The organism is Roseovarius sp. (assembly GCF_048262375.1).
In the GTDB taxonomy this organism is placed as follows: Bacteria; Pseudomonadota; Alphaproteobacteria; order Rhodobacterales; family Rhodobacteraceae; genus Roseovarius.
Map to the genome: position 1 here is coordinate 55248 of NZ_JBLXFE010000004.1, position 56636 is coordinate 111883.

General features: G+C 61.5%; 54 protein-coding genes (2 of these 54 cut by a window edge). 17 read left to right on the forward strand and 37 right to left on the reverse strand.

Annotated elements, in window-relative coordinates; genetic code table 11:
• The 7 genes in view from ACN0SW_RS05845 to ACN0SW_RS05875 are tightly spaced (at most 48 nt apart) and all read right to left on the reverse strand, a layout consistent with a single transcriptional unit that may run on beyond the window.
• Positions 1 to 112: the start of a lysophospholipid acyltransferase family protein gene (locus ACN0SW_RS05845; RefSeq protein WP_417726976.1), read on the reverse strand. The gene continues 767 nt to the left of window position 1, outside the view; only the first 112 of its 879 coding nucleotides appear in the window; it begins with the start codon at positions 110 to 112; its stop codon lies off the left edge, out of view.
• Positions 113 to 160: 48 nt separating this feature from the next.
• Positions 161 to 436: an HPr family phosphocarrier protein gene (locus ACN0SW_RS05850; RefSeq protein ID WP_417727197.1), complete on the reverse strand. Its 276-nt coding sequence runs from the start codon at positions 434 to 436 to the stop codon at positions 161 to 163.
• Between the two features lie 16 nt (positions 437 to 452).
• The gene (locus ACN0SW_RS05855; RefSeq protein WP_417726977.1) at positions 453 to 845 is read right to left on the reverse strand and encodes a PTS sugar transporter subunit IIA; all 393 of its coding nucleotides are present in this window, start codon (positions 843 to 845) and stop codon (positions 453 to 455) included.
• A 14-nt stretch (positions 846 to 859) separates the two neighbouring features.
• Complete coding sequence (rapZ, locus tag ACN0SW_RS05860; protein ID WP_417726978.1) at positions 860 to 1789, reverse strand: RNase adapter RapZ; 930 nt, start codon at positions 1787 to 1789, stop codon at positions 860 to 862.
• A gap of 11 nt (positions 1790 to 1800) precedes the next feature.
• Positions 1801 to 2205 carry an HPr kinase/phosphorylase gene (locus ACN0SW_RS05865; RefSeq protein WP_417726979.1) on the reverse strand — a complete coding sequence of 135 codons (405 nt, stop codon included), beginning with the start codon at positions 2203 to 2205 and terminating at the stop codon, positions 1801 to 1803.
• A gap of 37 nt (positions 2206 to 2242) precedes the next feature.
• Positions 2243 to 3955, reverse strand: a complete 1713-nt coding sequence (locus ACN0SW_RS05870; protein ID WP_417726980.1) for a sensor histidine kinase — start codon at positions 3953 to 3955, stop codon at positions 2243 to 2245.
• Complete coding sequence (locus tag ACN0SW_RS05875) at positions 3955 to 4656, reverse strand: response regulator transcription factor (RefSeq protein ID WP_417726981.1); 702 nt, start codon at positions 4654 to 4656, stop codon at positions 3955 to 3957. Before ACN0SW_RS05875 ends, ACN0SW_RS05870 begins: the two co-directional genes overlap by 1 nt.
• A gap of 368 nt (positions 4657 to 5024) precedes the next feature.
• On the opposite strand from ACN0SW_RS05875, the gene ACN0SW_RS05880 reads away from it, so the two are divergent.
• The gene (locus ACN0SW_RS05880) at positions 5025 to 6623 is read left to right on the forward strand and encodes a phosphoenolpyruvate carboxykinase (RefSeq protein ID WP_417726982.1); all 1599 of its coding nucleotides are present in this window, start codon (positions 5025 to 5027) and stop codon (positions 6621 to 6623) included.
• Positions 6624 to 6686: 63 nt separating this feature from the next.
• Here the strand turns inward: ACN0SW_RS05880 and ACN0SW_RS05885 are convergent, their stop codons facing one another.
• From ACN0SW_RS05885 to ACN0SW_RS05900, 4 genes are all read right to left on the reverse strand, one after another.
• Positions 6687 to 7856, reverse strand: a complete 1170-nt coding sequence (locus ACN0SW_RS05885) for a DNA recombination protein RmuC (protein WP_417726983.1) — start codon at positions 7854 to 7856, stop codon at positions 6687 to 6689.
• Positions 7853 to 9691, reverse strand: a complete 1839-nt coding sequence (mutL, locus tag ACN0SW_RS05890; RefSeq protein ID WP_417727198.1) for a DNA mismatch repair endonuclease MutL — start codon at positions 9689 to 9691, stop codon at positions 7853 to 7855. Before mutL ends, ACN0SW_RS05885 begins: the two co-directional genes overlap by 4 nt.
• Positions 9692 to 9828: 137 nt before the next feature.
• Complete coding sequence (locus ACN0SW_RS05895; protein ID WP_417726984.1) at positions 9829 to 11190, reverse strand: ammonium transporter; 1362 nt, start codon at positions 11188 to 11190, stop codon at positions 9829 to 9831.
• Between the two features lie 24 nt (positions 11191 to 11214).
• The gene (locus ACN0SW_RS05900) at positions 11215 to 11553 is read right to left on the reverse strand and encodes a P-II family nitrogen regulator (protein WP_009815676.1); all 339 of its coding nucleotides are present in this window, start codon (positions 11551 to 11553) and stop codon (positions 11215 to 11217) included.
• Positions 11554 to 11808: 255 nt separating this feature from the next.
• On the opposite strand from ACN0SW_RS05900, the gene ACN0SW_RS05905 reads away from it, so the two are divergent.
• Positions 11809 to 13941, forward strand: a complete 2133-nt coding sequence (locus ACN0SW_RS05905; RefSeq protein ID WP_417726985.1) for a transglycosylase domain-containing protein — start codon at positions 11809 to 11811, stop codon at positions 13939 to 13941.
• 53 nt (positions 13942 to 13994) lie between these two features.
• Here the strand turns inward: ACN0SW_RS05905 and ACN0SW_RS05910 are convergent, their stop codons facing one another.
• Both ACN0SW_RS05910 and ACN0SW_RS05915 read right to left on the reverse strand, forming a co-directional pair.
• Entirely contained in the window at positions 13995 to 14600 is a 606-nt protein-coding gene (locus ACN0SW_RS05910) for an MlaC/ttg2D family ABC transporter substrate-binding protein (protein WP_417726986.1), read from the reverse strand.
• Entirely contained in the window at positions 14590 to 15390 is an 801-nt protein-coding gene (locus ACN0SW_RS05915; RefSeq protein ID WP_417726987.1) for a VacJ family lipoprotein, read from the reverse strand. Before ACN0SW_RS05915 ends, ACN0SW_RS05910 begins: the two co-directional genes overlap by 11 nt.
• Before the next feature lie 169 nt (positions 15391 to 15559).
• Between ACN0SW_RS05915 and ACN0SW_RS05920 the strand changes: the two genes are divergently transcribed.
• From ACN0SW_RS05920 to ACN0SW_RS05945, 6 genes are all read left to right on the forward strand, one after another.
• Positions 15560 to 17299 carry a type I secretion system permease/ATPase gene (locus ACN0SW_RS05920; RefSeq protein ID WP_417726988.1) on the forward strand — a complete coding sequence of 580 codons (1740 nt, stop codon included), beginning with the start codon at positions 15560 to 15562 and terminating at the stop codon, positions 17297 to 17299.
• A complete protein-coding gene (locus ACN0SW_RS05925) occupies positions 17296 to 18603 on the forward strand; it encodes an HlyD family type I secretion periplasmic adaptor subunit (RefSeq protein WP_417726989.1) in 1308 nt (435 codons plus the stop codon). The genes ACN0SW_RS05920 and ACN0SW_RS05925 overlap by 4 nt, the downstream gene beginning before the upstream one ends.
• 91 nt (positions 18604 to 18694) lie before the next feature.
• Positions 18695 to 19156, forward strand: coding sequence for a RidA family protein (locus ACN0SW_RS05930; protein WP_417726990.1), 462 nt, complete (start codon positions 18695 to 18697; stop codon positions 19154 to 19156).
• Positions 19153 to 19920 carry a glycerophosphodiester phosphodiesterase family protein gene (locus tag ACN0SW_RS05935; RefSeq protein ID WP_417726991.1) on the forward strand — a complete coding sequence of 256 codons (768 nt, stop codon included), beginning with the start codon at positions 19153 to 19155 and terminating at the stop codon, positions 19918 to 19920. The genes ACN0SW_RS05930 and ACN0SW_RS05935 overlap by 4 nt, the downstream gene beginning before the upstream one ends.
• A gap of 67 nt (positions 19921 to 19987) precedes the next feature.
• Positions 19988 to 21172: a GNAT family N-acetyltransferase gene (locus tag ACN0SW_RS05940; RefSeq protein WP_417726992.1), complete on the forward strand. Its 1185-nt coding sequence runs from the start codon at positions 19988 to 19990 to the stop codon at positions 21170 to 21172.
• Positions 21169 to 21471, forward strand: a complete 303-nt coding sequence (locus tag ACN0SW_RS05945) for a 4a-hydroxytetrahydrobiopterin dehydratase (protein ID WP_417726993.1) — start codon at positions 21169 to 21171, stop codon at positions 21469 to 21471. The genes ACN0SW_RS05940 and ACN0SW_RS05945 overlap by 4 nt, the downstream gene beginning before the upstream one ends.
• A 91-nt stretch (positions 21472 to 21562) precedes the next feature.
• Here the strand turns inward: ACN0SW_RS05945 and ACN0SW_RS05950 are convergent, their stop codons facing one another.
• The 5 genes from ACN0SW_RS05950 to ACN0SW_RS05970 are packed head-to-tail and all read right to left on the reverse strand — an operon-like array spanning position 21563 to position 24627.
• Entirely contained in the window at positions 21563 to 21943 is a 381-nt protein-coding gene (locus ACN0SW_RS05950; RefSeq protein WP_417726994.1) for a hypothetical protein, read from the reverse strand.
• Positions 21944 to 21958: 15 nt separating this feature from the next.
• Positions 21959 to 22261, reverse strand: a complete 303-nt coding sequence (gene flgM, locus ACN0SW_RS05955; protein ID WP_417726995.1) for a flagellar biosynthesis anti-sigma factor FlgM — start codon at positions 22259 to 22261, stop codon at positions 21959 to 21961.
• Positions 22262 to 22321: 60 nt separating this feature from the next.
• Entirely contained in the window at positions 22322 to 22996 is a 675-nt protein-coding gene (gene flgA, locus ACN0SW_RS05960) for a flagellar basal body P-ring formation chaperone FlgA (protein ID WP_417726996.1), read from the reverse strand.
• Between the two features lie 20 nt (positions 22997 to 23016).
• Complete coding sequence (locus tag ACN0SW_RS05965; RefSeq protein WP_417726997.1) at positions 23017 to 24105, reverse strand: flagellar assembly protein T N-terminal domain-containing protein; 1089 nt, start codon at positions 24103 to 24105, stop codon at positions 23017 to 23019.
• A 3-nt stretch (positions 24106 to 24108) separates the two neighbouring features.
• Positions 24109 to 24627, reverse strand: a complete 519-nt coding sequence (locus tag ACN0SW_RS05970) for an LPP20 family lipoprotein (RefSeq protein WP_417726998.1) — start codon at positions 24625 to 24627, stop codon at positions 24109 to 24111.
• Positions 24628 to 24790: 163 nt separating this feature from the next.
• On the opposite strand from ACN0SW_RS05970, the gene flhA reads away from it, so the two are divergent.
• The 3 genes from flhA to ACN0SW_RS05985 are packed head-to-tail and all read left to right on the forward strand — an operon-like array spanning position 24791 to position 28766.
• The gene (gene flhA, locus ACN0SW_RS05975; protein ID WP_417726999.1) at positions 24791 to 26941 is read left to right on the forward strand and encodes a flagellar biosynthesis protein FlhA; all 2151 of its coding nucleotides are present in this window, start codon (positions 24791 to 24793) and stop codon (positions 26939 to 26941) included.
• 11 nt (positions 26942 to 26952) lie between these two features.
• Complete coding sequence (locus tag ACN0SW_RS05980; protein WP_417727000.1) at positions 26953 to 28041, forward strand: hypothetical protein; 1089 nt, start codon at positions 26953 to 26955, stop codon at positions 28039 to 28041.
• Positions 28038 to 28766, forward strand: coding sequence for a sigma-70 family RNA polymerase sigma factor (locus ACN0SW_RS05985; RefSeq protein ID WP_417727001.1), 729 nt, complete (start codon positions 28038 to 28040; stop codon positions 28764 to 28766). The genes ACN0SW_RS05980 and ACN0SW_RS05985 overlap by 4 nt, the downstream gene beginning before the upstream one ends.
• Before the next feature lie 36 nt (positions 28767 to 28802).
• Here ACN0SW_RS05985 and ACN0SW_RS05990 read toward each other — a convergent pair whose 3' ends face one another.
• From ACN0SW_RS05990 to ACN0SW_RS06005, 4 genes are all read right to left on the reverse strand, one after another.
• The gene (locus tag ACN0SW_RS05990; protein ID WP_417727002.1) at positions 28803 to 29807 is read right to left on the reverse strand and encodes a Hint domain-containing protein; all 1005 of its coding nucleotides are present in this window, start codon (positions 29805 to 29807) and stop codon (positions 28803 to 28805) included.
• Between the two features lie 113 nt (positions 29808 to 29920).
• Positions 29921 to 31546, reverse strand: coding sequence for a flagellar filament capping protein FliD (fliD, locus tag ACN0SW_RS05995; RefSeq protein ID WP_417727003.1), 1626 nt, complete (start codon positions 31544 to 31546; stop codon positions 29921 to 29923).
• Between the two features lie 59 nt (positions 31547 to 31605).
• Entirely contained in the window at positions 31606 to 32757 is a 1152-nt protein-coding gene (locus tag ACN0SW_RS06000) for a flagellar motor protein MotB (protein WP_417727004.1), read from the reverse strand.
• Positions 32758 to 32770: 13 nt separating this feature from the next.
• Positions 32771 to 33532 carry a motility protein A gene (locus ACN0SW_RS06005; RefSeq protein WP_417727005.1) on the reverse strand — a complete coding sequence of 254 codons (762 nt, stop codon included), beginning with the start codon at positions 33530 to 33532 and terminating at the stop codon, positions 32771 to 32773.
• A 250-nt stretch (positions 33533 to 33782) separates the two neighbouring features.
• Between ACN0SW_RS06005 and ACN0SW_RS06010 the strand changes: the two genes are divergently transcribed.
• Together ACN0SW_RS06010 and rpoN are read left to right on the forward strand one after the other, a co-directional pair.
• On the forward strand, positions 33783 to 35261 hold the full coding sequence (locus ACN0SW_RS06010; protein WP_417727006.1) for a flagellin: 1479 nt from the start codon (positions 33783 to 33785) through the stop codon (positions 35259 to 35261).
• Positions 35262 to 35445: 184 nt separating this feature from the next.
• Positions 35446 to 36768 carry an RNA polymerase factor sigma-54 gene (gene rpoN, locus ACN0SW_RS06015; RefSeq protein ID WP_417727007.1) on the forward strand — a complete coding sequence of 441 codons (1323 nt, stop codon included), beginning with the start codon at positions 35446 to 35448 and terminating at the stop codon, positions 36766 to 36768.
• Positions 36769 to 36783: 15 nt separating this feature from the next.
• Here the strand turns inward: rpoN and ACN0SW_RS06020 are convergent, their stop codons facing one another.
• The gene (locus tag ACN0SW_RS06020) at positions 36784 to 37491 is read right to left on the reverse strand and encodes a hypothetical protein (RefSeq protein WP_417727008.1); all 708 of its coding nucleotides are present in this window, start codon (positions 37489 to 37491) and stop codon (positions 36784 to 36786) included.
• 12 nt (positions 37492 to 37503) lie between these two features.
• Complete coding sequence (locus ACN0SW_RS06025) at positions 37504 to 38202, reverse strand: hypothetical protein (protein WP_417727009.1); 699 nt, start codon at positions 38200 to 38202, stop codon at positions 37504 to 37506.
• A 144-nt stretch (positions 38203 to 38346) separates the two neighbouring features.
• Between ACN0SW_RS06025 and ACN0SW_RS06030 the strand changes: the two genes are divergently transcribed.
• From ACN0SW_RS06030 to ACN0SW_RS06040, 3 genes are all read left to right on the forward strand, one after another.
• On the forward strand, positions 38347 to 38931 hold the full coding sequence (locus ACN0SW_RS06030; protein ID WP_417727010.1) for a hypothetical protein: 585 nt from the start codon (positions 38347 to 38349) through the stop codon (positions 38929 to 38931).
• Positions 38932 to 39149: 218 nt separating this feature from the next.
• Positions 39150 to 39644: an oxidoreductase gene (locus tag ACN0SW_RS06035; protein ID WP_417727011.1), complete on the forward strand. Its 495-nt coding sequence runs from the start codon at positions 39150 to 39152 to the stop codon at positions 39642 to 39644.
• A 90-nt stretch (positions 39645 to 39734) separates the two neighbouring features.
• The gene (locus ACN0SW_RS06040; RefSeq protein ID WP_417727012.1) at positions 39735 to 42284 is read left to right on the forward strand and encodes an ATP-binding protein; all 2550 of its coding nucleotides are present in this window, start codon (positions 39735 to 39737) and stop codon (positions 42282 to 42284) included.
• Here the strand turns inward: ACN0SW_RS06040 and ACN0SW_RS06045 are convergent.
• From ACN0SW_RS06045 to flgB, 13 genes are all read right to left on the reverse strand, one after another.
• On the reverse strand, positions 42270 to 43340 hold the full coding sequence (locus ACN0SW_RS06045) for a sigma-54 interaction domain-containing protein (RefSeq protein WP_417727013.1): 1071 nt from the start codon (positions 43338 to 43340) through the stop codon (positions 42270 to 42272). The genes ACN0SW_RS06040 and ACN0SW_RS06045 overlap by 15 nt on opposite strands.
• Positions 43341 to 43470: 130 nt before the next feature.
• Positions 43471 to 44247, reverse strand: coding sequence for a transglycosylase SLT domain-containing protein (locus tag ACN0SW_RS06050; RefSeq protein ID WP_417727014.1), 777 nt, complete (start codon positions 44245 to 44247; stop codon positions 43471 to 43473).
• 86 nt (positions 44248 to 44333) lie between these two features.
• Positions 44334 to 45572 (reverse strand): flagellar hook-associated protein FlgL, encoded by a 1239-nt coding sequence (gene flgL / locus ACN0SW_RS06055; protein WP_417727015.1) that lies wholly within the window; start codon positions 45570 to 45572, stop codon positions 44334 to 44336.
• 8 nt (positions 45573 to 45580) lie between these two features.
• Complete coding sequence (locus tag ACN0SW_RS06060) at positions 45581 to 49588, reverse strand: FlgK family flagellar hook-associated protein (protein WP_417727016.1); 4008 nt, start codon at positions 49586 to 49588, stop codon at positions 45581 to 45583.
• Positions 49589 to 49591: 3 nt separating this feature from the next.
• A complete protein-coding gene (locus ACN0SW_RS06065) occupies positions 49592 to 49918 on the reverse strand; it encodes a rod-binding protein (RefSeq protein WP_417727017.1) in 327 nt (108 codons plus the stop codon).
• 13 nt (positions 49919 to 49931) lie between these two features.
• Positions 49932 to 51044, reverse strand: a complete 1113-nt coding sequence (locus ACN0SW_RS06070; RefSeq protein WP_417727018.1) for a flagellar basal body P-ring protein FlgI — start codon at positions 51042 to 51044, stop codon at positions 49932 to 49934.
• Between the two features lie 11 nt (positions 51045 to 51055).
• Positions 51056 to 51718: a flagellar basal body L-ring protein FlgH gene (locus tag ACN0SW_RS06075; RefSeq protein ID WP_417727019.1), complete on the reverse strand. Its 663-nt coding sequence runs from the start codon at positions 51716 to 51718 to the stop codon at positions 51056 to 51058.
• Between the two features lie 11 nt (positions 51719 to 51729).
• The gene (gene flgG / locus ACN0SW_RS06080) at positions 51730 to 52518 is read right to left on the reverse strand and encodes a flagellar basal-body rod protein FlgG (RefSeq protein ID WP_417727020.1); all 789 of its coding nucleotides are present in this window, start codon (positions 52516 to 52518) and stop codon (positions 51730 to 51732) included.
• 342 nt (positions 52519 to 52860) lie between these two features.
• Positions 52861 to 53622 carry a flagellar basal body rod protein FlgF gene (locus tag ACN0SW_RS06085; protein WP_417727021.1) on the reverse strand — a complete coding sequence of 254 codons (762 nt, stop codon included), beginning with the start codon at positions 53620 to 53622 and terminating at the stop codon, positions 52861 to 52863.
• Positions 53623 to 53636: 14 nt separating this feature from the next.
• A complete protein-coding gene (locus ACN0SW_RS06090; protein ID WP_417727022.1) occupies positions 53637 to 54896 on the reverse strand; it encodes a flagellar hook protein FlgE in 1260 nt (419 codons plus the stop codon).
• A gap of 73 nt (positions 54897 to 54969) precedes the next feature.
• Positions 54970 to 55647, reverse strand: coding sequence for a flagellar hook assembly protein FlgD (locus ACN0SW_RS06095; protein WP_417727023.1), 678 nt, complete (start codon positions 55645 to 55647; stop codon positions 54970 to 54972).
• Positions 55648 to 55658: 11 nt separating this feature from the next.
• The gene (gene flgC, locus ACN0SW_RS06100) at positions 55659 to 56075 is read right to left on the reverse strand and encodes a flagellar basal body rod protein FlgC (RefSeq protein WP_417727024.1); all 417 of its coding nucleotides are present in this window, start codon (positions 56073 to 56075) and stop codon (positions 55659 to 55661) included.
• A gap of 3 nt (positions 56076 to 56078) precedes the next feature.
• Positions 56079 to 56465 (reverse strand): flagellar basal body rod protein FlgB, encoded by a 387-nt coding sequence (gene flgB / locus ACN0SW_RS06105; protein WP_417727025.1) that lies wholly within the window; start codon positions 56463 to 56465, stop codon positions 56079 to 56081.
• A 131-nt stretch (positions 56466 to 56596) separates the two neighbouring features.
• Here flgB and ACN0SW_RS06110 point away from each other — a divergent pair, with 131 nt between their 5' ends.
• Positions 56597 to 56636: the 5' portion of a hypothetical protein gene (locus ACN0SW_RS06110; protein ID WP_417727026.1), read on the forward strand. The gene runs 386 nt beyond the window's last position; 40 of the gene's 426 nt are visible here — the first part of the coding sequence; it begins with the start codon at positions 56597 to 56599; the stop codon falls past the right edge of the window.

Consider the following 56636-nt stretch of genomic DNA (forward strand, 5'->3'; position numbering starts at 1 on the left):
TCATTCCACTATCGAAACTGTTCGCATAGGTCAGGCTGCGGCGGTCATATTTGGTATAGAGAACCGTTTCACCGGCATCGGCGTCGGGCTCTGGCTGTGCCTTGGTGTTCACTACTTTGTTCCTGTCCCGCTCATGTCACCAGCGCCTGATCCCGCGCGCTCACATGCTCTCGCCGAATCTGTCCGCAACCAGTGCCGCAACCGCCTCGGCCAACGGCGCTGCGTCCGGGCCGACGATTTCGACGTCAATAGTGGTTCCTTTGGCTGCTGCCAACATCAAAAGGCCCATGATACTGTCTCCAGAGGCCGATTGCCCATTACACGTAACCTCGGCGCGCGCGTCAAAGCCCTCGACCACTTCAACCAGTTTGGCAGCGGCACGCGCATGCAGCCCCTTTTCGTTGACGATCTCCATCCGGCGCGTCACCTTGTCCATGCTCACCCTGCCCTCCTCACTCTTCTGATACATTATGACTGTCGATGTATTTCCGACCAGCCTCGAGTGCTGCGCGCACCGCATCAGGCAGCGCCATGTGTCGGCTCTTGGCAAGCTTGATCAGCATCGGCAGGTTGGCCCCGTAGAGAATGCGGCGATCATTTGGCCGACAGGCGCGCAGCGACAGGTTCGAGGGCGATCCGCCAAATATATCCGTGACCAGCACCACACCGCCACCTGTGTCGACCGCATCAGCAGCGGCGCAAATCTCGGTCTGCTTGGCCGCGCGATCATGATCACTCTCGATCGAGATGGCAAGGATACCGGTTTGCGCGCCGACCACGTGCTCGACGGCCTTGAGATACTCACTGGCCAGCCCGCCGTGCGCAACGATCACAATCCCGATCAAGACTGCCTCACTCCTCAGACATCAGGCGTGTCGTCCGGGGCCTCCGCCCTGCCACGCCGTTCCAGTTCCCGGTGTCTTATTGACACCTGCCAGCCATCTTTCGCAAGGGTCGCCGCCAAAGTTTCTGCCATGGTCACGCTGCGATGCTGCCCGCCCGTGCATCCGAACCCGATCGACAGATAGGCCTTACCCTCGGTCTCGTAGGCTGGCAGCAATAACGCGATCATCTCCGTCACTTGCCGACGAAACTCCGTAAAAAGCGGATCATCCCCAACATAGGCCGCCACCTCTGACGCCCGCCCATCCAGTGCCCGCAATGCAGGCTGCCAATACGGGTTGCGCAAGAACCGACAGTCAAAAATCATATCAAGACCACGCGGCAACCCGCGCTTGTAGGAAAAGGAATGCACCGACACCGCAAGACTATGCCCGTCTCCCGGCCCGTACCACCGTTCCAGCTCCGCGCGCAGATCATGGGGTGACATATCCGAGGTGTCGATCAGCATATCGGCCCGCGCACGCACCGGGGCCAGCAGATCAAACTCGCGAATGATCCCGGTTTCCGCGCTTTCGTCCGGGGCCAGCGGGTGGCGTCGTCGTGTTTCCGAGAACCGACGCTGCAAGATTTCAGCGCGGCAATCGAGATACAGAACCTGCAAGGGTACACCGGGATGCCACTCGCTCCGGTCGATCACCTCTATCAGCGCATTGGTCGAGAAATCCCGATTGCGCACGTCGATCCCCAGAGCCAGAGGTTTGTCTGGATGCGGCCGCTCCAACAATAACGGCAAGAGCGACAGGGGCATGTTGTCTATTGCCTCATAGCCGATATCCTCCAGCGTGCGGATTGCCGTGCTGCGTCCGGACCCGGACGGGCCGGTGACCAGCACAATACGATTGTGCGGCTCCTGCGGGTCGGGGCGTGACTCAGACTCGGCAGACATGATCGGCTCCTTCAGACCAACGTCCCATGCATCAGATATAGCAGGATCGCCGCCGGAAAATGAGAATGCGCGGTGTTTTTGACCACTGACACTGTCTGACCCAAAATCTCGGCCCGTACCAGCGGCGGCATACGTTCGGTGCACTCAGTATCCATATCGACAATCAGGGCAACCGGCTGTGGTCCAACGCACGGCAGGCGCAAGATGCCCATGCCACGCGCCTCGATCTGCCCTCGGATGGTTTCGGGTGCGTCTGCCATGATCTGCCCATCCGCGGCCCAAATCCGGGTGCGATCATCCGCAACCAAGCCCGCCCCAAGCGCCAAAAGCTGCAGCGCCAGTCCGGATTTCCCACGTCCCGACGCCCCGCGGATTAGAACCGCGCGGCCCGAATGGGCCACGCAGGTGGCATGCAATATCTCATCTTGAGGGGAAACCGGGTGCGTCACCGGCTCAGACCGGCAGGCCTACGACAAACCGTGCGCCCAGCGGGTCAGAGGTGGCATCGGCGTGGGTGGGGCGGATATTCTCCGCCCAGATCACCCCATCATGCGCCTCGACAATCTGTTTGGAGATTGCCAGACCAAGGCCGGAGTTATTCCCGAAATCCCCTTCTGGACGCTCAGAATAGAACCGCTGAAACACCTTTTCCAGCGCCTGTTCAGGAATGCCCGGCCCAGTATCCTCGACAACAATCAGCACCCGGTTGGCACGCCTGCGCGCCCAGACCCGAATAGCATCGCCTTCTTCACAAAAACTGATGGCATTAGTGATAAGGTTGACGAAAACCTGCGCCAATCGCCCTTCAAGCCCAGTGATGACAATGGCCTGCGACGGGAAGTCCATGATGAACTCAATCCCGCTCTTTTGCGCCTCTTCTCCGAGGTAATTGCCCAGATTTTCCAGCATCTTGAGCAAATCGAACGCTTCTTGCTCTTCTTTGACCAATTCGCTGTCCAGCCGCGAGGCGTTGGAAATGTCGCTCACCAGCCGGTCCAGTCGTCGCACGTCATGTTCGATCACTTCCAGCAACCGCTCGCGCTGATCTTCGCGCTTGGCGATGCGCATGGTTCCCACAGCTGAGCGCAGGCTGGCCAGCGGGTTCTTGATCTCATGCGCCACGTCGGCGGCGAATTGTTCATTGCTGTCGATCCGGTGATAGAGCGCAGACACCATGCCGCGCAGCGCCCCGCTCAGGCGGCCAATCTCATCCGGCCGCGCAGTCAGATCGGGAATGCGAATGCGGCCCTTGGCCCCTTTGCCACGGTTGCGATCGCGGCCGATTTCGGCGGCGGCGGCCAAATCGGCCAATGGATTTGAAATCGTTGACGCAAGGATCAGGCTGAGACCGACCGACACAAGCGTGGCGATCAGGAACATCTGCAAAACGCGCTCGCGTTCCACCCGGGCCAGCTTGTCGATCTCGCCGCTTGCACTGGAAAGCGCCACCACCGCGACCGGCGTGTCCCCCTGCATTACCGGGGCTGCCACAGTCAGCACGATACCTGTCAAAGTCTCAGCGGTGCGCATTTGCACACCATCCCCGACCGTCAGATCAACCATGTCACGCGCCACATCGTCGACACTGCGGGTCCGTTCGGCGCGATCTCCACCCGCAAACGGGTCTGAAATCCGGTCCCAAACGCGACTCAGAAAATCGGTCATCGGCGTCGCGGGCAGGTCTGCCGAACCGTCCGCCCGAACGCTCTCGCCCTGTTTGCGTCCGACCAGCACCCCGGTGCGATCAAACAGCAACAATTCCGTTCCCGATTGAATATCGAGATGCTGCAGCGTGGCGGCCAAATCCACACCGTCACCAGTGACAAAACTGACCGGCGCACCATCGGGAATACGCGCCTCGACCACATCAGCAATCAAGGCGGTTTGCACCTGCAGACTATTGGCGCGCTGCATCGCCAAATTGTCGCGTGAGGAATTGAGATAGAGGATGCCCATAACCAGCACGTTGAGGGCAATCAGATTAAAGGTGATGATCTTGCGCGTGAGCGAGGATTCACGAAAACTGAACCAGCCGCGCTTTGCGCGACGGGCATTCAGTTCGCCCTCGTCCAGACGATCAGGCGCCACGAAATCATCGCCAAGGACAAGGTCATTATCCTTACGCGGCTGCATATTCCGCACCCCTATACTCTCCGCAAGAGCCATTATTCTTCGTTGTACCGATACCCGATACCATAGAGTGTCTCAATTGCCGAGAACTCTGGATCGACCATCCGCAGTTTCTTGCGCAAGCGCTTGATATGGCTGTCGATGGTGCGATCGTCCACATAGACCTGATCGTCATAGGCGACATCCATCAACTGATCGCGGCTCTTGACAAAACCGGGTCGCTTGGCCAGCGCCTGTAGCAGCAGGAACTCGGTCACTGTCAGTGACACATCCTGCCCTTTCCAGGTGACTGAATGGCGCAACGGATCCATCAACAGATTTCCGCGCTCGATCACTTTGGTTTCTTCGGTCTCGACCACAACATGCCCGTTGACGGCATCCTGACGACGCAAAAGCGCCCGGATCCGCTCGACCAGCAGGCGCTGCGAGAACGGTTTTTTCACGTAATCGTCCGCGCCCATGCGCAGACCCAAAACCTCATCAATCTCATCATCCTTGGAGGTGAGAAAGATCACCGGCATTTGGGATTTCTGCCGCAACCGCTGCAACAGGTCCATGCCATCCATGCGCGGCATCTTGATATCAAGCACCGCCATGTCAGGCAGCTTCTTGCTAAAAGCGTCAAACGCCTGTTGGCCGTCATTATAGGTCTCGACCTCAAAGCCTTCGGCCTCAAGTGTCATGGAAACGGATGTCAGAATATTCCTGTCATCGTCCACAAGGGCGATCTTGGACATAGCTCTATTCCTTTTACTGCTCAGTTTGCCTGCATTTTTTATGCCACTATGCTCTGTTTCCCGCGACCTTATCAATTCAAATCTGCGAATCATCCGCTTGAGGATGTGCTATTAATGCAAAAAAATCTTGATAATGGCTAAATTGACTCACTTTATACGCCAGAGCCGAGCCGCGACCACCCCAACCCCCACTTGGTTGCGCTAACTTGCGCTTGGTTGCGCTAACTGCATGAAACCGCCCTGTTATTTTACTTAAGCGCTATGTTAAGAGCCGCGCAGCCGGGCAAATCGCCCGACCGACGCCGCGCGGCGGCGCCTGAAATGACACCGTATATTTTACGGGTCTGGCAAAACAGGAGCATGGCATCATGACATTTGGACGGGTCAACCCGCAATTCCGGCTCGAAGATCAGGGGATCTCTGAACTGGGAAATGTCTACTATAATCTGATCGAACCGGCGCTGGTCGAGGCCGCCCTAAAGCATGGCGAGGGCACCTTGGGTCAAGGTGGCACGCTGCTCGTGACCACCGGCAAATTCACCGGTCGGTCGCCCAAGGACAAGCATATCGTCAAAACCGATAGCGTTGCCGATACGATCTGGTGGGAAAACAACGCGGCCATGTCGCCTGAGGGCTTTGACACTCTTTACGAAGACATGCTGACCTATCTCAAGGGCCGCGACGTCTTTGTGCAGGATCTGATCGGCGGGGCCGACCCCACCTATTCGATCAACATGCGCATGATCTCGGAACTGGCGTGGCACAGTCTCTTCAACCGCACCATGCTGCGCCGCCCAGAGCGCGCCGCGCTCGACAGCTTTGTCGCTGATTTCACCGTGATCAACTGCCCCGGCTTCAAGGCCGACCCCGAGCGCCACAACTGCCGCTCGGAAACCGTGATCGCCATGAATTTCGACCGCAAGCTGATCCTTGTAGGCAATACCGAATACGCAGGCGAGAACAAGAAATCGGTCTTTTCCCTGCTCAACTACCTCTTGCCGGAAAAGGGCGTCATGCCGATGCATTGCTCGGCCAACCACGCCAAGGACAATCCGGTCGATACGGCGATTTTCTTTGGCCTGTCGGGCACCGGCAAGACCACGCTGTCCGCCGATCCCAACCGCACCCTTCTGGGCGATGACGAGCATGGCTGGTCCGATCGCGGCACGTTCAATTTTGAGGGCGGCTGCTATGCCAAGACCGTCAATCTCAGCGCCGAGGCCGAGCCGGAAATCTATGCCACCTGCTCGATGTTCGGCACCTTGATTGAAAACATGGTGTTCGACCCCGAAACGCTTGAACTGGATTTCGAGGATGACAGCCTGACGCCCAATATGCGCTGCGCCTATCCGCTGCACTATATTTCCAACGCCTCGGACACGGCGCTTGGCGGGCATCCCAAGAATGTCATCATGCTGACCTGCGATGCCTTTGGTGTGCTGCCGCCGATCTCGCGGCTGACGCCTGCACAGGCGATGTATCACTTCCTGTCGGGCTTCACCTCAAAAATGGCGGGCACAGAGCGCGGGATCGACGAACCGCAGCCGGTGTTTTCCACCTGCTTTGGCGCGCCCTTCATGCCGCGCCGCCCCGAGGTCTATGGCAACCTGCTGCGCGAAAAGATCGCCAAGCACGGGGCAACCTGCTGGCTGGTTAACACCGGCTGGACCGGCGGCGCCTTTGGCACCGGCTCGCGTATGCCGATCAAGGCCACGCGCGCGCTCTTGACCGCAGCGCTCGACGGCTCGCTCAATGATGTCGAATTCCGCAAGGACCCGAATTTCGGCTTTGAGGTGCCCGTGGCGGTTCCCGGCGTGGCCGAAGTCCTGCTTGATCCGCGCCGCACTTGGGCGGACCCGGCAGCCTATGACGCGCAGGCGGCCAAGCTGGTTGCGATGTTCGCCGACAATTTCGCGCAATATGTGCCGTTCATCGACGAAGATGTAAAAGCGGCTTCGCTCGGCTGATCCGCTCGACACAGGGCCCTCGCTGTCAATGGCGGGGGCTCAAACATCTGCTGCTTGCCGTCCCTAGCTGCCCTTTACCAATGGCACAATCGCAGGCTCGGTCTCGGGGGCCAATTCCTCGAAATCGAAATTGTCCAGCCGCCGCGCCCGCCGCCCGGCCTTGTCGGCTGAAATCTTGATCTCCGCCACATCCTTGGATGCCTGACTGAAATGCCGGTCGAGGTTCTCGACCCGCGCCCCCAAGCGATCCACATCGGCAAACAAAAGACCCAACTCCCGCCGGATCGCCCCCGCCTGCTCGCGCATCCGCGCATCCTTGAGGATCGCGCGCATAGTGTTGAGCGTGGCCATACAGGTGGTGGGCGACACGATCCAGACCCGCGCGGCAAACCCATCGCGCACAACCTCGGGGAAAGTGGCGTGAAGTTCCGCATAGACCGCCTCGGAGGGCAGGAACATCAACGCGCCATCGGCGGTCTCGCCCTCGATGATGTATTTCTCAGAGATATCCTTGATATGCTTGCGCACCGCCGTGCGCATGCCCCGCGCCGCCTCGGCCAGTTCGCCATCGGTCTTGGCCCGACGCAGGGCCTCATAGGCCTCCAGCGGGAATTTGCTGTCGATACAGATCGGCCCCGGCGGATTGGGCAGGTGGATCAGACAATCCGCCCGCCGCCCGTTCGACAAGGTCGCCTGCAAAGTATAACTGTCGGACGGGAGCGCCTTGGTGACGATATCGGTAAGCTGGATTTCGCCAAACGCGCCGCGCGTCTGCTTGTTCGATAGAATATCCTGCAAGGACAGAACATCACCCGAGAGTTTGGTAATATTGTCCTGCGCCTTATCAATGACCTGCAACCGCTGCTGCAATTCCCCAAGGCTTTGTGCCGTGCGCCGCGAAGTGCCTTGCAGGTTCTCGGTCATGGCGTTGCTCACCTGCGCCAGCCGTTTTTCCATCAGTTGCAACAGATGCGATTGCGCCGCCGCCTGCGCTTCGGACACATGATTGAGCCCGCCCGCCAGTTGATGCTGGCCGTCGCTCAATCCCTGCACCCGCTGACCCAACTGCCCCACCTGATAGGCCAACGGCTCTGCCATCCGCGCCGACCGCGCTGCCGCCCGCACCGCCATGATCAACAGCACGAGGATCAATACCAACACCGCCGCCCCGAACAGCACCGCCAGAACCAGAGGATCATCAAAGGCGTAACTCTGATCACCGATCTGAATCATGTTCGGCCAAACAAACGTTCAATGTCCGTGAGCTTCAGCTCGACATAGGTAGGGCGTCCGTGGTTGCACTGCCCTGACATCGGCGTGCGCTCCATCTCACGCAAAAGCGCATTCATCTCATCGGCACTCATCCGGCGACCAGACCGCACCGACCCATGACAGGCGACGCGGCTCAGGATTGCGTCAATCCTCGATTTCAGGGTGTCGCTCGCCCCTTGATCCTGCAATTCGTCCAAAATATCACGCAAGAGCGCCCCGGCATTGACCTGCCCCAGAATGGCCGGGGTCTCACGCACGGCCAGACTGCCCGGCCCGAACGGTTCGACCGCCAGACCAAGCCGTGCGAGGTCCTCGGCATGTTCCATCAGACACGCGCAATCGGCCTCTGACAAATCGACGATCTCAGGGATGAGCAGCGCCTGCGACACGATCCCACGCTCAGCCATCTGGCGTTTCAGCCGCTCATACACCAGCCGCTCATGTGCCGCATGCTGATCAACGATCACCATGCCGGTCTCGGTCTGCGCGATAATATAGTTTTCATGCACCTGCGCCCGCGCGGCGCCCAAGGGCAGCGCCGTGGCGGGCGGCTCTTCTTGTTGCGCCTCCGGCGGGGCCTCGACCCGCGCGCTCCACTCCGCGCCCATATCGGCAAATCCGGGGGCCTGCGCGCTATAGGCCAGCGTGCGCGCCTGCGCCGAAGGCCGATCCATCTGATACACCCGAGCGCCCACAGGCTCGGCTCGAAACGCGCCCAAGGTAGCCCCCGCCACCGTGGTTGATGCCCGATGCCCCGCCTCGGCCAGCGCATGCCGCAGGCCGGACACGATCAGCCCCCGCGCCAGCCCCGGATCGCGAAACCGCACTTCGGATTTCGCCGGATGGACATTCACATCGACCAACGTGGGATCACAGTCCAAGAACAGCGCCGCCGCCGGATGCCGGTCCCGGCTCAGCACGTCCTGATAGGCGGCCCGCAGCGCCCCGTAGAGCATCTTGTCCCGCACGGGGCGGCCATTGACAAAGAGATACTGCGCCACGGCTGATCCGCGCGAATAGGTCGGCAGCGCGGCATAGCCGGTCATGCGCAGCCCGTCGCGGGTGGCCTCGATCCTCAGCGCGTTTTCGGCAAACTCCGCGCCCAAAACCCGCGCCAGTCGCCCATGCAGCGCGTCGAACAGATCCCCGCTCTCGGCATCGGCGCGAAACACGATCCGCCCCTCGCCCCCGCCCGACACATCGCGCAGGGTAAAGCCCACGAACGGCTCTGCCATCGCCAAGCGCTTGACCGTATCGGCAATCGCCTGCGCCTCAGCCCGGTCCGTGCGCATGAACTTGAGCCGCGCGGGCGTGGCGTAGAAGAGATCGCGCAGCGTCACCACCGTGCCCGCATTGAGCGCGGCAGGTTTCACCGCCCCCATCTGGCCACCGGCGACCGTGATCTCCGCCGCCTCATCCCCCGCGCGTGAGGCAATCGTCAGCCGCCCGACCGCGCCCAAAGATGGCAGCGCCTCGCCCCGAAAGCCAAAGGAGTGAATATTGAGCAGGTCCGAGCCGTCGATCTTGGACGTGGCATGCCGCGCCAGCGCCAGCGGCAGTTGATCCGGGGCCATGCCACAGCCATCATCGCTGACCCGGATCAGCGTCTTGCCACCATCTGCAAAACTCACCTCGATCCGGGTCGCCCCGGCATCGAGCGCATTCTCAACCAATTCCTTGACCGCTGAGGCAGGCCGCTCCACCACTTCACCGGCGGCAATCCTATTGATCGCCGCCTCGTCCAGCTGACGGATCTGCGGTTGAAATGCGCGCATATTGGGGCTCGGGCTGTTCATACCCCAAGACTTAGCATGGATCGCGGCGATTCTGCCAGAGACGCAGATCACCAGCGCCATAGAATTCCCACCATAGAAAAAACCCGGGCGCGAACGCCCGGGCAAGTTCTCACAAGATCTGTCAGGAAGGAGAAGGATCAGCCCTTGGAGAATTCGGGATAGGCTTCCATGCCCATTTCCGCCATGTCGAGCCCGTTGATCTCGGTCTCTTCATCGACCCGCAGACCCATCGTCGCCTTGATGATCAGCCAGACCACGGTCGAGACGACAAGCACGAAGGCACCGACGATCACGATCGAGATGATCTGCGTGCCAAAGCTGGCGTCCGAATTGGTCAGCGGCACCGCAAGCGTGCCCCAGATACCGGCCAAGAGGTGCACCGGGATCGCGCCGACCACGTCGTCAATCTTGAGCTTGTCAAGCATCGGCACCGCAAAGACCACGATCACGCCCCCCACGGCCCCGATCAGGGTCGCCATGCCAAGGCTCGGCGTCAGCGGCTCTGCCGTGATCGACACCAGACCCGCCAGCGCGCCGTTGAGAACCATGGTCAGGTCAGGCTTCTTGTAGAGGATCTGCGTCAGGATCAGCGCCACGATAGAGCCGCCAGCCGCCGCCGCATTGGTGTTCGAGAAGATCCGGCTTACGTCCGCCACATCGCCCACGCTGCCCATCGCCAGCTGCGATCCACCGTTGAACCCGAACCAGCCCAGCCACAGGATGAACATGCCAAGGGTTGCCAACGCAAGGTTGGAGCCGGGGATCGGGTTGACGCGGCCATCCTTGCCATACTTGCCGATACGCGGCCCAAGGATCAGCGCGCCTGCCAGTGCGGCCCAGCCCCCCACAGAATGCACCACGGTCGAGCCTGCGAAGTCGAGGAAACCCATCTCGTCAAGGAACCCGCCGCCCCATTTCCAGCTGGCTTGCAGCGGATAAATCACGCCGGTCAGGATCACGGTAAAGACAAGGAACGGCCAAAGCTTGATCCGCTCAGCCAGCGCCCCAGACACGATGGATGCGGTCGCGGCACAGAACATCAGCTGAAAGATGAAATCCGAACCCGTTGCCGCATAGGAAATATCATCAGCCTCTTCAGCGGTGATGCCCACGGCCTCAAGCACGCCCGGCCCCCAGACACCCGACAGAATGCCCTCAACCGACCATGTGCCCAACGGGTACATGAGGTTATAGCCGATCAGCCAATAGAAAATCGCCGCCAACGAAAACAGCGCCACGTTCTTGGTCAGCTGCATGGTGACATTCTTGGACCGAACCAGCCCTGCCTCCAGCATGGCGAAACCGGCGGCCATGAAGAACACCAACACCCCGCCAAAGAGAAACAGCAGCGAGTTGAGAATAAACACCACATCGGTCGGCACCGCGGCTGGCACCGCAGCCTCGGTCGCTTCGGCGGTCGCCGCGGCCTCCTGGGCCAGGCCAAGCTGCGGCAGCGCGATCAGCGTTGCGGCAAGGCCGAGTTTGAGCATCAAAGTCATGGATATGTCCTTTCCCCTGCGCGCTCAGAGCGCGTCATCATTGGTTTCGCCGGTGCGCACGCGCACGGCTTGCTGGATGTCGAGCACGAAGATCTTGCCGTCACCGATCTTGCCAGTGCGCGCGGTCTTGGTGATGGTCTCGACCACCTGATCGGCCATCCCGGCAGAGACCGCGATTTCCAGTTTGATCTTGGGTACGAAATTCACGGCGTATTCCGCACCGCGATAGATTTCCGTGTGCCCGGATTGCGAGCCGAAGCCCTTGATTTCGGTCACCATCATGCCGCGGACGCCGATATCGGTCAGCGCTTCGCGGACCTCTTCCAGCTTGAACGGCTTTATCGTTGCAATGATGAGTTTCACGTCTGCCCCTTTCGGTTTGCGGTGTCTCAGCGCGTTGTTTGCACCTGCAGAAAAGGCGCTGACGGCAGAGTCTGGAAGGGTGAAGGCGGGAAATAGCGGGCAAAATCGCCCCCAAACGCACAAACTTTATGCGGTAAAATATTTATGCCTAAAATTTAGACACATCAGAAATCACGGCACATGCGCGCGAGGTCTCTACTTTTGCGATCACGCACTATAAACTGCGCCAAAGACACAAGGCCGAGCAGGGCAAGCATGAGCACGACAGGACCAAGAAAACCGCCTTTGGTGGCCCCCAAGCGCACGCGAAAGGCGCCAACCAAACCTGCACGCAAGACCAAGAGCGCGCCGCGCCGCGGTCGCGCGCGCAGCAGCAATCCGATTGTGCGGTTCTTCGGTGGCATTATCCGCTGGGCGCTGCGCCTGATCTGGGGCATCGGCTGGCGATTGACGGCGCTTGTGTTGCTCGTGGTTGGCAGCTTCGTGGCCTATACCTACACCACGCTGCCCGAATATCAGACCTTGATGGACGGACGGGCCAAGGGCTCTGTCACCCTGCTCGATGACAAGGGCGAGGTCTTTGCGTGGCGGGGCGATCAATTCGGCGGCGTCGTCACCGCCGATACCGTCAGCCGGCACCTCAAGAACGCGGTCATCGCCACCGAAGACCGGCGTTTCTATCTGCATCCCGGCGTTGATCCTATCGGCATCGCCAGCGCCATTCGTATCAACCTCAGCGAAGGGCGCGGCCCGCTCTCGGGGAACGGCGGCTCGACCATCACCCAGCAAACCGCAAAACTTCTGTGCTTTGGCAACGCCTATTCCGAGAGCGACTGGAAGAGCGAGGCTGACTATATCGCCGATTGCCGCCGCACCTCATTGGTCCGCAAGGCGCGCGAGGCGATCTACGCGATGGCGATGGAGGCGAAATACACCAAGGATCAAATCCTCTCGGTCTATCTCAACCGCGCCTATCTGGGTGGTGGCGCCTATGGTGCCGAGGCCGCGGCGCAACGCTATTTCGGCAAATCCGCAGCCAACCTAAATCCCGCCGAGGGGGCGATGATTGCGGGCCTGCTGACCGCCCCTTCCACGCTTGCGCCCACAGCGAATCTCGAACGCTCGCGCAACCGCGCTTCGGTCGTGATCGGCCTCATGCGCCGTCAGGGATATCTGAGCGATCAAGAGACGGCGCTGGCGCTCGCCAATCCGGCAGAGCTGTCAGAGGCGGCAGAGCGGCAGGCGGGCGGCTATTTTGCCGATTGGGTGATGTCCTCCGGCCCCGAGTTCTTTACCCGTGACACCACCGAAGACGTGATCATCCGCACCACGCTTGATCAGCGGGTGCAACGCGCCGCAGAGGACGCGCTAACCTATATTTTCGATGAGAAAGTCCGCGAAGGCTCCAAGGCACAGGCCGCCATCGTCGTGATGTCCGCCGACGGCGCAGTGCGCGCCATGGTCGGCGGGCGCAAGACCAAGGTGGTCGGTGCCTTCAACCGCGCCACGCAGGCCAAACGGCAGACCGGCTCAGCCTTCAAACCCTTCGTCTATGCCACCGCCCTCGAACTTGGCAATTCCTACGACTCGATCGTGGTGGACGAACCGTATTGCCTCAACATCCCCGGTTCTGGCCGCTGGTGCCCGGAAAACTACACGCGCAACTACAAGGGCCGCGTCACCCTGACCGAATCCCTCGCGCAATCGCTCAATATTCCGGCGGTCAAGATTTCCGAGAGCGTCGGGCGCGACCTCGTGCGCAAGGTTGCCAGCGATTTCGGCATTGAAAGCGATCTTGCGGCGGGACCGGCCTTGGCCCTTGGTGCCTCCGAAAGCACGCTTTTGGAAATGACCGGGGCCTATGCGGGCATTCTCAATGGTGGCTCTTCGGTCACGCCCTATGGTCTGGTTGAGTTGAAACTCTTGGGCGAAGACGAACCGCTGATGGGCACCGGCGGCGGCATCGGAGAGCGCGTGATCCAAGAAAGCGCGGCACAGGAACTCATCTACATGATGACCAAGGTGATCGAGGGCGGCACCGGCGGCCGCGCCCGCCTGCCGGACCGCGAGGCCGCAGGCAAGACCGGCACCACACAGGCCGCCCGCGATGCATGGTTTCTCGGATTTACCGCCGATTATGTCGCCGGTGTCTGGATGGGCTATGATGATAACACACCGCTCAGCGGCGTGACCGGTGGTGGCCTACCGGCGGAAATCTGGCAGGAAACCATGATTCGTGTGCACGAAGGGCTTGCCCCAAAACCCCTGCCGATGTTGCGCCCCAAACCGCGGCCGGCCCCGCCCCGTCAAGAGCCACAGCGCCGCTCGCCTTTGGCCGGGAACAATCCGATCGAGAATATCCTGCGCAGCATCTTCGGCAGAAACTGAAAACGGCGCCCGCATCGGGCGCCGTTCAGGCAAGAATCGAACAGGAAATACCCTCACCCGGCCTTCTTGAGATCCGCGATGAGCGCATTCACGTCACCATTGCGCAGGTCCAGCATTGCGCCAATCTCGGTGCGCTCGCTCAGTCGCAGGCTGATCCCTTCGATGATCATGTCGAAAAACAGATCCTTGCCTGACCGGTCCGACACCAGAAAGCTGACCTCGAACGGCGATTGCCCGCGCAGATAGGCGGTGGATTTCACCTCATGCCAGGATTTCACCTGCTTGACCGAGTTGACCTCGATCCGCCCCCCCACGAATTCATTGAACCGCTTGCCATACTTGCGGGCAATATAGCCGCGGAATGCCTGGACAAACGCCCCCATCTGCGCCGACGAAATACGGTTGGCATCTGCCCCAAGGGTCGAGCGCGCGATAATGTTCACATCGGCATAGGTGTTAAAGATATGCTCAAAGTCCGCAATCATTCCCGACAGGGGCTTGCCCGACGCAATGACGCGGTTGATGTTCACCACGACCTCATCCACCAGTGTCCGCGCGCGCGCATCGTCCAGCGCCCAACCGGCACCGGGCAGCGCGGCAAGCCCGGTGATGGCCAGCCCTGCAGAAACAAAATGACGACGGTTCATGTTATTCAACATTAGACTCCTCCAATGTGCCGGACGGTTCGAGAGCACCATATGGATCATCATACACTCGATCCGACGTTCCACCCAGTTCGAAGCGGCGATTTTGCAGGTAGATTGAGCGTGACTGCGCGTAACTGTCTGCACTCTCATAGAGGATTGCATCAATCGTATCGCTGAACTTGCTACGCTTGGACAGACCCGCAGCCACCCCCGCCCCGGTCCCGATCAGGCTCTCCGGCGATTCGACGATATAGCTGAGCGGATTGGTAAACAGATCAACGGCAATACCCCATGTGTCGCGCTCGGTTGAGGGGCCCAAGAGCGGCAGTTCCACATAGGCCCCCTCGCGCGCGCCCCAGACATGCAGCGTCTCGCCGAAATCGGTATTTGTGCCCTTTGGCATGCCCATCTCGCTCGCAGGGTCAAACAATCCGCCCAACCCGACCGTGGTATTGACCAAAAGCCGCGCAGTGTCGTGGAACGCACCCCGCATGTTGAGCTGCAGAACACTGTTCACAATGTCGCTCGGCAAGGACAGGTTGGTGGAAAATCGCCCGATGACGGTCTCGATGTCATCGGGAATCACTGTGCTATAGCCCTTGGCGACGGGCCGCACCAAGGCCCGGTCCAGTCCGCGGTTGAATTCGTGCATCCCTCGGTTCTGCGGCTCATAAGGGTCAAACACGTCCCGTGTCGCCTCTGACGGATCAGGACGGGCACAGGCAGCCAACAGGGACACCCCTATCAACGCGATCAGGCGCAATGCCGGTTTGGGCGGGAATTTGAAACTGGGCAATAACAATGGGGTATCCGTTATTTAACGAGTCGCAGATTTACATAAACCATCGCTTGGACAAACCCATCATCCTACGCCCGGAGTTCACAATGCTGTGGCAGAATGGTGACATAGGCTATAAGGCAGAGCAAGACCGCTTTGGCTCGTGCCCACACTTAAACTATGACGACAGGACATGCGATTGGATAAGTTGAAATTGGAAACGGGTCGCGAAGAATTGCGCGCCGCACGCCGTGAAAGCCGCGGCCTCTACTGGTTCGTCGGCATCTTCAGCTTTTTCGTCAACCTTCTGATGCTGACCGGCCCGATCTACATGTTGCAGGTTTACGACCGCGTTCTCGGCAGCCGGTCACTCGAAACACTGATCGCACTCTCGGCGCTTGTGCTGTTTCTCTACACGATGATGGGACTGCTTGATTACGCACGCGGACGCGTCATGGGCCGGGTCGGCGCACGGTTTCAGGCGCGGCTCGACCGGCGCGTGTTCGATGCCGTGATTCGCAAATCCGCAGTTCAGCCGGATGCCAACACCGCCACCGGCCTGCGCGATCTCGAAGCAATCCAGCGGTTGATGATCTCACCTGTGCTGCTGTCGATATTCGATATGCCATGGGCTCCGTTCTTTCTGGCGGCGATCTGGGTGTTTCACCCGTGGCTCGGCATTCTCGCGCTGGTCGGCGGCGCGCTGCTGGTCGCGGTCACGATGATCAATCAGGTGGTCACCCGCCTTCCGACAGGTCAGGCCAACAGTGCGAGCGTTCAGGCCGAGGCAATTTCAGAGCAACTCCGCAACGAATCCGAAATGGTTCAGGCGATGGGTATGCGCGACGCGGCGTTTGACCGCTGGCAGACGATGCGTGGCCGCGCCCTGTCGACGGCCATAGAATCCGCCGATCTTGGCGGCAGCTTCACCACCACGACCAAGGCCATGCGCCTTTTGCTGCAATCGGCGATGCTGGGCCTTGGCGCGTGGCTCGTGCTGCGCGGCGAACTGACACCGGGCGCGATGATCGCAGGCTCGATCCTGATGGGGCGCGCGCTGGCCCCCATTGAACAGGCGATTGGCCAATGGGCGCTGGTGCAGCGCGCAATGAAAGGCTGGCAAAGCCTGGCTGAACTATTGGGCACTGTCCCCCCCGAACAGACCCGCACCCCCTTGCCCCGCCCCAAAGCACGGCTTGAGGTGCAGCAATTGACCATGGTCCCCCCGGGCGAGAGCCACGCCGCGCTCAAGACCCTGAATTTCAAACTCGAACCCGGTCAGGCGATGGGGGTCATCGGCCCATCAGGGGCTGGAAAATCCACCCTCGCGCGCGCGATTACGGGCGTGTGGCGGCCTGCCGGTGGCAAAGTCCGGCTCGATGGCGCGACGCTCGATCAATACGCGCCCAGTGTTCTGGGCCAACTCATTGGCTACCTGCCCCAGCGTGTGCAGCTCTTTGACGGCACCATCGCGGATAACATCGCCCGCCTCGCCGCCCAGCCCGACGCGGCCAAGATCGTCGAGGCCGCGCGCAAGGCCGATGCCCACGACATGATCCTCAAACTGCCCAATGGCTATGACACCCGTGTCACCGGTAACGGCGGGCGGCTCTCAGGCGGACAAATGCAGCGCATTGGTCTGGCGCGTGCAATGTATGGCGATCCCATGATCCTCGTGCTGGACGAACCGAATTCCAATCTCGACAACGAAGGCAGCGAGGCGGTCAATGCCGCAATCCGGGGCTTCAAGGCCGAAGGCAAGGCAGTGATCGTGGTCGCACACCGTCCGGCCGCGATCAAGGAATGTGACATGCTCCTGATGCTAGAGGCCGGCGTGATGCGCGCCTTTGGCCCCCGTGAAAAGGTGCTCAAAGAGGTGCTGCAAAATCATGAACAACTGGCCAATGCGACCGGCGCAGGAGGTGTCCAATGAGCGCCCCCAACGACGGCGCATGGTCCGCCCGCAGACCGCTGATAATCGGGTTGATCGGGCTTGTTCTGCTGGTGGGCGGCTTTGGCACATGGGCGACCTTCACCCAGATTTCCGGCGCGATCATTGCACCGGGCCGCATTGAGGTCGATCAGAACCGGCAGGTCGTGCAGCATCCCGACGGCGGCGTCGTCGCCGCCATCGAGGTCAAGGAAGGCGATAAGGTCAGCGCCGGTCAGGTGCTGGTGCGGCTTGACCCCACCGACTTGCAATCTGAACTCTCGATCATCGAAAACCAACTTGCCGAACTCATGGCACGCCGGGGCCGCCTTGAGGCCGAGCGCGACGGGCGCGCCACCCTGATCTTCGATCCGCTGCTGATAGAAATTTCGGCCCGCAACGCCGATGCCGATGGTCTCATGACCGGGCAAAAGACGCTGTTTGAGGCCCGCACCCAGACGGTCGCGGCAGAGATCGACCAATTGCACAAGCGGCGCGGTCAAATCACCAATCAGATTGAAGGGATCGAGGCCCAGCAAGGGGCGCTCGCCCGCCAACTCGAACTGATCGAACTGGAATTGACCGACCAGCAATCGCTGTTGGATCGCGGCCTTGCACAGGCCACCCGCGTCCTCAGCCTGCAACGCGAACAGGCGCGCCTCAGCGGCACCATGGGTGATCTCGCCGCCCAAAAAGCCGAGGCCGAAGGGCGCATCACCGAAATCGAAATCACCATTCTAAAGCTCGGGACCGACCGGCGCGAACAGGCGATCACCACTCTGCGTGACCTGCAATTCCGAGAGTTGGAGTTGCGCGAACAGCGCCGCGCCCTGATGGAACAGATGGGACGCCTCGACATCACCGCACCGGTGTCTGGCTTGGTCTACAACCTTCAGGTCTTTGCCCTGCGCTCGGTGATCCGCCCGGCTGATCCCGTGCTTTTCATCGTCCCGCAGGACCGTCCACTGGTGATCAACGCCCGCATCGACACAATCCATGTGGACAAGCTCTTTCTGGGCCAAGAGGTAACCTTGCGGTTTTCCGCCTTCGATCAGCGCACTACCCCGGAACTGTCCGGGCACGTCAGCCAGATTTCTGCCGATGCATTCGAGGATCAGGAAACGCGCGCCAGCTACTACCGCGCCGAAATCGTGCTGAGCGAAGGCGAACAGACCCGCCTGCCCGAAGGCACCACCCTCATTCCCGGCATGCCGGTCGAGGCCTTCATCCGCACGGCTGACCGCACGCCACTGGCCTATCTGGTCAAACCCTTCACGGATTATCTGGCCAAGGCATTCCGCGAATAAGCCAAATCGCGCCAGGGTAAGATTTTCGATTTTCTTCCCCGCGTTCTGCGGCTAGCGTCGCCGCGACACAACCTGCAAAGGAGACCTAGATATGAGCCAGTTCGAAAAGAAGCTTGCCGAAATGGGCGTGACCCTGCCCGACGCCCCGGCCCCCGCCGCCAATTATGTGCCTTATGTGCTGGCGGGCGACATGCTCTTTGTCTCGGGCCAGATCGCCAAGGAGGGCGACACGCTGTTGACCGGCAAACTTGGCGATGATCTCGATGTGGCTGCCGGGGCCAAGGCCGCCCGCGCCTGTGCGATTGCCCTTCTGGCGCAGGTCAAAGCGGCCTGTGGCGGCGATCTCGACCGGCTGGTGCGCGTCGTCAAGCTTACAGGTTTCGTCAATTCCACTGCCGATTTCACCCAGCAACCCGCCGTCATCAACGGTGCCTCCGATTTCATCGGCGAGGCCTTGGGCGAGGCTGGCAAACACGCCCGCGCCGCAGTCTCCGCCCCCTCCTTGCCGTTCGGCGTCGCGGTCGAAATCGACGGGGTGTTCCAGATCAAATGAGCGCCCTGCCCACCGCGTTCCGCCGCATCCCCTTGGCTCATCGCGGGCTGCATGACGTGGCCCGAGCCCGCCCTGAGAATTCGCGCGCGGGCCTCAGCGCGGCGATCGCCGCAGGCTATGGCATCGAAATTGACCTGCAACTCAGCCGCGACGGTCAAGCGATGGTGTTTCACGACTACGACCTTGCGCGCCTGACCCCGGAGAAAGGCCCCATCCGGCAGCGCGATGCGGCGGATCTGGCGCAGATCCCGCTTTTGGGCGGTGATGAGGGCATTCCAAGCCTGTCCGAAATCCTCGCCCTCGTTGCTGGCCGGGTGCCATTGCTCATAGAGCTCAAGGATCAGCACGGCCAGATGGGCGAGACCTGCGGCACGCTGGAGACGGCCGCCGCCGCAGCCCTTGCACAGTATAAGGGCCCCGTCGCGGTCATGTCCTTTAACCCGCACATGGTCGCACGCATGGCCGAAATCGCCCCCGATACACCGCGCGGCATCGTCACATGCGCCTATACCTCCGAGGATTGGCCGCTCCTGAACGCACAGACCCGTGCCCGCCTGCGCGACATTCCAGATTACTGCGCCACCGCCTCCAGCTTTGTCAGCCATGACATCGACGATCTCGACGCACCCCGCCTTGACGCCCTGCGCACCTTGGGGGCCGCGATCCTCTGTTGGACCGTGCGCAGCCCAGAGGCCGAGGCATCGGCACGCCTGCGTGCCGACAACATCACGTTTGAGGGCTACTTGCCCAGCCGGCCCGCTTGATCCGCGCCGCGCGCAACCCAGATAGATCATCTGATAAAAGCAGTCGGGACAAGGGCACTCCGGACAAATGACGCAGGAGACGATCACCATCAGCCTGCACGAGCGCCTGTCCGACATCGGACAGGCCGCATGGGACGCCTGCGCCTGCCCCGAGGCCGCAACAGGCCGCCCCGACGACCCGTTCACCACCTATCGTTTTCTCAAGGCCCTTGAGGCCAGTGCTTCGGTCGGCACCGGCAGCGGCTGGCAGCCGCATTACATGACCGCCGAACAGGGCGGCCAAGTCATCGCCTGCGCCCCGCTCTATCTGAAATCCCATTCTCAGGGCGAATACATATTCGATCACAACTGGGCGCATGCCTATGAGCGCGCGGGCGGGCGCTATTACCCGAAATTCCAGATAGCCGTGCCCTTTACCCCGGCCACCGGCCCCCGCCTGCTCACCCGTCCGGGTTTCGAAGAGATTGGCCGCGCCGCGCTGATTGAGGCAGCCTTGGACGTGGCCAACCGCAACCGGCTGTCGTCGCTACATCTCACCTTTTGCACCGAATCCGAGGCCAGCGCAGGGGCAGCCCTTGGCCTGCTGCCCCGCCGGACCCAGCAATATCACTGGTTCAATCGCGATTACCCGGATTTTGACAGCTTTCTCGCGGATCTGTCCTCGCGCAAGCGCAAGGCAATCCGCAAGGAACGCGCCCGCGCCGCAGAATTCGGCGGCCAGATCGTGACCCTCACCGGCGATCAGATCCAGCCCGAGCACTGGGATGCGGTCTGGCAGTTTTATCAGGACACAGGCGCGCGCAAATGGGGAACGCCTTATCTCACCCGCGCTTTCTTTGACCGCGCCCATGAAACCCTGCGCGATGACATCCTGCTCGTCCTTGCCTTGCGCGACGGTCAGCCGGTGGCGGGGGCCATGAACCTGATCGGCGCATCGGCGCTTTATGGCCGCTATTGGGGCTGCATCGAGGATCACCCCTGTCTCCATTTTGAACTCTGCTATTACAGGGCCATTGATTTCGCCATTGAACAGGGGCTGCAAAGAGTGGAGGCTGGCGCACAAGGTGAACACAAACTGGCCCGCGGCTATCTTCCGGTGCCCACCCATTCGTTGCACTGGCTGCGCGATCCGGGCTTTGCCGAGGCCGTGGCGCAATACCTCAAGGCCGAACGCGCCGCCGTCGACGAGGATATCGATATCCTCACCACCTACGGCCCCTTCCGCAAGATCGAACAGGAGGATCACGAATGACCGAAAAACTCAGCGAAACCGCCCGCAAGACCACGCTTGCCCCGCTGTTGGAAAATGGCTGGGCCATGGTCGAAGACCGCGACGCGATCCATAAAACCTTCAAGTTCACTGATTTTACCGAGGCCATGGGCTTTATGACCCGTGCGGCCCTGTGGTCCGAGAAATGGAACCACCACCCCGAATGGTTCAACGTCTACAACCGCGTCGAGGTGACGCTGACCACCCATGACGTCAAGGGCCTCAGCAGCCTCGACGTGAAACTGGCGCGTAAATTCGACGGGCTTGCCGCGCAGTCCTGAAATGAAAGCGCCCCGGCACTGGGCCGGGGCGGGGATCAGATCGGCTCGGGACAGGCTCGGCGTAGAGAGGGGGCCAAGCCTGCGCCTTGTCTCAATGTTTGCGTATTTTCCGGATCGCGTCCAACTCCGAAGCGCTGATTCCGGTGTTGCGGGTGATACTGTCCTGTTTTTGCCCGAACCGCGCCATGTCGATGGCCTGCTCGATCATCCGGTCGCTGACCAGCCAATCAAAATCGCGGCGCATCTCGTCCATCCGGTCGGCGATGCTGACCAAGGACGCTTCACTGCTCAGCCCCAGCTTGTGGCCCAGCCGCTGCGCGACCTGCTCGATCTCCGCTTCGCTCAGTCGCAGCACCTGACTGCGCAGACAAGAAAGCATCCGCGCCATCCGGATCGACAACGCAAGCATCAACGGCAATGCGACCATCAGCAGCGCGGCGAGCGAATAGAGGGTAATTTCGGAATAGGTCATGCCTCAGTCCTCGTCTCAGCGCGTCATAGCGCTGTAATCTTGAAAAATGCTATCGGCGATACGCTTGGCGTCCACCGGGTAATTGCCGTTGGCAACAGCGTCCTTGATCCGCGTGACGCGCTCGGCGTCAAACGGCGGCCCCTGTTCGACCATACGCTCGATCACGCCGATCGAGGCAGAGGTACTAAGCTTGACGGAATCCACCGAACTGACAGGCTGATGCGCCCGTGTGCCGCTGGCGCCACCCGGCGCGCTCTCGGTCGAAACCGGCATGAGCCGCGGTCGTGCGGCATGGGAAGAATTGACTGAATCGACCATCTGATCTCTCCGGTGGGACGCCATCGGGGCGCGTTTCTTATAGGGAAGAACGGCACAGGCTCAGCGTATGTTAGGCCGCACCGTGACTTTGTTGCGCCCCGTCACCGTCACATGTACCACCTGCCCGCTTGTGGCATTGGTGACGCGGATATCCTGCCCCAACTGTCCGGGCTCAAGCGCGATCCCCGACGCCTCGATCCGAATTCCGCCCACCGCCGTGACAATTGTTACAGGCCCGTCCGGATCGACCAGCCACTCATACTCCAGATGCCGCGCCAAGAGCGGCTGACCGGCGCCGAGATTGCTCTTGAGACGGCGACCCAGCGCAGTTTGCATCGACTCCACCAGATCACCCTGAGCGTTTGCGGCAATCCCGGCCACGCGCAGATGCTCTGCCTGCAACACCGTGCCACGCGGCAGGCTCTCGGTCAGCATCAGCGCGGTGCGCTGCGCCACCTCAGAGGAGCCGCCGGGCAGACGGGCGGCGGCTTGTCCACCCTCAATCCGGATCACGCGTGTCCATCCTCCCGGCCCTTCACAGCGCAGGCTGACTGCCTGCCATCCGCCGCGATGCGGGGAAACCTCGGGCGGCATCGGACAGGAGGGAAACCCCCGGTTGGCCGAGAGCATCGCTTGTCCCCCCTGCCCGGCATCCGCCAAGGCCTGCTCAACAAGCGCCTGAACCTCACGCCCCTCCAGCGCCACCGCTTCGAGCGGCACCAGAAACGCCATCATCAAACCGAATCCAACCCGGATCACAGCCCCGCCTCGACAAAATAGACTCGCAATCCGTTGAAACTCGCCGGTGCGCGGCTCGGATCGAGCGGGCGCAGCGTGGTCTCTCGATTGCCCAGCACCACCACCTCCAAGAGGCCAAAGCCGTCATTGGGATCATCCACAAACGCAAGACTCGCCCGCGTCAGCCCATGGCGCCGCCCCAGCGGCACAGTCAAACCATCACCGCTCAGCACCAACCGCGCCTCGGCCGGTTGACAGGCCAGACCGTCCAGCATGGCGCGCACCTCCTGCAACACCCCGGCAGTCAGTTCCGCTTCCGCGCGGCTGCGGTTCTGCCCCGCGACAAATCCCACGACCCCACCGCGCGGTGCCTTGGCCTGACGCTCGATGCGGCGTTGCAGGGCCGTGCCATCAGGCCCGATCAACGCCAGATCAAGGGTCAACCGCAGCACAGCGCCTTGGCGATCCACTGTAATGCTCTGGGTCATCCGATGATCACCCGCCGCGGGCACCGATTGCCCACGGGTGAGCGCGGTGTAATCCAGCGCCGCCGTGACCGCCGTGACCGCAACCGGGGCAATCCGCTCCAGATCCGTATCAGGATGGGCGCGCAGCACCTCCATCAGATCCCGCGCAAGCCCCTGCGCCAAGGGCTCTGCCCAGGCCGAAGCCTCGGGCGTTACCCGGATCTGCGGCAGCGTGGCGCTGACCGTCAACCGCCGACGCGATGCGCAGGCCCCGACCGGCATCGGTCCGACCTCGGCCGCAACCCGCACCAGCCATTGCCCGTCCTGCAACGCAGCAGACAGAATGCGATGACTGAGAATGCGCCCCGTCGGGCGCAATATCGTCAGATCAGCGGTGATCCGCCCCTTGGTCATCGCGGTATGACCGCGCAGGCTTGCCCCGCCCGAGAGCGCCGCCGACACCAAGGCCTCGCCAACCGCCCGGCGGCGGGCGGCGTCCTGATCATCAGGGGCGGTCACATAGGCCCGCCCCTCGGCCTCGACCCAGAGCCTCGCGTCCTTCGCCCCGGCAGCGGCGCAGACCAAACTGCCCAACAGGACCAACAGCCAGAATTGCGGCCGTAACGCATGCCCCCACATGGCCTAACCCCGCTGACGCACAGCGCGCAGGATATAGCTGACAGTGTCGGGATCAATAGCCATCAGCACCTCAAAGGAATCGTCCCCCTTGGGGGTGATCCGCAGCGTCCGCGCGCCCCGGATTTCCCCGGCGACCACCGCGCGCACCGTATCGCTTTTCAAGACCTGATCATGCAGCGTGCTCTCAGAATTGATCCGAATACCGTGGATTTGCTCGGTCAGATCGCGGATCGCTTCCATCCGTGCGGCGCGGATTGCCATCAAACGACGCTCGTTGATCGACGATCCCGGCTGGGTTGAAACCTGCGACAGGCCAAGCCCGGTAAATTGCACCGCTTGTGGCGCGGTGGCCGCGGCCCTGACCGGCACACCCGACAGATCATCCTTGAGCTGCGCCACAGCTTGGGTGCGCGCACTCGCATTCTCGGGCAGGGCATCCACCGCACGTGACGGGGCCATACATGCCCCAAGCGGCAGCAAGACCAGCGGCAGAAAAACAGAGCGGAGCATCTTGGATGACATGGGGAACCTCTTTCGACAGGGCCGGACAGGCCGGATTTTCAACGCTCGACCTGCAAGGCCCGTGCCACCCCTGACCTGCCCCTGCCCGCCGCGGTCCAACTTCCCGAATTGGCACGCGATTTGCACCGTTCACCGCAATGCCACCCAACACAAAGGACGCCCAATGGCCGCGCTGAGCCCTGCCTCATACCGCCCAAATCTCGGGGCCAGTCTGTTGCCTGTGGGTATTCTCGCCATCGTAGCGATGATGGTGCTGCCGCTGCCTTTGGCTTTGCTGGATATCTTCTTTGTTTTCAATATCCTGCTGTCGCTTCTGGTGCTGATGGTCTCACTCTATAGCTATCGCCCGCTGGATTTCTCGTCCTTTCCGTCGGTTCTGCTGATCGCCACCGTGCTGCGGCTCGCCCTCAACGTGGCCTCGACTCGGATCGTGCTCACCGACGGGCACGAGGGCAGCGGTGCCGCGGGCAAGGTGATTGAGGCTTTTGGCAATTTCGTGATCGCGGGCAATTTCGCCGTCGGCATGGTCGTGTTCATTATTCTTGTGATCATCAATCTCATGGTCATCACCAAGGGTGCAGGACGCGTCTCTGAGGTCTCGGCCCGCTTCACCCTCGACGCCATGCCCGGCAAGCAGATGGCTATCGACGCCGATCTCAACGCCGGAATTCTGACCCCCGAACAGGCCCGCGCGCGGCGTACAGAAGTGGGCGAAGAGGCCGATTTTTATGGCGCGATGGACGGCGCTTCGAAATTCGTCAAGGGCGACGCGGTTGCGGGCATCTTGATACTGGCTGCCAATATTCTGGGCGGCATCGTCATCGGCACCTCGCAACACGGGCTCTCGATCGGACAGGCGGCTGAAACCTATGTGCTTTTGTCCATCGGGGACGGCCTCGTAGCCCAGATCCCATCGCTCTTGTTGTCGATCGCCACGGCGGTGATCGTGACGCGCGTGGCCTCGACACAGGACATGGCGGGCCATATCGGCACCCAGATCGGCATGCACCGCGCCTGGCTGCCGGTGGCGGCGGTGATGGCCATCATGGGCCTCATTCCGGGCATGCCCAACCTGCTGTTTATTCTCGCGGCACTGGCCGCCGGTGGCGTGGCTTGGGCCACCCGCAAGCAATCACCTTCCGATGAAACCGCCGCAACGCCTGCCCTTGGGCAGCCCCCGCGCCGCGCGGCCCTGCCCGCCCCCGGCAACGGCGGCGCCAACCAACCGGGCGCACGCCCCGACAGCGGCGGCGCCATTACAGCCGAAGACGTGACCGATTACGCGCCCATCACCATCCAGATCGGCTTTGGCCTCATTCCGCTGATCGAAGAAGGCTCGGGCGGCGCGCTGGTGTCGCGGATCACCGGCATCCGGCGCGAGGTCTCGACCGCAATGGGCTTTGTCATCCCCGGCGTGCGCATCCGCGACGACATGGGGCTGCCAGCCAATTCTTACCGCATCCGCATCCGTCAGGCCATCGTGGCCGAGGACGTGGCCTATCCTGACCGCAAGCTGGCGCTGCCCGGCGGCGGCACCACCCGCAAACTGCGCGGGATCGAGGTCAAGGACCCCTCCTTCGGCATGGATGCCGTCTGGATTCAACCGCATCAACAAACCGAGGCCGAGGCGGATGACTATGTGGTTGTCGAACCCGCCTCTGTGGTCGCCACCCACCTCAGCCAGATGCTCTATGCTCATGCCGCCGACCTGCTCGGCGCGGATGATGTACAGGGGCTTTTGGACAATCTCGAACGCTCTGCCCCGACGCTGGTGGAATCCGTGGTGCCAAAACTGGTGCCGCTGCATGTGCTGACCGCCGTGCTGCGCGCGCTCTTGCGCGAACGCATGCCCATCGCCGACCTGCCCCGTATTCTAGAGGACCTCGCCGGCATGTCGGCCCGCCTCAGCGAACCGCAGGACATGGCCGAAGCGCTGCGTCCGGCGCTGGCCCCGCAACTCCTGCAACAGATCGCACCGCTCAGGGAGAGCCTGCACCTGATCACGCTCGCCCCCGATCTGGAGGACCTGCTGACCCGTTCGCAGCACGACACCGCCGGGCTGATCGTCGAACAGGGGCTGACCCGTCAGATCCTGAGCCAATTGAACGAGGCGCAGGAAACCCTCGCCGGTCAGGGCCGTCAGGCTGTGGTCGTGGTCTCCGCCGCATTGCGCCGCGCCTTTGCCGCCTTCCTTCGGGCCCATGCGGTCGAAGCCATCGTCATGGCTGTCTCCGAACTGCCCGACAACCGCCGTGTAGAAATTGCCGCCAGCATTGGCAGCGCCAGAGCCACCCCCCCGCGGGCGGCAAGCTGAGGATGTAATCAATGAGCACGATGACCTTTCGCGCCCGAGACAGTGTGACTGCCCTTGAACAGGTGCAACGCCGGTTGGGACCGGATGCGCTGATCCTGTCCAATGACCTGATTGACGGGCAGGTGGTGATCATCGCCAGCGATGATGCGCCCGACAGCCTTGCGCGGCCCATGCCCCGGTTTCGGCCCGTGCCCGTCCCCGAGCCAGAGCCAGAGCCAGCACTCGTACCCGTACCTGCCGCCGCGTCCGTGGATATCGTGATCGATGACCCGATTGACCCGATCGCGCCGCACGCCCCCGTGGCGACAACGGCCGCACCTCGCCTGCCCAGCTTTCTCAGCCCAGATGCCCCCAATCCCTTTGAACGGATGCTGGACAAGGCCAAAGCCACCGAGCCAGCGCCCCCTCACACCCCCGAGGACCCGTCCCCGGCCCTGCCCGATCCGCTGATCCTGCGCGACCGGCTGCTGAATGCGCCCCGCATCGTTCTGGTGGGACCGGCGGGTGCGGGCAAATCTCAGGTGGCGTTGCAACTGGCGCTGACACGTCTCGCGCGCAAACCCGCCAGCACGGTGAAATTCTGCTTTTGTGGCACGGGATCGCATAGCGACGGGGCCTTCTTGGCACAGAAATCGCATCTGCTGGGTATGGAAACCCTGTTTGAAACCCCCGACACCCTCGCCGCCCCCGAAGACGGCACCCTCCAGATCGTCGTGATCTCGGGACGCGGTGGCGATGGCCCGGCCCTTGGCCGCGCCGCGCTCAGCTTGCCCGAGGCCCGCGCCGCCATGGTGATGCCGGTCGGGCTGCGCCCGGACCGGATCAAGTCCCTGAAACAGCGATGGGCGGGACTGACAGAGGCAGCGATCCTTTCGGATACGCAAGACGCAACAATCGACGCCGAGGATCAGGCCGCATTAAGCGCCGCCGGGCTGGTGCCGCTCTGGGACTCTGTCCCCGATCAGCTGGTCGAGGGGCTGCACGTGATCGAGGATACGCCCAAAATGGACTCTTTCCCGTCGGATACTGACATCGGCACCGACCCGAAATCACCCGTACTCTTTCGCCGTCACGGCACAGAGCCGGAGGCACGGACATGATCGCCCCACAGAGCTATGCAGAACAACAAACCAACCCGGCCCGGCTGGTTGAACAGCACATGCCGCTGGTTAAACGTCTGGCTTGGCATTTTCACGGCCGCGTGGGACGCTTCATCGAAATCGACGACCTGCTTCAGGCCGGGTATCTGGGGTTGATCGACGCCTCTCAGCGCTATTCCGTTTGTGACGGGGTCAGTTTCGCAGCCTATGCCGCAATCCGAATTCGCGGCTCGATCATCGACCATCTGCGCCGCAACTCGAACCTGTGCCGCAATTCGATCACCATGCGCCAAAAGATCGAAGCAACCCGCCGCAAGCTTTCGCAACAGCTGGGCCGCGAGCCCGAAGTGCCTGAAATGGCCAAAGCGCTGGAGCTTACGACCGATGCGCTGCAGGACTGGGAAAACCGGTTCCAGACCAATCAACTGCAATCATTGGACGAGGTCTATACCGATCATTCGCTCCTCTTCAGCGACAATGCCACCACACCCGAGGATGAGGTCGAGCATCGGCAACTCAAGACGTTGCTGCAAAACGCGCTCGAAGATTTGCCCGAACGGTCGGCACTGGTGCTGCAACTCTATTATGTCGAAGAGCTGAACGTCTATGAAATCGCTGCAATTCTGGATGTCACCACGGGGCGCGTTTCACAGATCAAGAAGGCCGCGATCAACCAGTTGCGCGACCTGATGCAGGCCAGGCTGCACAATCACGCGGCGGAATGATCCCGCCGCGTCCCGCAGCCTGACACGCGTGACCGCTTAGCCGGCCAACCGGATCTCAGGCTCTGGCGCTTCTTCCGGCCACAGCCCCAGCGCGCGCCGGGTATGCCGCATATTGAGAAATTGCGCGGCACTCGGATAGGCTTTGTCACCGTACCCCGCAGCGGTCAGCGCCGCGCTCACATCGGCACGACCGACTGGATCAAGGCTCAGCAGCGCCTGTTGGCCGGGATAGAAACTCTCGACAATCGTGCCATTGGCAAGAATGAGCGCGTGCCGATCCAGCAAAAAATGGAAATAGCGCACTGCGCCCTTGGGATGCGCCCGGCGAATGCCCGGCATCCCGACAAACCCAAGTGCAGGACCGATACAGAGCCCATCCTGCGCCCCTTGTTCCGGCAGGGGCACGCGGTGTTGCGGGGATAGTTTCAAAGGGCGCAGGGGCTGCCCCGGCCCCAGCGCGCCCACTTCGAAGCGGACAGGGGCGGCCCCGTCGAATGCCATCTGATCAAGATCAATCTCGGTTGACCCGGTGCAAATGATAGCATGCTCTTGACCGAAGATATCCAGAACCCGGTCTCCGATGGCCAGCGATTGAACATTCCGTTCGCCTGTTGGACATAAAATCGACGTGCCAGCCACAAAGCCGACCGGCCCCTCCGCGCTCAGCCGATAGCCGACCGGCTCCAGATCCACCACCAAGGCAATCGCCCCAAGCAAATTGGGCACACCGTTCGGATAGACAAAAATGACCTCTCCGGTTTGGTCATGGCTGAAGATCAGCAAATCAACGACTATGCCTGTCGGAACCACAAGCCCGCTCTGGGAAATCCCCGGCTGCGCCGTGCCCGACCCCTGCATCGTATAGTGGACGCCGTTGATCAGGGTCTGCTCTCCGACATCCAACGTGCCGCTGTGATCCGACAACGTGGCAGAAACCGCCTCATCAAAGATACCCGGCAGGATCGTCTGACGGGAGGACAGCAATTGCGTGACCAACAAAGCCCCGTAATAGGATTTGTACACAATATCATAGTCAGCCACGGCATTCGTCCTCTTGCGTTCGGCAGATCGTTGGCACTCCCATGGTGAACGCCCGCCACAAAGGCTGCGCTCAAGGCGACCGGATCAGCCGCTTGCAAGTGGGGCCAAACAAATCAGTTATTCGAGTTCCATCCATCAACCAGATCCCGCAGGTAGTCTCCGGTCGAGTTGAGTTGCGTGACGATCAGTTCCATTTGCGTGAACTGGCTCAGATAGCGCGTGCGCACATCCTCTGAGCGCAGATCCAGCGCCTCCAGCGCGGTGGTCTCGGTGGCGATCGAGGTATTCAGCGCCTGCTCACGCTCTTCCAGCGCACTGCCATCCGCCAGCACACCCGACAGATAGGATTGCAGACTGCTGATCATGCTAGGCGCATAGGTGATCTCGGCCAGATCCGTCCCGGCGGACACGGTAAGCGTGAGACCCCGCATCGGCCCTGACGGAACACGGTAAGTCCAGTCGCCATTTTCCTGCTCTGCGCCGAATAGTGTCACACCCGACAGGGTGGCGATCCCGGTGGCCGGATCGCGCGTCAGCGCATAACGACCAGCGGCCGGATCGGTGGCAAGGCTGCCACTGATCTGCACATCACGCCCGTTCAGATCGTCGCGGATCAGCGGATCGAGCAGCGCAGGATCTGCCGTCAGCGCGGCACTGAAACGCTCTGCATCAAGCGTAAGGCTCCCGTCGCGCTCTGTCCGGATACCGATATCCGCCAGATGCGTGCCCCGGACGCCAAACCCACGCCCCAGAACCGACTCGATTCCGCGCAAAACACCATCGGCCAGACTGTCGCCTGCCAGATCACCTGCCACCCCGGCATCCCCGAACCCGCGCGCGGTCAGCGATTTCACAAGGGTCTGCGTGGCATTGATGATATCGACAAAACTCTGCATCACCTCAAGCGCGCCCTCAGTATTGGCACGCGCTGACACCTTGGCATCAAATGCCGTTGTCGTATTCAGGTTCACCGTAAGACCGGGCAAGAGATCATCAATCTGGTTGCTGGCGCGGGTCACGGCAATTCCGTTGAGGCTGAGCTTTGCATCCTGCGCGCGCTGCACCTGCGCCGTGCCCAGATCGGTGCTGATGTCAAAACTGGCCAGCCCCGGATCTGCACCCGCAGCCACACTCAGACGCAAGGCGTTCTGTTCCCCTGTCTCGGAAATGATGCCAAGCGAAAATGTGCCGTCGCCCACGTCGATGACCCGCGCCGACACGCCTTCGAACGTGCTCAGCGCCTCGGCCATATCGGCAAGACTGCTGCCGGGTTGAAAGGTCACCGTCTGTCCACTTCGCGTGCCAGCAGTAAAAACCGGCGGGACATCCTCGGACCAAGACCCGAAATCGACAGTCAGAACGCCGCTGCCAATCTCTGCCGCAGCGTCGGTGAACCCGACAAAACTGAGCACTTGCGCCTGCGCCAACTGCTCGACCCCGATCCGCGCGCCCTGAAGATCAACCGCAGTCGGATCGCTGACCGTGACCGACACGGCCGCGTTGTCGCTGCTGACGCTGCGCGGGGACAGGCCCTGCATCAATCCCAACGCGTCGTTCACCTGCTCTGCCTGCCCGCGCAGCCGGTCATAGCCCGACAGGCGCAGCTCCGCCCGGTCGATCCGGTCCGCAATCAACGCCCGGCGGGGGGATATCTCCGCCTGCGTCAGTGAATCCGCCAGTTCCGCGATATTAAGGCCGGTGCCACCCCGATTGAGCGCGGTCAGAATCTCGTTTTCCATGATAAACCCTCTTCACCCCTGACAACGGCACACGGAGCCGGGCTGTTAGCCCTGCCGCCTCAATAGGTGATCTCAATCTCAATCCGGCGGTTGAGCGCCCGACCCGCCGCCGTGTCATTGTCACTGACCGGCAGGGATTCGCCCCGACTGGTCGCGGTCAGGCGCTCAGGCTCGATCAGCCCCGACACCGACAATTCGCGCACCACCGAAGAAGCCCGCGCCGCCGCCAGCCCCCAGTTGTCACGATAGGGCGACGCCCCGTTCAGTGGCACCGAATCCGTATGCCCAGTCACAACGATCTGGCTGGCCTCGCCCATGGCGGCAAAGGCCAGCCGCGCCATCACATCGCGCGCCTCGTCGGTCAGATCCGCCCCGCCGGACGGAAAGGCGCCGCCTTCCCCGACGGTGATGATCACCTTGTCCTCACGCTGTTCGACTGAAACCAACCCCTCGCCGATCTCCTGTTGCAAGGCGACCCGCAATTGCGCATCGGCAATGGCGGCGTTGCGCGCGGCTTGACCGGACTGCATTTCGGCCTCCGCCTCGGCCTGCATGGCCTCGGCCATCGCTTGCAGATTATCCGCCAACCCGTCGATCATCACATCGGATGTGGATTGCCCCGTCGCCTCTGCGGCCTGTTGCAGGGCCTCTGCCGCCTCGGTCAACTGCCCCGGCAGGCTCTGGGCATCGGGGGCGTCAAAGGTCATCACCACCTCGCCATCGCGGGTCTCAACCTTGACCTGCCCCTCTTGCAAGGCCTCTTGCAACGCTTGCGCCAGTTCGCGCGCCTCGGATTGGCCGGGCGCATCCGCGCCCTCGCCTTCAGCAGCACCCTTGCCATCCTCTTCCGTCACCGGCCGCTGGATGTCAGGCTGCTCGGTCTCGGTCGTATCCTGCGTCATCTGTTCGGTGACGGACATTTCCGGCGAGGGGCTGAACGACAGGTCAAGGATCGTCGTGCCTTTAGGCTGCTCCATCACCGGCACCTTTCGCTGCACGCCAAACGCCATGCTGAGCGACCCCGCCACCATCTTGAACTTGGGTTGGTTGAATTCGGCAAAGGACAGGATCAGCACGAAGAACGCCATCAAGAGCGTGGCGATATCAGCAAAGGTCGCCATCCACGCCGGAGCGCCTTTGGGCGGGCATTTCGGACATTCGTCGGGGGGAACCTCAATGGGAACCGGCAGGGGAATGGGTTTGCGCGACATCTCTCTGACCGCCTCAGGCTGCCAACAGCTTGGTTTGCAGCTTGGGCGGCATCACCGCAACCATCTGCTCTTGCACATTGCGCCCGGATTCACCGCGCGCAATATTGCGCAACCCCGCGACGACCATATCGCGATAGGCCGCCTCGCTCTCGGTATAGCTTTCCAGCTTGGACAGCACCGGACCGAAAATCACATTGGCGACAAAGGCACCGTACAGCGTGGTCAAAAGCGCCACCGCCATGGCCGGACCAATCGCCTTGGGGTCAGCCATGTTGCCCAGCATCTGCACCAGACCAATCAACGTGCCGATCATGCCCATCGCCGGGGCAATGTCGATCCAGCCGCGCAGCGCCTCGTGCACCTCACCGTGGCGGACCTTCATCGCCTTGATCTCTTCCGACAACTGCTTGACCAGCTTGGATTCGTCCGCGCCGTCCACCAGCATCTGTAGCCCCTTGGAAAAGAACTTGTCCGGCACTTCCTGATTTTCCAGCGCCATCAACCCGCTCTTGCGCGCCACATCCGACAGCTCAACCATCTTGGTGATCAGATCTTCCTTGCTTGCCGCCTTGGGCATGAACGCCTTGCCCATCGCACCAAAGCTGCGGAGAAAGACGGGCATGGTGCATTTGTACATGACCGCAAAGAACGTGCCGCCAAACACAATCAGGATCGAGGCAACGTCGATGAACGGCCCAAGACCACCCGCAGCCAACATCGAGCCAATCACCATTCCAATTGCACCGATCAGACCGATGAGCGAAGCAATATCCATTGACGGGTCTCCTTGAGCTAAGCGTGGCAACCGGCAACGCACCGGGCATCGCCCATAGTGGGGCAAGAACCATACCAAGCCAGAGACGGTCACAGCCGAAAGAATTTATTTATTAAAATACATGCACTTAATACGATTTCCGGAAATCGCGCTAAACATTTTCCGAGGCAGCCGTTGCTCTTGTCAAGCGCTGGACAGCGTATCCAGACAAGCGCTGACCAACGTAACACGGCAACCCAGGAGACTGATAATGACCACGATCAATACCAACATGAGCGCGATCACCGCACAAGCGAACATGACCCGCGTCAACGATGACATGAACGCGGCCATGAGCCGCCTCTCGTCGGGCCTGCGCATCAACGCCGCCAAGGACGACGCCGCTGGCATGGCCATCGCGGAAAAAATGACCTCGCAGATCACTGGCCTCAACCAGGCGGTCCGCAACGCCACCGACGGCAAGAACCTGCTGGACACGACCGAAGGCGCACACGTCGAGGTCTCGAACATGCTCCAGCGTCTGCGCGAACTGGCCGTTCAGTCTTCGAACGACACCAACACCGCCTCGGACCGCTCGAACCTCGGCGCAGAAGCCAAGCAGCTCGTGACCGAAATCAACCGCGTCGCCAAAGACACGACCTTTAACGGCATGAACATTCTCGACGGTTCTTTCGCCAGCAAGCAATTCCAGATCGGCGCGGACTCGGGTCAGGTGCTCAACATCAGCGTGGACAGCGCCGCCGCCACCGACATCGGCGCGCATACCATGAACTCGAACGTGTCGCTGGCCGCTGGTGCCGCCACCACCGACACTGGTATCGCCGCAGCGACGACCATCAACATCACCGGCTTTGCCGGCAGCGCCGAACTGACCACCACTGCAGGCCAGTCGGCTCAGGAAATGGCAGCCGCAATCAACAACGTCAGCGCCTCGACCGGCGTAACGGCATCGGCTGAAACCAACCTCGAACTGTCGGGCTTCTCCGCAGCGGACACGGTCACCTTCGACGTGAACGGCGTAAACATCGGCACCGTGGCCATCTCTGACACAGCCGACCTGCGCGGCGTTGCCACTGCGATCAACAACCAGTCGGGCCGTACCGGCGTGACCGCCACCATGGGTGATGACAATTCGACGATCAAACTGACCGACGCCACCGGCGCCGACGTCCTGATCTCCGGGTTCACCACCGGCACCGGCACCTCCACCATGGACGTGACGGCCCAGAACGCTGACGGCACCGCCTCCGGGGCCACTGCGGGTACTCATACCGCAACTCTCACCGATGCTGCTGGCGACGCCGCCATCAGCGGTCAGGTGGAACTGAGCTCGACCAAGCAGTTCTCGGTCGGCACCGATGTGACCACCGCCGGCACAGTGTTCTTTGAGGACGCAGCCAGCACATCCGAGCTGAGCTCGGTGGCCGAGATTGACCTGACGACGCTGGAAGGTGCTGCAAGCGCACTCAAGGTGATCGACGTCGCATTGCAAAAGGTCAGCCAAGCCCGGTCCGACCTCGGTGCCGTGTCCAACCGTCTCGACAGCACGATCTCGAACCTGACCAACATCACGGTCAACGTTCAGGCGGCGCGTTCGGGGGTCATGGATGCCGACTTCGCCAAAGAATCGTCCGAGATGGCACGCTCGCAAATTCTGTCTCAGGCCAGCACCGCAATGCTCGCTCAGGCCAACCAAGCGGCCCAAGGCATGCTCTCGTTGCTCCGGTAAACGTCGAAATCTCGACAGTATCTAAAGAACCCCAACGGTATCGTTGGGGTTTTTTCAATTTAATCAAAGTGGGTTAGACGATTTTTCCGTCGTCACGTCGACATTGGCGAGAGCGTCGAATTCCGAGTCTTCAGTCTAACGGCAGGCCAGATAGGTATTTAAGCAAGAGATTGGAGAAAACACGATGAACATGCAAATTTCTCAGCGCACCGCTCAAACTCAGGGCCTTGTGATGACCGGCCACATGCAACAGGCGATTGCCCTGCTGCAACTGTCCAACACTGACCTGCAGCGCTATATTGAACAGGAAGCCGAGGAAAATCCGTTCATCGACGTGGCCCGTTCGGATCGCGCCCTGCCCAGCCTGCCATATTCCGGCGGCAAGGGAAATGACGGCGACGATGCCAGCAGCCGCGTTGCCAATCACCCGCTCTCGCTCTACGCGCATGTCGCAGCCCAGTTCGATCTGATGTTCACGTCGGCTCAGGACCGCGCCATCGCGGACCGCTTTCTCGAAGCGCTCGATGAAAACGGCTGGCTGGGCGAACCGCTCGAAGAGATCGCCTTTGCCTGCGCCCTCGACATGGATGAGGCCGAACATATGCTGCTCGCCGTGCAGGCGGTCGAGCCGTCGGGCCTCTTCGCCCGCAACCTTGCCGAATGCCTTGCCCTTCAGGCCGAGGATCAGGGCCTGATGACCCCCCTCTTTCGAGCCGTGCTCGACAATCTCCCGCGCCTCGCCGCCGCTGACCTGACCGGTCTGGCCCGCGTTTGCAACTGCGCGATGGACGATCTGCGCACCACTCTCAAGCAGCTGCGCAGCCTCAATCCCAAACCCGGTGCGGATTTCCTGATTGGTGACCTGATCGAACGCGAACCCGACCTGATCGTGACCCGTAGCGCGACCGGCTGGAAGGTGGAACTGAACCGCTCGACCCTGCCCGCCGTTCAGGTGGACGAGGCCAGTGCCGCCATTGCCACCCAAGACAAACGCGCCCGCGAGTATGTTGGCGAACGCCTTGGCGTGGCCCGCTGGCTGCGCCGCGCGGTCGAACACCGCAACCAGACCGCGCTTGCCGTGGGGGCCGAAATCGTCCGCCGTCAGGCCGCGTTTCTCGAACATGGCCCGGCCCGTATCGCTCCGATGACACTGGCGGATGTGGCGCAGACAATCGGCGTGCACGAAAGCACTGTCAGCCGCGTGACCACGGGCATCATGATGGTCACACCACAAGGCACCATGGGCCTCAAGCGGTTCTTCAGCACGGCCCTGTCAAGCGATGCGGACAGCGAAGGCGGGGCCTCTGCCGCCGCCGTGCGCTACCGCATCCAGAAAATGGTTGCCGCCGAGGACCCCGCCAATCCGCTCAGCGATGACGCAATCGCCCAGATGGTCAGCAAGGATGGTCCGATCCTCGCCCGTCGCACCGTCGCCAAATACCGCGACATGCTGCATATCCCTTCGTCGTTCCAACGCAAGCGGCAGGGCAAACTGAACGCGATGTAATCCGGGGCCGGGGCGTCAGCGCGCCTCGACCCCTGCCAGAACAGCGCGCTCCGCTGCGAAAAAGAACCGCAGATCCGGCGCAAGCCCCACCATCTGACGATGCAAATCGCGCTCCGAGCGGGCCGCAACCACCCGCCACAGGCGAAAGCCGCGCGCCATGCGATCCGCACGCACCAGCATCGGTGCCGCACGCCAGAAATAGATACAGATCAACGCCTGAAGCGCGCCGCCGGCAATCACCCCCAATGGCACACAGAGCACCGACAGCGCCGCCCAGATGGCCAGCGGTGTCCAGAGCCGCATCTGAAGCATATAGATCGGCGGCAGCAGCCCCAGAACAGATGGCTTTTGCGACTGTGCATCATAGATGTTGTCAGCGTTACAGATTACTTCGAAATTGCGCAGCTGCGCCGCAGGCAGAGGCGCCGGCAATGCTCCCGCCGCGTCAGGCACGGACACTGCGCGCCAGCGCCCCAGGATCGCCGTGCAGGACAGAACCGCCCAGACCTCCGCACCGCGCCGCAACCAGAGCACGCGCGGGCGGTCCGGCTGGTGCTTGAACAGGGCCAATAGATCCTTGGTTTGCCCGTCAACCGCATAGGCATCAACCCGCAGCAGGGTATCCCCGGGCCGCAGCCCGAGCGCCTTGCCCTGCGGATTGACCGAAGCAAGCGCCAACGCAGTCGTCGGCTGGCCTGTCGGAGGAACGTCAGAGGGGCTCATGCGCATGATATCCTATGGAAATCCAAAAGGATTGGTCTCGGCGCGCGCCTGCGGCTTCTTGCGTGACGGCGTCTTGGCCGTCGATTTGGCTGGCGCGGAGCTGACCTGCGGCGTCGATTGTGCCGTATCGTGCCGCTCCACCAACATCCGGCTCATTGCCAACTGCAGATCCGACAACCCCTTTGCAAAGGTCTCACGGGTCTCAATATGGCTGGCTTGCATGCTCTCCGACAGGCTGCGCAGCATCTGCGGCGCGACCGGATCTTTATCATTCTGGCCTGACATCGCGTCGACAAGACGCGCGGTCTCTTGGGTCATTATGGTCTCAAGACGCTCAATTCCGGCACCCTGTGCCGCCTCTATAGCGGTCACAGCCTCCGCAAGCCCGTCAAGCGCCGTCAATTGCGCCTGCAAATCGCCCACGGATTTGGAGAACACCGTCAGCGCCTCGATCTGCGTGGCGGTTGCGGTGCGCATGTCCGACAGGGTGCGCAGATAAACCAGCCCCGCCAAGGCAATGCAGAGCGCAGCAGCGGCCACGACGCCCAAGAGAAGCGGCTTCATTCCCTTGGCAAACGCGTCCAGACGCGCGGCGGCGGCAAGAGTATCAGACGAAAGACGCGCGACGTCCTCGGCGCTGTCATTGGCGGCTGTTGCCGCCTCAAGGGCCAGTTGAATGCTGTTTTCCAGCTCGGCGGGTGTGGTGCTCATGCCGCATTCCTTTGGGTGTTGCAAACCGCCGGACATTCCGGCTTTGTCCTCACCGTGCAGAGTTCATGCCAAGTACCGGGCTAAAATCTCAGAGCGACAGGTCGTTGAGAGAAGCAGACCCCAACCGATCATTGAGAACCGCACATGCACAGCCAATCGCTTATGACCGACACGATAGCTCCCCAGGCCGATTATCGACCCCGTTGCGCAAGCCACGGGCATGTCTGTCGCGCCGAAACCCCCTTTGCGCAGCTGTCCATCGGAACCCGCAACTACGAAATTGCCGAGGCCACCGGCGAGATCGAACGCCTCGCCTTTCGCGCCGAGGGACAGCAGGAATGGTGCGCCCTAGACCGGCGCGTCACCGAAGGCTGGGTGGAAATTTCCTCTGACATCCTGTTGCTCGACCCGGATGTGCTATTTGATTTTCTCCATACCCATGCGCTGCGGATCAGCACGGCCCAGGAACCGCCGTATGAGATGCGGTACGACACACTCGGGATCAAATGGACAGCGCGGCTCTTGCAGGACCGCGATGGCGAGGTTTGCTTTGAGGATGGGATCTGGCATTATGCGCGGCTGGGTCTCAGGGCTCCGTCTGACGGGCGCGAGCGCGCAATCATGGTCCTCTTGGCCGCCATCCCCGATGCCCGTCTGCGATTCGAACCGCATATTACGGAATGGGCGCATCGGATCGCGCGGGGCGTGCGCGTCATACCGATCATGTGATGCCCAGAAAGACGGCAGACCATAAAGATGACACCCCAGTTCATGTATTTTTTTTCGCACCCAAAAATCGGGTGAGTCTGATATTTTACAAATACTTAGTGTGTCCGGATCTATCTTAAGATACCCGGATAGCTTTAGATATTGCCACCCATCCGAAAAACTCTGCTATCTAGAATGAGCCAATTTGGCCTTGTTATGGCATCCAAAAGAGACACATCATGAACCGTAGAATCTTTATGACCCTATCCGCCGTTGGCTTTACGCTGGCACAATCCATCGCGGGCTTCGCAGCAGATACTGACGTGATCCTGACCGTGAACGATATGCGCTCCGGCGTCACTACAGAGTTCACCGATGCTGACCTTCTGGCCCTGCCGCAACAAAGCTTTGTGACCACTACGATCTGGACCGAGTCGAAGCCCAAGAAATTCTCGGGCCCTGCCCTGAAAACGATCCTCGACGCCGTCGGCAGCGAGCCCGGTAATCTGCGTCTCCATGCAATCAACGATTACAACGCACTCTTCCCCATATCGCGCATGGAAGATTCGGTGCCAATCCTCGCCATGCGGATTGACGATGCGGCGTTTTCAGTGCGTGAAAAAGGCCCGCTCTGGATTATGTTCCCCTTTGACTCGGAATCGCGCTACCAGAGCGAAGAATATTTCACGCTGAGCGTTTGGCAACTTAAACAGATTGACATCCTCGCCGAGTAATTCGTGATACCCTCAAACCCCAAAGACGGCAAACCAGACAAGGTCTTTAATTCGACCAAGCGCCTGTCTGCGCAGATTTTGCTGTCCTTGATGCTCATCTCTAGCATCGCGCTGCTTGTCAGCGCGATGGCGTTTCAAAAACGCCTGGACTCAACCCGCTCGGCCTCTACCGACAATAGCGGTTGGGTGGTTGCGCAGTTGGAGGTGGACCATCTCAGCCTGATGAAAGAGCTGGATCAGGCGGTGCTGAAATCCCGGCCTGAAGTCAGAATACCACTAGAGCCGAACGCTCTGGCGCAAGTCAAAAAAGAGTTCGACATCTTCTACAGCCGGATCGACATCTTTACGTCGACCCTGCACCGCATGGAGGTGTCCGATTCCCTGCTGGCGCAGGTGGACGAACTCAAGGTTGTCCGAGAGAGACTAGCCAATTGGATTGATGCGATTGACGCAACGGATCCAATCGCACTCGAATCTTTTCGTGACAAAGTGCAGAGTTCCTACCCTACGATACGCCAAGTCGCAGTAGCGGGTCTGCAAGAGATCACCACCGAAACTACCCATCTGCGCGAAGAGGAACAGAAACTCTTCGTCCGCTTTTTCGTGCAATCGCTGGTCTTGTTCGTCCTGATGGGGGCTGGTGCGGTCCTCGCCTTGCGCCTCTGGCATGAACTGGAACACCGCACCGCCCAGACAGGCCGCATCGCGGCAATGCTCTCGACCGCCTTCAACTCGACCATGAACGCGGTGATCGTGACCGATCCGCAATCGCGCATCCTTTTCAGCAACAAGCGCGCGCACCTCATTCTGGGCTACACCGCAGAAGACTTGCAGCAGATGCATGCCGAAGACATCCTCATCCTTGAACCAACCATCCCCCATGATCAGCTCGACGCGCTCAGCCTGCTCGACAAGGCACCGTTCGTACGTGCCTGCCGCAGCTCGGTCGGGCGCGACATTCCGGTGGATCTCTCGATGGTCAAGGATCACGATGTGTCCGGCAATCCGATCTTCATCCTTTTCATCCGCGATATCTCGGCTCAGGTCGCGGCGGAAACCAATCTGCGCGCCGCGCTCATAGAGGCCAAACAGGCCGCCCGCGCCAAAAGCATGTTCCTCGCCACGATGAGCCATGAGATGCGCACACCGCTGCATGGGTTAATGGCCTCGCTCGGGCTGATGGAAGAGGTGCAGATGTCTCCGGAAAACCGCGACCTGCTCAAGACCGCGCGCGATTGCAGCGCCCGCGCGCTTGAACAGGTCGATGATGTGCTGGAACTGACCCGGCTGGGCGAGAGCACGGAAAAGCCCTCACTCTTCAACCCGGCCCGCATCGCCGCAGATATCGTCGACGAATTGCGACCGCTGGCTCAGAAATCCAACAACCGGATCGAACTCATCACCCAAGGCGCATTCGACGACCACCGGCTCGAAGGGCTCCCAAGCGCCTTTTCCCGGACGCTCTATAATCTCGCGGGCAATGCGGTAAAATTCACCAAGAATGGCGTCATCTCCATCCGTCTCAGCCTTGGCGGTCATGCCCCCGAGAACCTTGATCTGACTGTCGAGGTCAGAGATACCGGCATCGGCATCGCTCTGGAGGATCAAAAACGCATCTTCGAGAGCTTCGAAACCGTTGACCGCAGCGAGGTAAACTCGACAATGGGCACTGGTCTGGGCCTGCCCATTGCCCGGCTCGCCATTGAACGGCAGGGCGGCGCATTGGGGCTCAACAGCACACCCGGTATCGGCAGCTGCTTTTTCTTTACAATCCCATTGCGGATATCACAGGCCTCCGAACAGGTGTCCAACCCAGAATTCCCCGAGGCCGAGATCCAGATCGAGGATACGCCGCGCCGCATTCTTGTGGTCGATGACAACGATATCAACCTGACCCTGATGGCCGAAATGGTACGGCGCATGGGCCATGTGCCCGACACCGCCCAGAACGGCCAAGAGGCGGTGGACAAGGCGCAGGCGTCGGCGTTTGATGTGATCCTCATGGATTTTTCTATGCCGGTAATGGACGGCCCCACGGCCGCCGCCGTGATCCGTCAGTCACGCGGTCCGTCGGCTCAGGCGGTGATCATTGGCGTCACCGCCTTGATCGGGGCCCAATCCGGCGACGCACAGGCCTCTGCCATGGACAACGTTCTGAGCAAGCCTGTCAGCCAACATCATCTCGCCCAAGCGATCCGCGACACAACGCATGGCCAACCGTTTGACGCAGCCCCCGCCAACGCCTTGGCAGAAACCCCCATAACCGAAAGCGACGATGCCGCGGCCAAAATGCGTGAACTGGGCGAACTGGTGGGACAGGAAACCGCAATCCGGCTGCTACGCGCCACGCTGACAGATGCGCAGCATGCCTTTGCGGCGATGTCCGATCCCGACCTGTCGCTTGAGGACAAAGTCCAGATCATTCACAAAGCGGTTGGATCGACCGGGGTTATTGGTCTCGACGAATTGACAGAGACCCTTTCCGAGGCAGAAACCTTGGCGCGTGACGGCGTTGATCCCGCCAATACCGCTCTCGTTCCTGCCGCGCGGACGCTCTTGCTGGAATTTCAAAGCGATTTTGAGCAATACCTCACCCCGTCCCAAGACGACGAGGACAGCCCCCTGTCAGAGGCTGTCTGACTCAATTCCCAGCTTTTGCATCCGGCTGATCAGCGTGGTCCGCTTGAGCCGCAGCATTTCCGCAGCGTGCGTCACACGGCCTTGGCTTAGTTCCAGCGCCGATTGGATCACCTTGACCTCAACCCGTTGCAGCATGGTGCGCAGGTCAAGCGATCCGGTCTCGGACAGCATTTCCTTGAGATCAGGCGCGCCCACCGGCAGCGCCTCCTCGATCGGTTCGGGTTGGGCGGCGGTGCTCGATGGAAAACTCAGGTGCGGCACCATGGCGACGCGCGCTTCTTCTTCGGTGATCGTGCGGTTGCGGAACAGGATCTGCGCCCGGTCGTGAAAATTGCGCAGCTCGCGCACATTGCCCGGCCACTCATAAGCCATCAACAGCGCCAGCGCACCCGGCGTCAGTTGCAGCATGGTTCCCCCCCGATCACCCTGCTCCATTATGCGCAGGATCTGGGGGATATCCTCTGGATGCTCTCTCAGCGCGGGCATGCACAGGCTGAAAACCTCGATCCGAAACAGCAAATCCTCACGGAACCGCTTTTCGGCAACGTCTTGGTGCAAATCGCGGTGCGTGGCGCTCAGCAGGCGAAAGTTCACCGCAATGGGCTCTCCGCCACCCACCCGCTGAATGGTCTGCGTTTCCAGCGCGCGCAACAGCTTGACCTGCACATGCAACGGGGTCTCGCCAATCTCATCCAGAAAAAGCGTGCCGCCTTCGGCCTGTTCAATCAGCCCGATCCGCCGATTGAGGGCACCGGTGAACGATCCCTTTTCGTGACCAAACAGTTCGGATTCCAACAGGTCAGCGGGAATGGCCCCACAATTGACCGGGATCATCGGGCCAGCGCGACCCGACATGAGATGCAGCGCGTTCGCCACCACTTCCTTGCCCGCCCCTGTCGGGCCGGTGATCAGAACCGGCACATCGCTCGGGGCTATGATGTTGATGGTCTGCTTCACCCGCCGCATTACGGGCGACTCGCCAATCAAGAGGGCATCAAGCCGCAAATCAATCGGAAATTGTTCCGTGAGCGAAGATGCAGTCCAATAACTTGCCATATTGCGCGATCCAGTATCCTTTGATGTCACATACACCCTAACAGCATCTGTTGTCTCCTCAGAGTGTGCAAGAGAAGACAAAGATTACTCTAAAGATACTAAATTAGCCCAAGTGCTCTCCTGAAAGAGATCACTGACGGCGCATTTTCGGGATGACCCGGTCCGGCATTCGCGGAAACGCCCCTTCCGGCAGCGCCGAGGCGTCCCAATATCGCACCTCGCCGGCCACCGTCACAAGCGGTCCACCTCCCGAAAATCGCCGGTCCTCTCGGCTCACCGGAGCCGCAAGTCGCGGCGCGACGCGCGGCGGCAAGGCCAGCTCTGATTGTGTACGCTCACCGCGTACATACTGGACACTTTGTACACTTTCTAGGGTCGGCTCAACCGGGCCAAGCCGCGCCAGAACCTTGCGCACCCGTCCCAGATAGGCCGCGCCACGCGACGGATCGCGCGAATGGTAATACCGGGTTGCGCCGTCCCAACTTCCTGTTTCCGAACGTAACTCACTCAGATATCGGGCGGCATAATCTGTGTTCTGAGCGGGGTCGATCATATGTTCCAGATCGTCAAACTTCTCACCATGCCAGCGATAGTTAAGCTGCATGCACCCCACATCAAATTCTCGCTCCCCCCGCGCCACCAGTTGCCGCAGATGCCTGAGAGCCTCATCTTTGCTTTGATAATAATAGCTTTTTCCCCGCACGTTCGCGGTCCAAGCCCAGGCACGAGTACCCGATTCACCCTGCGCACGCCCCGATTCCGTCCGCGCGATGGCGCTGAGCAGCCCCCCCGGCAGCCCGTAACGCTCTGCCGCTTGCGCAGCGAGCCCTTCACAATTCACAGGGGCGGCCAAGGCCGCAAACGGCAGCCAAAGCGCCACCAGCATCAAGGAAATTACGCGTGTCATGCCCCCACTTTGCAAGCGGCGGGCCAAGTCAGCCTATCGCGTTCCGCAATTAACTCCGCCCCAGAAAGACGTCTTAGTTCTTTGATTTATCTCAGAAAATCAAACAAGCTCTGTTGCGTGATCCGCGCATAGGTCTGTTGCGCGGCATCCCGTGTCAGCATGGCTTGTTGCAACCGCGTCAACGCATCTGGAAGATCAAGATCTTCCAGCCCCGACACCGCGCGGTCCATCGCCAGCCTGCGATTGTCGATCACATCCGATTGCCGCTCAGCATCCGCTGACAGCGCCCCCAATTGGGTGCGTTGATCAATCACATAATCGGTTGCGTCCTGAAGCCGATCAATCAGCGCATCCCGCGTGCGCCCACTGGGCACCAGCGCCTGTGTCCTCCCTTGAGCATCTTGGACAGACACCAGGACCCCACCGGGCTCCGGCTGACTTGAAACCTCTGACACAGTGATGTCCCCGGCAGCAGTCAGGATCAGACCGCCGTTTTCGGGATCAAGTGCGGCGCTTATTCCTGTCGTCGCCGTTTGGGCGTTGATCGCCTCGACCGCCCCGGACAGGACACCCTGCGCCGCCTCGTAGCTGACCGTTGCCCGCCCCAAAGGCCCTTCGACGGTCATGTTCCATTCCGCAGGCGTGCGGCTGAGTGCCGGTTGCAGACTAAGTTGCCCCTGACCTGAGGCACTCGCGCGTGGTGAGGCGCTGGCCGTTGCCAGAGACCCGAGAAAATCATCAATCAGGGCAAAGATATCGCCGCCCTCAGCCCCCATACGAAACACGGCATCGCCGCTCAGGCCTGTGGGCAGACTGATGGATTCCGACACCTGCAACCGTGATTGCCCGCCGTCCCCCTGATAGACAATGCCCCCCGCCCCATCGCGGAACGGGTCAGATTGCGTACCATATCCACCAAAGAGCGCGCGACCGCTCTCGTCACGGGCATTGGCCAGCCCAAGCAGGCTTGCGCGCAAGGCCCGTACTTCGGTGCCGATGCTGTCGCGCTCTGTCGCCGTTGCCGTATCCGAAGCCGCACGCAGCGCCAACTCGCCCACCCGGCGCATGACATTGCCGACCTCGCTCAAAACCGTGTCTGCCTGATCCAGCCGTGCACCCGCCCGCTCAAGATTGGTCGAATAACGGTCAAGCGCCTGTTGCTGCTCTTGTGCTGCCGACAGACGCAAGGCGCGCACCGGATCGGCCGAGGGGCGCGGATCATTGACCCCCGAGGAAATCTGTCCCTGAAGATCAGAAATTCGCTCATTGACCTGTGACAGGTTGCGCGTGGTGACGTTGTGGAAAAGGGCTGTACCGATGCTCATTCAGAACCTCATATCGCTTGGAGCAGGGTGTCGAACAGCGCACGCGCGACCGACAGAACCTGTGCATTGGCCTGATAGGCCTGTTGCTGTTGCATCAATTGGGCTGCCTCGGCGTCCAGATCGACACCGCTCAATTCGGATTCCGCACGCGCGGCGCTTTCGACCTCGGCCTCAGCGGTGGCAACCCGGCTTTGACCGGCTGTCACCTGCGCGCCCGCGCGCTGCTGCAGACTGGCAAAGCTGGTGGCATATCCGCCCTGCCCCGTCAGCCCGTCACGCTGGCGCAGATTGGCCAGCGCCTCGATACTGCGCCCATCACCGGCACCGCCTGCATTGGGTGTCAGGACATAGCTGTCACCCGTGACTCGCCCGCCGCCTAGCGTCACCTCCAGATCACCAAACCGCGCGGTTCCCGCCGCATCAAGCGTGCGAGAGGCCAGATGTGCGCCACTTTCACGATCAAAGAGCCCGACAAGGCCGGTGGCTGCATCGAGAACCCGCAATTCGCGGGTGCGCTCTGTGGCGCTGTCCGCGCCAATTTGCCCGGCCAGACGCAATGCGCCAGAGCCCCCCATCACCACCAAGAGATCTTCATCCGGAATATTGGTCAACCGCAGCACAGAGCCGCTTTGTCCCGCGACACTCTGCACCGACAGAACACGATCATCCGTAGCCGTCAGCCGCAGCGTGCCATCGGACACATCCGTGCGAAGCCCAAGGGTGTTGAACCCCGCCGCCACCGCCCCCTCTTGGGCGTTGATCATCATCTCACCGCTATGAGCGCTGAAATAGATCTCGACCCGACCAAAGGTTGTATTGATGTGGCCCGTTCCCGGAAAACTGGCGGGCAGAACAACACCGCCCGCGGTCACACTGATCGGATGCTCCTGCCCGTCAAGTGTGATGCTAAAACTGGTCGGCAGGTTGCCCGCATCAAACGGTTGACCGATGATGGTCGCGACGGGTGCATCACCAATCCCCATGCCAAACCGCGCCGCCTCGCCTGCATCCGCAGGCAGGCGCAGCGCCGCACCATCCAGTGTGCCGCCCTGCGTTTCCAGAACAAGTTGGTTGTTCTCATCAAATCGCGCCGTGATACGGCCTGCTTCTGGCCCGCTGACAACCGGTTCACCACCACTCATCCGGATCACATAATCCTGCGCCCCAAGACTGACGCGCATCTGCGCCCCCTCGGGCGGCAGCGCGGCCAGGGCAGCACCGGTGATCCGGCTGGCAGGTGCCGTGGCGCGCAGATCGGCGGCAAGCGCCGCTGCCATCGCGGCCCCGGTACCAAGCGCCGGATCGGCCTCGGCGGTCACGACGCGCCCATCAGACCCGGTGACCGCGATCCGTCTCAGGCCGAGATCCCCCGGCCCCGGCTCTGCCGGGGTCAGGATCACGCGCGCACCCGCATAATCGGTTTGCCGCGTGATCTGCCCGTTGGAAAAGCCATCAGTCTGTGCAGTCTGCAAGACACCGTTCTCGGTCACGCCAAAGGCCGCCGTGCCGCTAAGACGGACCGTTCCGGAAACCCGCACCGCATCCGGACCGGCTGCGCCAAGGCTCACGGTCCCAAGCGCCGCACCATCCGGGGCAAGACGAGTCACTGTGACGGGCTCCGCGTTGGAATGCGCGAGCTGCGAAACCGTGATGTCGGCCCCATCGGCCTGCACCAGCACCAGACGGTCACCATTCGGCGACAGCTCAGCCCGAATCCCCGTGCCGCCGGATTGTGCGTTGATCGCGGCTTGTAGCCCCGCAGCGCCCCCGGCGCCAAGATCTGTTTGGATCGTAACCGGCGTCAGGTTTTGTCCGGTCAACCGCAACGACAAGACACCGCTTTCCGGCAGATCCAGCGCAAGCCGTGTTTCAGCCTCGGCTCGCACCGGAAGGGCATCCGCCAGTTCCTGTTCCGCCCAAGCCGCACTGGCGCCATCCGGCAGACGCAGGGTGCTCGATTGCGCACCCCCTTCATACGCAATGACAGCACCAGACGTTTCCGGCGCAGGCGTAGAGCCCGTCCAGGTGGCAATCCCTCCCGCTTGCCCCAAGAGGGCCGAGTAATCGCCACGAACCGACTGACGCTCATAGGTCAGCCCGCCATAGGGGGCTGCGGCCTCTAGGTAATCCGCGCGATAGACGGCATCGGGGTAAAATCCATTCTCCGTCGTCAGCAAGGCAGCGGCCTCGTCCGCGCTGAGCGGTGGACCCGAGAGTTGCCGACCGTCACGGGTAAAAACCGAAAGCGTTGCCGCCGGGGCCGCATCTGCAACCACAACCCCGGTCACGGTGCCCAGATCGGTCGCAAGACTGGCCGCACTCGGCAGCGCCGCATCGCGCGCAAGCAGGGTCAATGTGCCACTCGTCGCCTCTGCCACAAGGCCCAGATCGCTCAGCTTTTGACCCGATGCACTCTCAAGCGTGCCCGCATTGAGCGCCTCCGCCAGCGTTGCCGCATCAAGGCCCGAAGGCAGGTCGAACACAACCTCGCCCTCGACAGGCATCGTCAGGCTCAGGGTCTGTGGGTCTGCCCCTGATGGCAGGGCCAGATCCATCGCCGCAAGGCGCGGCTGCACCGAAAGTTCGGCACTGCCCGTGCCCGACGGGATCACCCCGACAACACCGGCGCTCAGAAACTCAACCGTCTCGCCCCCAAGAACACCCGAAAGATCAGTAAGCCCGGTGGCGCTTGGGGTCAGCGTAGTGGCGCTCAGCGTGGCCGTGCCGCGATTGCCGGGAACGGAACTCACGGTCAGCGTTCCCGCAGCCGCAATGCCCTGAGGATCGTCCAGAACCATTTTCATATAACGTGCAGATGCATCATGCCGCGTCAGCGCGATCCGGTCACCGTCGAGTGGCACACCACTCATATCAATCCGCAAGCCCGGCAGGCTGAGAGTCTGCGCACCCGTCGCCAGCACTTGTCCCGCCGCATCGCGTGCCTGCCACAGCCCTGTGGGCGCATCATGTACCAATGCCAGAGGCCCCTCGGGCATCTGGCTCGCATCGGTGATGGTGATCTTGGCAGATCCAGTACCGCGCATCAGCGCCCCCGGCTCGGACTCCCAGCCAGAGAGCGAAAAAAGCGTGGACCCATGTTCGCCCGAAGGCGTGAGGCCCTTGGCATGCACCGCATTCGTTTGCTCAACCAAGCGCGCAGCCCATTGGTCGAGATCGGCCCCGGCCTGAGCAATGGCCCCCGCCGCATCGGCCAGCCCACCCAGAATGCCCCCCACGGCAAAGGTCTGCACCTCTGGCGCCTTCGGATCTACCGGGGTAACGGTCAGACGCCCCGCCGTGCCCTGCTCCAACCGACCGGCACGGCCCCCCTCAAGGATCGTCGGCCCGCTACCGTCCGCCCCAAGCCGCACCGTCGCGCGGCCCGCATCATCCAGCGTCACATCGACGGCAACCAGTTCCGACAAATTGACCAAGAGCCGGTCACGCTGATCCAACAGCGGATTGCGTGCGCCCTCGTCGGTGATCTGCGACAGTCGTAGCTGCACCTCTGCCAAACCGTCGAGGATGCTATTGGCCCGGCCAACGGCCTGCTGGGTCTCATCGCTGACGTTGCGTGCCAGCACGTCGATCCCTTCTGCGAGGTCCGCAACACCCCCCGCAAGGGCGGTGCCCGCACTCAGCACCGCCTGCCGCAAACCCTGATCATCCGGGGCAAGCGACAATCCGTCGAGCGCATCAAAAAAGCCGTCCAACAAATCCGGCAGGCCACCCTCTCCCGGCAACAGCCGGTCCTCGAGCGCCTGCACATGGCTGAGTTGGGTCTGTGCCGCACCAAGCGTGCTCTGGGCGTCGCGGCCGCGCGCGGCTATCAGGCCGTCAAAGGCCCGGCGAATGTCCACGACCTCTACGCCAGCCCCAAGCCCAACCTCTTGCGTCACCACATCCCGGCGGCGATAGCCTTCGGTATCGACATTGGCGATGTTTTCGCCGGTCACGCCAAGCGCCGAGCGATATGCCAACACCCCGCCGCGCGCGATATCCAATAAATCGACCATAGTTTACTCCTGCGATCCGCCCAGATGGGCAGAAAACTGGCGGTAAATAGCCTCGGACAGGCCAAGACCCGCACGCCCTGCGCCCACGTCGGTCAGCGTGCTGTCAAGCAGGGATTGGGCGGTCTGGGTTGCCGAACTTTCCGTCAACGAGTCTCCAAACGACGCAGCGCGCCCGGATTGTAGGATCTGATTGAGAAAAAGCGCCTCGAACCCTTCGGCGGCCCCGCGCAAACGATCCTCTTGCCGCAAAGCCTCGGCAGCGATCTTGGCATCTGACAGCTTGGAGGTCTGACCAAGATCAAACGCAGAGGAAACCGGTGGCAGGGTCATTTTGCTGTGCTCCTCAGATCACGATGAGTTCGGCGCGCAGGGCGCCAGCCCGGTGCAGCGCTTCGAGAATGGCCACCAGGTCAGCCGCACTTGCCCCCACCGCGTTGATTGCATCGACCAGCGACGCCAGCGAGACACCCGGATCGAACACAAAGGCAGGGTTATTCTCTTGTGCGACCTGAATCTGGGTGTCCGGCGTCACCACCGGGTTGCCCGGCACCACCACGCCGCCATCCCGACCGTTCACAACCGTAGCGGCTTGATCGACATTGAAATCCTCATTGACCCGCACCGTCAGCGACCCATGCGAAACTGCGGCGGGCGTCACCCGAACCATGCCGCCGATTACCACCGTGCCGGTGCGTGCGTTGACGATGACCTGCGCCGGCGGGGCGGCGGGATCAACCTCGATATCCTGCAACAGCCCCATGAACGGCACCCGCGCCGCCGGGTCGGCAGGCGCGCGCACCCGCACTGAACTGCCATCAAAGGCCACGGCAACGCCTGCACCGAACTGTGCATTGATCGCATCGGCCACGCTTCCCGCCGTCGAGAAATCCGGGCGGTTGAGGTTCAGCACGAAATATTCGGTTTCCAGAAAGGAGGTCTCGACCATCTGCTCGACCGTGGCCCCGCGCGGGATACGTCCCACGGTGGGCACATTGACCACCACCGACGATCCATCACCGCCCTGAACGCCCAGACCACCGACCACAAGATTGCCCTGAGCAATCGCGTAAACCTCTCCGTCAGCGCCCATCAACGGCGTCATCAACAGCGTGCCGCCCTGCAACGACTTGGCCTTGCCCGCGGTTGAAACGGTCACATCCAGAACCTGACCCGGCTTCAAAAACGGCGTAAGCTCTGCTGTGACCATCACCGCCGCCGCGTTCTTGGCATCAAGATCATTGACCCCGACCTCAAGCCCGAGGCGCGAGATGATGGATTGCATGGATTGCCGTGTCAGCCCCGAATTTCCATCACCAGAGCCGTTCAGACCCACCACCAGACCGTAGCCCACCAGCGGGTTCGACCGAACCCCTGCGACATCCGCCAGATCCTTGAGCCGGTCCGCCGATACCGCACCCGGTATTAGACAGGCAATCAAGAGAAGAACGCGCAGCATGCCCGGCCCGCTCATAGCGGCGACACGGTTTCAAAGGCGCGGCGCAGCCAGCCTTGCTTGGCGGTATCGGCCACATCGCCCGCGCCGACATATTTGATCTCGGCATGGGCGATCCGGTCGGACCGCACCACGTTATCCGCCGAAATATCCGTGGGTCGTACCACGCCGTGCAGCCGGATATATTCCTGACCGTTGTTGAGCGTCAGTTTCTTTTGACCGACGATTTCCAGATTGCCCCCTGGCAGCACCCGCACCACCGAAACCGAGACCCGGCCCGTCAGCGAATTGGACTGCGTGGCATTGCCCCGTCCGGCATAGCTGCGCGTGGTGCCACTTGTCAGACGCGAATCGTCAAACCCAAAGGACAGCACATCCGGCAGGTTCAGCTCGAAACTGTCGGTCTTGCTCGATCCGGCAGCCTGCGATTTGCTGGCGGCAAAGCGTTCCGAAAACTCAACCGTCAGGATGTCACCGACAGCGCTTGCACGGCGATCGGCTACGAACAATCCGTTGGAAAAGCCAGAATAGATTGCGCCAGAGGGCATCAGTCTGGCCTGCTGAACCTCTTCAACCGGGTAGACCGGCGCATAAAGCTCTGACTCGGCCTCTTCGATCTGGGTAGAGCAGCCCGCAAGCGCAATCAGCGCGGCGGTCGTGCAAAGAATACGATGCATCACAAACCCTTTCAGAGGTTGTTGGCGAGATAGCTCATCATCTCGTCCGAGGCCGAGATGGAGCGTGAATTGATTTCATAGGCGCGCTGCGCTTCGATCATTTCGACCAGCTCTTGCACCACATTCACATTCGAGGTCTCCAGCGCGCCCTGAACCAAGGCGCCCATGCCATCCTCAAGCGGATTGCCCACGACGGGCGCGCCACTTGCGGTGCTCTCGACCACAAAGGTCTCTCCCACCGGCTCCAGCCCGCGCGGATTGGTAAACTGCGCAAGGGTCAACTGCCCCACTTCCTGTGCCTCGACCGCGTCAGGCAAGGTCACGCTGATGATGCCATCGCGGGACATGCTGATGCTGGTGGCCTCGGCGGGGATCTGGATTTCGGGCTGCACCACATAGCCGCTGGCTGTGGTCAGCACGCCATCGGCATTTTGCGAGAAAGTGCCGTTGCGCGTATAACCGATGCGCCCGTCAGGCATCAGAACCTGAAAGAACCCCTTGCCATCAATCGCCATATCCAGCGCATTGTCGGTGGTGGTCAGGTTGCCTTGGGTATACATCTTCTCGGTGCTGACCAGCCGCACGCCAGTGCCCAGCGTGGTGGGCGCGGTCTGTTCTGTGGCCTCCGAGGTCTGCGCCCCTGCCGGGCGTAGCGTCTGGTAGAGCAGCGTCTCGAAATTGGCGCGGTCGCGCTTGAACCCGGTGGTATTAACGTTGGCCAGGTTGTTCGAAATCACCTGAATGCGGGCCTGCTGGGCGTTAAGCCCGGTCTTGGCCACGTGCATCACGTTCGAGGACATCGGCTCTGCCTTTCCTGAGGTCTCTGTTTGACCTCAGGCTGCAAGCCGCGTGCCAGCCCGGCGCGGCCCTACGGCCAATCCACCGACAATTTTAGGGCGGAGGGTAATATTGGCCTCTAACTGATGTTGGCGCCAAATGATAAGCCCCGCGGTGCCCGCCCGCCGGGCGGGCGCGGCAACGTGGTCGGTTGGCACTACTTGCTTGCCAAATACTTCTACGTTCTCAATGCGTTACGACGTGGCAAAAACGCCCGCCCGGCAGGACGGAAGGGCGCTGCGCACCTTGATTCCGCGCCTCGGGGATTGCGACCAATGTCAGCAACAGCTCAAAACCAGCCAGGCCTAGCCCTCGGGCGCCTGCATCATCCGTGCGCCGCTCTCATCCAGTTCGCGTGCGGTCAATACCATGCGCATGCCCAACTCGAAATTGCGCTGCATCTGCATGGTCGACAGCAATTCCTCGACCGGATTGACGTTACTGCTCTCAAGCGTGCCTTGCAGTATTTCAGCCCGCTGATCGGGTGGCGGCAAAGCGCCGTCCACAGCCCGGATCTGACCATCCGCACCCTTGGTCAGCGCGACACCATCCGGTGGGATCACCGTGGCCAGAACCCCCGCCAGCACGGCCTCACCCTCTGGGTCATCCAACGGTTGAATATAGATTTCGCCAATGTCGGTGATGCGGATATTGCGATAGGCGGGCAGTTGAATAGGCGCCATGCCTGGCCCAAGCATCGCATCGCCCGCGCCATTGCGCAGCGTGCCATCCATGTCACGGCGCAGATCGCCCCGACGGCTCAGCGCCGGATCACCATTCTCAGGCGAGACATAGAAATAGCCAAGATCGCCAATCGCGACGTCAAGTTCCTCGTCGGTGCGCGTCAGCCGCCCCGGTTCCTCCGAGAATCCGGCTGGACCCGTTTCGACCTGAAAGACGCGGGTGGTCAACCCTTCCATCATGTCAAGAAACCGCGCCCCGCCCTCATTGGGCAGGTCGCGGCGATAGCCCGGCACGGTCTGGTTGGCGAGGTTCTGCGCCTGCGCCACCTGACTGTCACGGTTCACGCCCAGAGCGTTGAGCGCGGTATAAATCATCCGGTCCATAGCTGCGCCCTGCCTTAGCTGCGGATGTTCAGGACCGTGTCGGCCAATGTCCCGTTGGTCTCAAGCGCCTTGGCTGATGCCTGATAATTCCGCTGCGCCATGATCAGATTGACCAGCTGCTCGGTCAGATCCACGTTCGAGCGCTCCACAGATCCGGACCGGATCGCGCCGAAACCGCTCGATCCGGGCACGCCCAGCCGTGCCTCACCGGACTCACGAGAGGCGAGATAGGTTGCACTGCCGATATTGCCCAGCCCCTGAAGATCAGAAAAATTTGCCACTGCCACCTGCCCGACGGCCACAGAACGCTCGGCCCCATAACTGGCCCAGACCGTCCCGTCTTCGCGCACTTCCACAGAGGAAAGTTCGAGCCGTGGATTACCATCTTGTGAGACGGAGATCGCACCAAATGCTGAAGTCGACACACGAGAGCCACCCAGATCAAGACTGAGCGTTTGCTCCCCAAGCGCAAAGCTCATCGCCTCCAACCCGCTGGTCTGCACACCGCCCGCATCAAAGGAAAGCGTGGCCAAAGGGTCCGCAGGTTCTGCAGTGACCCCATCGACCACAAGCTGCAACGTATAAGACAGCCCGCCATCTTCGGCATCCGGCGCGTCCGACATGACAAAGAACGCCTGCGCCGGCACGGCCTGACCTTCGGCATTGAGCACCGGAATCTGCGTGGTTGCCGCATAAGTGCTGGGATCGGCCGGATCAAAGAGCGCGGCCGGAATGGCCGCCTGCGTGCCCAGACCCCCATTGTCCGACAGTGACAGGTTGAACGACAGGTTGACCGCTGTCGTCGCCTGCGGCGTCCCGTATTGCTGTGGGATATTCAGGCGTTCGGTTTGCGTCGTGGTCAACGGGTCACCGTTCTCGGAGGTGGGAAACACATTCAGGAAATGCCCGGCTGCATTGGTGACGAACCCGTCCCGGTTCATACCAAAGGCACCGGCGCGGGTATAGCCGAAACCAGCCTCCGCATCCGGCCCGGTGCGCACCTGAAAGAACCCCGGTCCCTGCAAGGACAAATCCAGCACATTGCCCGTCGCCGTCAGCGAGCCTTGTTTGTAATTCACCGCAATCTGGCTGACCTCGGTGCCCGACCCGATCTGCGAGGCCGGACGGCTAAAGGGGCTGTTGGTGTAGATGTCGGCAAATTCCGCGCGGCTGCCGTGAAATCCCAAGGTGCCCACATTGGCGATGTTGTTCGAGGTCACGGAAATATCGGCCTGCGCGGCATTCAGTCCCGAGAGTGCAGTGTGAAAGCTCATTGATTTTTTCCTATCAAGTCATTGGTGTTTCGATATTTCAGCGTGATTACAGACGAGCCTTGCAAAACCCGCCCTACCGAATGGCGTTGATTTCCAGACTGCTGCGCAGCCCGTAATCCTCGACCCGAAGGGTCATGTCTTGTCCGGTTTCAGGCATTTGGACCCCGACCACCCGCGCATAGACAAAGGGCTCGGCGGGGGCGGTGCCATCCACTTCGATCGCCACCCGTACAGCACTCCGCGCCTGCGTGATTTCAGGCGGCAGATCGTCCCAATCAAACCCCATCAGCCCGGCGGGCTGTGCGCCCATATCCTGCCGATGCAGCTCCGCACCGGTCTTCGCATCGGAATAGATCACCGTGACCGCATTCGCGGCCTCTGGCAGATCAGCGACGCCATGAACCCCGCCAGACGCATCAGGCCGCGCCAGTGCGCCCGGCACCAACACCTGTTGACCAAGCAGCGATGACGCGGTGGCTATCCGGTTGCCGCCGATCTGGCTGCTGATCTCCCCCAAGGTCGCATTCACAGTATCCAGCCCCCCCACAGTGGAGAACTGCGCCATCTGCGCCAGAAACTCACCGTTTTCCATTGGTGCAAACGGGTCCTGGTTCTGCAATTGCGCCGTCATCAGGGTAAGGAAATCTTGTTGGCCAAGATCGCTGCTGCCGGTCCGTGTTGGAGCGGCAGCAGCTGCGGCAGCGGCTGTAAACGTGGCACCTGCACCGGTTGCTGTGTTGATATCGGGCATCGCGGCGCTCCTTAGCCTTGACCCATCATAACCGTGCGCGCCATCAGCGTGCGCAGGGTCGAGACGGTCTCTAATACGTTTTGGTACTGGCGGCTGGCCTCAACCATCTCGACCATTTCTTCATCGGTGTTGACCACGGCCTCGTAGACAAACCCCTCGGCATCGGCCATCGGATGGTCGGGCCGATAGGCGCGCACCGGCTCTCGATCGAGTTGAATCACGTCACTGACGCGCGTGGTCGATAGCCCCTGCTGGCCAGTCTGATCGGCGTAAACAGTTTCAAACACCGGCCGCAGCGGGCGAAATGCCTCGTCTTTGGTGGTACTCACCGTCTGGGCATTGGCCATATTCGAGGCCACGGTATTGAGCCGCACCATCTGCGCCGACATGGCAGAGCTGGCAACGTCAAAGATATTTCGGATCATCATGGCTCATTCTCCCTTGATCGCTTGGTTCAGGCCAGAAATGCGCCGATTGAGCAGTGTCAGACTGGTCTGATAGCGCAGGCTGTTTTCGGCAAATTCCATCTGTTCCACGGCCAACTCGACCGTGTTGCCATCCAGTGACGGGTTGACCGGCACGCGGTAACCGGCCTGTCCAGCACCCTGAGTACTGGTTGCAAAATGACGGTTGTTGCTGGTGGCCAACGCCCCATGGCCGGTTTCAGCGTTCAACATCGCTTGAAAATCCATGTCGCGCGCTTTGAAGCCCGGAGTCGCCGCATTGGCGATATTGGAGGCCAGCATTGATCCACGCTGCTCACGCAGGGTCAGAGCAGAAGAAAACAGGCTCAGGTGATCGCGAAACGCATCAGTCATTGCGCGGGCTCCTCTTGAGTCGTGTTGCGCGGTTGGTCCGGTCCTTGCAGGGGCTCATGCATCACGGATGCAAGCGCCCTGCCCGCATCCCTGCAATTCCGGTGCCAACCGGCCCAAGATAAGGAAAGCTTATGTCAGAGACCGCCCACCGCCCCTCGTCGCGCAAGCCGC

What these genes read in the sequence shown, in the direction of transcription:
- ACN0SW_RS05850 (WP_417727197.1), bottom strand. Translation starts at nt 436, where the DNA reads ATGGACAAGGTGACGCGCCGGATGGAGATCGTCAACGAAAAGGGGCTG.
- rapZ (WP_417726978.1), bottom strand. Translation starts at nt 1,789, where the DNA reads ATGTCTGCCGAGTCTGAGTCACGCCCCGACCCGCAGGAGCCGCACAAT.
- ACN0SW_RS05870 (WP_417726980.1), bottom strand. Translation starts at nt 3,955, where the DNA reads ATGGCTCTTGCGGAGAGTATAGGGGTGCGGAATATGCAGCCGCGTAAG.
- ACN0SW_RS05875 (WP_417726981.1), bottom strand. Translation starts at nt 4,656, where the DNA reads ATGTCCAAGATCGCCCTTGTGGACGATGACAGGAATATTCTGACATCC.
- ACN0SW_RS05880 (WP_417726982.1), top strand. Translation starts at nt 5,025, where the DNA reads ATGACATTTGGACGGGTCAACCCGCAATTCCGGCTCGAAGATCAGGGG.
- ACN0SW_RS05885 (WP_417726983.1), bottom strand. Translation starts at nt 7,856, where the DNA reads ATGATTCAGATCGGTGATCAGAGTTACGCCTTTGATGATCCTCTGGTT.
- mutL (WP_417727198.1), bottom strand. Translation starts at nt 9,691, where the DNA reads ATGAACAGCCCGAGCCCCAATATGCGCGCATTTCAACCGCAGATCCGT.
- ACN0SW_RS05895 (WP_417726984.1), bottom strand. Translation starts at nt 11,190, where the DNA reads ATGACTTTGATGCTCAAACTCGGCCTTGCCGCAACGCTGATCGCGCTG.
- ACN0SW_RS05905 (WP_417726985.1), top strand. Translation starts at nt 11,809, where the DNA reads ATGAGCACGACAGGACCAAGAAAACCGCCTTTGGTGGCCCCCAAGCGC.
- ACN0SW_RS05910 (WP_417726986.1), bottom strand. Translation starts at nt 14,600, where the DNA reads ATGTTGAATAACATGAACCGTCGTCATTTTGTTTCTGCAGGGCTGGCC.
- ACN0SW_RS05920 (WP_417726988.1), top strand. Translation starts at nt 15,560, where the DNA reads ATGCGATTGGATAAGTTGAAATTGGAAACGGGTCGCGAAGAATTGCGC.
- ACN0SW_RS05925 (WP_417726989.1), top strand. Translation starts at nt 17,296, where the DNA reads ATGAGCGCCCCCAACGACGGCGCATGGTCCGCCCGCAGACCGCTGATA.
- ACN0SW_RS05930 (WP_417726990.1), top strand. Translation starts at nt 18,695, where the DNA reads ATGAGCCAGTTCGAAAAGAAGCTTGCCGAAATGGGCGTGACCCTGCCC.
- ACN0SW_RS05935 (WP_417726991.1), top strand. Translation starts at nt 19,153, where the DNA reads ATGAGCGCCCTGCCCACCGCGTTCCGCCGCATCCCCTTGGCTCATCGC.
- ACN0SW_RS05940 (WP_417726992.1), top strand. Translation starts at nt 19,988, where the DNA reads ATGACGCAGGAGACGATCACCATCAGCCTGCACGAGCGCCTGTCCGAC.
- ACN0SW_RS05945 (WP_417726993.1), top strand. Translation starts at nt 21,169, where the DNA reads ATGACCGAAAAACTCAGCGAAACCGCCCGCAAGACCACGCTTGCCCCG.
- ACN0SW_RS05950 (WP_417726994.1), bottom strand. Translation starts at nt 21,943, where the DNA reads ATGACCTATTCCGAAATTACCCTCTATTCGCTCGCCGCGCTGCTGATG.
- flgM (WP_417726995.1), bottom strand. Translation starts at nt 22,261, where the DNA reads ATGGTCGATTCAGTCAATTCTTCCCATGCCGCACGACCGCGGCTCATG.
- flgA (WP_417726996.1), bottom strand. Translation starts at nt 22,996, where the DNA reads ATGATGGCGTTTCTGGTGCCGCTCGAAGCGGTGGCGCTGGAGGGGCGT.
- ACN0SW_RS05965 (WP_417726997.1), bottom strand. Translation starts at nt 24,105, where the DNA reads ATGTGGGGGCATGCGTTACGGCCGCAATTCTGGCTGTTGGTCCTGTTG.
- ACN0SW_RS05970 (WP_417726998.1), bottom strand. Translation starts at nt 24,627, where the DNA reads ATGTCATCCAAGATGCTCCGCTCTGTTTTTCTGCCGCTGGTCTTGCTG.
- flhA (WP_417726999.1), top strand. Translation starts at nt 24,791, where the DNA reads ATGGCCGCGCTGAGCCCTGCCTCATACCGCCCAAATCTCGGGGCCAGT.
- ACN0SW_RS05980 (WP_417727000.1), top strand. Translation starts at nt 26,953, where the DNA reads ATGAGCACGATGACCTTTCGCGCCCGAGACAGTGTGACTGCCCTTGAA.
- ACN0SW_RS05985 (WP_417727001.1), top strand. Translation starts at nt 28,038, where the DNA reads ATGATCGCCCCACAGAGCTATGCAGAACAACAAACCAACCCGGCCCGG.
- fliD (WP_417727003.1), bottom strand. Translation starts at nt 31,546, where the DNA reads ATGGAAAACGAGATTCTGACCGCGCTCAATCGGGGTGGCACCGGCCTT.
- ACN0SW_RS06000 (WP_417727004.1), bottom strand. Translation starts at nt 32,757, where the DNA reads ATGTCGCGCAAACCCATTCCCCTGCCGGTTCCCATTGAGGTTCCCCCC.
- ACN0SW_RS06005 (WP_417727005.1), bottom strand. Translation starts at nt 33,532, where the DNA reads ATGGATATTGCTTCGCTCATCGGTCTGATCGGTGCAATTGGAATGGTG.
- ACN0SW_RS06010 (WP_417727006.1), top strand. Translation starts at nt 33,783, where the DNA reads ATGACCACGATCAATACCAACATGAGCGCGATCACCGCACAAGCGAAC.
- rpoN (WP_417727007.1), top strand. Translation starts at nt 35,446, where the DNA reads ATGAACATGCAAATTTCTCAGCGCACCGCTCAAACTCAGGGCCTTGTG.
- ACN0SW_RS06020 (WP_417727008.1), bottom strand. Translation starts at nt 37,491, where the DNA reads ATGAGCCCCTCTGACGTTCCTCCGACAGGCCAGCCGACGACTGCGTTG.
- ACN0SW_RS06025 (WP_417727009.1), bottom strand. Translation starts at nt 38,202, where the DNA reads ATGAGCACCACACCCGCCGAGCTGGAAAACAGCATTCAACTGGCCCTT.
- ACN0SW_RS06030 (WP_417727010.1), top strand. Translation starts at nt 38,347, where the DNA reads ATGCACAGCCAATCGCTTATGACCGACACGATAGCTCCCCAGGCCGAT.
- ACN0SW_RS06035 (WP_417727011.1), top strand. Translation starts at nt 39,150, where the DNA reads ATGAACCGTAGAATCTTTATGACCCTATCCGCCGTTGGCTTTACGCTG.
- ACN0SW_RS06040 (WP_417727012.1), top strand. Translation starts at nt 39,735, where the DNA reads ATGCTCATCTCTAGCATCGCGCTGCTTGTCAGCGCGATGGCGTTTCAA.
- ACN0SW_RS06045 (WP_417727013.1), bottom strand. Translation starts at nt 43,340, where the DNA reads ATGGCAAGTTATTGGACTGCATCTTCGCTCACGGAACAATTTCCGATT.
- ACN0SW_RS06050 (WP_417727014.1), bottom strand. Translation starts at nt 44,247, where the DNA reads ATGACACGCGTAATTTCCTTGATGCTGGTGGCGCTTTGGCTGCCGTTT.
- flgL (WP_417727015.1), bottom strand. Translation starts at nt 45,572, where the DNA reads ATGAGCATCGGTACAGCCCTTTTCCACAACGTCACCACGCGCAACCTG.
- ACN0SW_RS06060 (WP_417727016.1), bottom strand. Translation starts at nt 49,588, where the DNA reads ATGGTCGATTTATTGGATATCGCGCGCGGCGGGGTGTTGGCATATCGC.
- ACN0SW_RS06065 (WP_417727017.1), bottom strand. Translation starts at nt 49,918, where the DNA reads ATGACCCTGCCACCGGTTTCCTCTGCGTTTGATCTTGGTCAGACCTCC.
- ACN0SW_RS06070 (WP_417727018.1), bottom strand. Translation starts at nt 51,044, where the DNA reads ATGCTGCGCGTTCTTCTCTTGATTGCCTGTCTAATACCGGGTGCGGTA.
- ACN0SW_RS06075 (WP_417727019.1), bottom strand. Translation starts at nt 51,718, where the DNA reads ATGCATCGTATTCTTTGCACGACCGCCGCGCTGATTGCGCTTGCGGGC.
- flgG (WP_417727020.1), bottom strand. Translation starts at nt 52,518, where the DNA reads ATGTCCTCGAACGTGATGCACGTGGCCAAGACCGGGCTTAACGCCCAG.
- ACN0SW_RS06085 (WP_417727021.1), bottom strand. Translation starts at nt 53,622, where the DNA reads ATGGACCGGATGATTTATACCGCGCTCAACGCTCTGGGCGTGAACCGT.
- ACN0SW_RS06090 (WP_417727022.1), bottom strand. Translation starts at nt 54,896, where the DNA reads ATGAGCTTTCACACTGCACTCTCGGGACTGAATGCCGCGCAGGCCGAT.
- ACN0SW_RS06095 (WP_417727023.1), bottom strand. Translation starts at nt 55,647, where the DNA reads ATGCCCGATATCAACACAGCAACCGGTGCAGGTGCCACGTTTACAGCC.
- flgC (WP_417727024.1), bottom strand. Translation starts at nt 56,075, where the DNA reads ATGATGATCCGAAATATCTTTGACGTTGCCAGCTCTGCCATGTCGGCG.
- flgB (WP_417727025.1), bottom strand. Translation starts at nt 56,465, where the DNA reads ATGACTGATGCGTTTCGCGATCACCTGAGCCTGTTTTCTTCTGCTCTG.